The sequence below is a fragment of the Pseudomonas sp. Pdm06 genome (assembly GCF_014851795.1).
Taxonomy (GTDB): Bacteria; Pseudomonadota; Gammaproteobacteria; order Pseudomonadales; family Pseudomonadaceae; genus Aquipseudomonas; species Aquipseudomonas fluorescens_AA.
Genome location: NZ_JACVAH010000009.1, coordinates 228,713 through 281,996, shown reverse-complemented (window position 1 = coordinate 281,996; position 53,284 = coordinate 228,713). Strand labels below are relative to the sequence as shown.

Below are 53,284 nucleotides of genomic sequence, written 5' to 3'. Positions count from 1 at the left end.
CCTGGGCATGGCTTGCTCACTCAACAGCAGTAGCTGGAATGCCTGGGCATGGCTTGCTCACTCAACAGCAGCATCTGGAATGCCTGGGCATGGCTTGCTCACTCAACAGCAGTAGCTGGAATGCCTGGGCATGGCTTGCTCACTCAGCAGCAGTAGCTGGAATGCCTGGGCATGGCTTGCTCACTCAACAGCAGTAGCTGGAATGCCTGGGCATGGCTTGCTCACTCAACAGCAGCATCTGGAATGCCTGGGCATGGCTTGCTCACTCAACAGCAGTAGCTGGAATGCCTGTGGGAGCAAGGCTTGCCCGCGATGGCAATATAACTAACGCCGCAAAAACGCCTGATGCAACGCTTCCACCGTCTGGAAGTGATACGCCGGGCGCTCGGTGCTGAGTTCTTCGTGGCTGCCAAACCCATACCCAACCGCTGCCGCATCCAGGCCATTGCTGTGGGCGCCGATCAGGTCGTGTTTGCGGTCGCCGATCATCAGGGTGCTGGCCGGGTCGAGGCCTTCTTCGGCCAGCAGGTGGGCGATCAGCTCGACCTTGTTGGTACGGGTGCCGTCCAGTTCGCTGCCGTAGATCACCTTGAAATGCCGGGCGAAGTCGAAGTGGCGGGCGATTTCCCGGGCGAAGACCCAGGGTTTGGAGGTGGCGATGTACAACTGGCGTCCTTGGCCGCCCAAGGTTTCCAGCAGCGGCATCACGCCGTCGAAGACGCGGTTTTCGTACAGCCCGGTGACCTTGAACCGCTCACGATAGAAATTCACCGCCTCCCAGGCCTTCGCTTCGTCGAAGTCATAGAACTGCATGAAGGCCTGCAACAGCGGCGGGCCGATGAAGTGCTCGAGGCGGGTCAGGTCGGGTTCGTCGATGCCCAGCTTGCTCAAGGCGAACTGGATCGAACGGGTAATCCCTTCCCGGGGGTCGGTGAGGGTGCCGTCGAGGTCGAAGAGTACGGTTTGGTAATGCATGGCAGTTCCTGGGGAATATCACTGACAAGCGGGAGCAAGCTCCCTCGCCACGATGAATGAGGGGATGGCAGGCGACCCCTTCAGGCCTGGTCGTAACCTTCGGCCAGATGCAGGTCCTTGAGCTTCACGTAGTTCGCCGCGCTGTAAGTGAAAAACGCACGTTCCTTGTCTGTCAGCGGCCGGACCTGTTTCACCGGGCTGCCCACGTACAAAAAACCGCTTTCCAGGCGCTTGCCCGGCGGTACCAGGCTGCCGGCGCCGATGATCACGTCATCTTCCACCACCGCGCCGTCCATGACGATGCTGCCCATGCCGATCAGGATCCGGCTGCCCACCGAACAACCATGGAGCATGACCTTGTGGGCGATGGTCACGTCGTCGCCGATCAGCAACGGGAAGCCATCCGGATTGAAGGGCCCGGCGTGGGTGATGTGCAGCACACAACCATCCTGGACGCTGGTACGCGCACCGATACGGATGCGGTGCATGTCGCCGCGAATGACCGTCAGCGGCCAGACGGAGCTGTCTTCGCCGATTTCGACGTCGCCGATCACCACCGCGGTGCTGTCGACAAAAGCGCCACGGGCTAGCCGCGGGCTGTGGTTCTGGTACGTGCGAAGGGTCACGATAGGCTCTCTCTTATCCGGTGATAGGCGCTGCTAGCTGCGGTGAACGCCGATTGTAATTAAGATGGGCCAATGTTTCTTCCAGCCAAGGTGTCGACCGTGAGCGTGAACAACCCTCTTTTGCAGCCCTATGACCTGCCGCCATTCTCGGCGATCCGTGCCGAGCACGTGCAACCGGCCATCGAGCAGATCCTGGCTGATAACCGTGCGGCCATTGCCGAAATCCTCAAGACCCAAGTCCAGCAGCCTACCTGGGCCGGCCTGGTTTTGGCGATGGACGAGCTCAATGATCGCCTGGGCGCCGCCTGGAGCCCGGTCAGTCATTTGAACGCCGTGCGCAACAGCCCGGAACTGCGCGAAGCCTACGAGGCCTGCCTGCCAGCGCTGAGTGCCTACTCCACCGAACTGGGCCAGAACCGCGAACTGTTCCAGGCCTTCGAAGCCCTGGCGAACAGCCCGGAAGCCGCCGGCTTCGACGTGGCGCAGAAAACCATCCTCGAACATTCCCTGCGCGATTTCCGCCTGTCGGGTATCGACCTGCCGCCCGAGCAGCAGAAGCGCTACGCCGAGGTGCAGAGCAAACTGTCCGAGCTGGGCAGCCGCTTCTCCAACCAACTGCTGGACGCGACCCAGGCCTGGACCAAGCACGTCACTGACGAAACCGCCCTCGCCGGCCTGACCGATTCGGCCAAGGCACAAATGGCCGCGGCCGCCCAGGCCAAGGAGCTGGACGGCTGGCTGATCAACCTGGAATTCCCCAGCTACTACGCGGTGATGACCTACGCCGAAGACCGCGCCCTGCGTGAAGAAGTCTACGCCGCCTACTGCACCCGCGCCTCGGACCAGGGCCCGAACGCCGGCCAGAACGACAACGGCCCGGTGATGGAACAGATCCTCGACCTGCGCCAGGAACTGGCCCAATTGCTCGGTTTCGCCAACTTCGCCGAGTTGAGCCTGGCGACCAAGATGGCCGAGTCCAGCGATCAGGTCCTCAGTTTCCTGCGTGATCTGGCCAAGCGCAGCAAGCCGTTCGCGGCCCAGGACCTGGAACAGCTCAAGGCCTATGCCGCCGAACAAGGCTGCCCCGACCTGCAAAGCTGGGACAGCGGTTTCTACGGTGAAAAACTGCGCCAGCAGCGTTACAGCGTGGCCCAGGAAGCCCTGCGCGCCTATTTCCCGATCGACAAGGTCCTCAGCGGCCTGTTCGCCATCGTCCAGCGTCTCTACGGCATCGAGATCGCCGAACTGAAAGGCTTCGACAGCTGGCACCCAGACGTGCGCCTGTTCGAAATCAAGGAGAACGGCCAACACGTCGGCCGCTTCTTCTTCGACCTCTATGCCCGCGCCAACAAGCGTGGCGGCGCCTGGATGGACGGTGCCCGCGACCGTCGTCGCACCTTCGAAGGCGTCCTGCAAAGCCCCGTCGCGAACCTAGTGTGCAACTTCACCCCGGCCGACAGCGGCAAGCCGGCGCTGCTGACCCACGATGAAGTCACCACCCTGTTCCACGAGTTCGGCCATGGCCTGCACCACCTGCTGACCCGCGTCGAACACGCTGGCGTGTCCGGCATCAACGGCGTGGCCTGGGATGCGGTGGAACTGCCGAGCCAGTTCATGGAGAACTGGTGCTGGGAACCCGAAGGCCTGGCGCTGATTTCCGGCCACTACGAAACCGGCGAACCACTGCCCCAGGACCTGCTGGAAAAAATGCTCGCGGCGAAAAACTTCCAGTCCGGCCTGATGATGGTCCGTCAGCTGGAGTTCTCGCTGTTCGACTTCGAGCTGCACGCCACCCACGGCGACGGCCGTAGCGTGCTGCAAGTGCTCGAAGGCGTGCGCGACGAGGTGTCGGTCATGCGCCCACCGGCCTACAACCGCTTCCCCAACAGCTTCGCCCACATCTTCGCCGGCGGGTACGCGGCGGGCTATTACAGCTACAAGTGGGCGGAAGTGCTGTCGGCCGATGCCTTCTCCAAGTTCGAAGAGGACGGCGTGCTCAACGCCGACACCGGGCGTGCCTTCCGTGAGGCGATCCTTGCACGTGGCGGCTCCCAGGAACCGATGGTGCTGTTCGTCGACTTCCGTGGCCGTGAGCCATCGATTGACGCACTCTTGCGCCATAGCGGCCTGAGTGAGGACGCGGCAGCATGAGTGAGGGGCCTGTGATTACCAAACGACGCTTCATCGCCGGGGCGGTCTGCCCGGCGTGCAGTGAACCGGACAAGTTGATGATGTGGAACGAAGACGGCGTGCCGCACCGCGAATGCGTGGCCTGCGGTTATTCCGACACGCTCAACGAGCAAGGCCTGTCCGTGCCCAAGGAATTGGGCACCCGTGTGAACACCTCGGCGCTCAAGGTGCCGGACGCCAAGGTCCAGGCGGTGCAGTTTTTCCCCAACCCCAAGTTGAAGAAAAAAACCGACTGACATCTGCGGCATTACCTTCCGGGCCGCCCGGCCCGGAAGCGATACATATTTACCGCCGGACCCGGGTCCTTCCTTTACAGACTGTCCAGCCAGTACAGACTGACCGGAAGGTTCCCATGCTCGACGCTGACAATCCGCTGTTGCAGGCCTATGACCTGCCCCCGTTTGCCCACATCCAGGCCCGACATTTCTCCCCGGCCCTGGACTGGATCCTGGTGGAAAGTCGTGCCCAAGTGGCCGATATCATCAAGACCCAGACCCCCTTTCCCACCTGGGATGACCTTGTGCTGGCCATGGACGAAATCCATGCACGCCTGGAGAGTTTCGGCTACCTGCTGCATCTGCTGACCACGACCAGGCCAGGGGCGGCCTGGGCGCAGGCTTCCCTGGAATGCACTGAGCGGCTGCATGACTTCCAGGTTGAACTCAAACAACACCCCACGCTGTTCACGCTTTACCAGCGCCTGGCAGACAGCCAGATCGCCGAGCATTTCGCCCCGGCTCGCAAACGGGTCCTGAAGAAAATCCTCGGCCAGTTTCACCAGAACAGGTCGGCAGAGCACCTGTCGGCCGACCTGAATCTGTTGAAGTTGCGCATCAACGAGCTCCAGGGGTTGTTCCTGGAAAACCTGCACATGGCCAATCAGGCCTGGAGCAAAGCGTTTGACGATGAAGCCCTGCTGAGCGGCCTGCCGTCGCGCTTCAAACAACAGATGGCCCAGCGCGCACGCGACGCCGGGCGCACGGGATGGTTACTGACACTCAGCGAGGAATCGTTTGGCGTCGTCACTCAATACGCCGACAACCGCGCCTTACGTCAGCAGATGTACGAGGCCTACAGCACACGCGCATCGGATCAGGGCCCCCAGGCGGGCCATTTCGACAACAGCGACATCCTCAGGCAGTTGTTGGAAGACCGTCATCGGTACGCCACCGTCCTGGGCTATGGGGATTTCGCTCAAATGGCGATCGAGAACGAGCAAGCCGTGTCGACCGAAGAAGTCCTGGCGTTCCTGCGGGCCCAACTCAAACGACAGCACGGCGCTTTCGACCGGGACGCGCGCCAGCTCAAGGCCTTTGCCACGCAACAGGGTTTCAACGAACTCCAGCCGTGGGACTACCCCTACCTGGCGAATCAACTTCGCCAGCAGGCAGCGGGCCTTTCCAAGGAAGCGCTGAGCGTCTGGTTCCCCTTGGAATCCACCTTCGCCCAGCTACTGCTGATGGCGACGGAGCTGTTCGGGGTGAGCTTCGCCGAGCGACATGACGTGGCGACCTGGCACCCGGAGGTGCGCCTTTTCGAAGTCAGCGAATGGGGAGCGGTCATTGGCTACCTCTATTTCGATCCGTTTTCGGATGCAAGCCGGGACGGTTACCCCCATACCACAACCCTGCGAAGCCGCCGCATCACCGCCGAGGGACGCCCGCGACACCCCATTGCGACGCTGCATGGCTGGCTACCGCGCAGCGTAGGGGCGGACCCGGTCCTGCTCGATCATCTGCAACTGCGGATTCTTTTCCATGAGTTCGGTCATTGCCTGCAGCATGTCCTGACCCGTGCCGAGTACCGTGACCTGTCGGGCGTCTCTGGCCTGTCCCGCGACACCGCCGAGTTTGCCGGGGTGTTGTTCGAGCAATGGTGCTTCTCCAGGCAATGCCTGGTGCGTGTCTCAAGGCACTATCAAACCGGGACGACGATGCCTGACAAGGTCGCCGGCCAACTGCTGACCTTTGCCACCACCCAGGCCAGTTGGGAAACCGCCGTCCTGTTGCGCAACGCGTTATTCGATATGGAGCTGCACCGCACCCACGGCGACGGGCGGACCGTCCAGCAGGTGTTCGATCAAGCCAGTGCGCAGGTGGGGCATTTGCCGGTGTCCGCGAACGAGCGCTGGCCCAATGGCCTGGATTATCTGGTGACCGGCTATGGCGCGCGGATCTACGCCTATGCCTGGTCGAAGGCACTGGCCACCAAAGTGTTCCAGCGATTCCAGCGTGACGGGCTGTTCAACCCGGCAACAGGCCGGGCACTGCGCGAAACCATTTTTGCCCCGGGCGACTTGCGACCGTTGTACGAATCCATCGCCGCCTTTACCGGCCCCCGGCCGATCAATGCTGCGGCAGCGCCATCTGGGGGTCGAGGTGCTGCGCCGGCGTCGTTGAATTGACCCAGCTTTCCAAGGAGCAAAGGGCAAAGACGCTGGTGCTGCAATCGCCGTTCGCCAGCGCCGTGCGGAGTTTGTCGATGTCGGCCTGCATCATGTAGCGCACCCCGTCCTTGAAGTGATGACTGTCACCGAAGCCACCTTCGGTCATTTCATTCAAGGCGTCTTCTTTGCTCCAGCCCTGGACCACCACCCGGTACATGGCGGCCACCAGCCCGGTGCGGTCCGAGCCGTGCTTGCAATGCATCAGCACCGGCCCCTTGGCTTCGGCCGCCTGGACGGCGCGCAAGGCCCTGAGTATGTCGCTGTCATCGACGTGATTGGTGCGATAGGGCAACTGCACTTGCTCGATGCCGGGGGTGGACAGCCAGCGCTTGTCCGACTCCGGCAGGAAGGTGATGACCGTGCCGATCCTGAGCTTCGTCAGCAAGGACACCGCCCCGCCGTCCGGCAGGGAACTGCGGTAGAGCGTGGGGGACATCTGGTAGAGGTTGTAGTCCTTTTCCACCGGCTGCGCCCATTCAGCGGGCCTCGCCTCAGGGGAATCGGCCGCTTGGGCGGGCGCCTCGACCAACCCGGTGAGCAAGGCCAGGCAGAGCAACGAACGGGAGCAGAACTTGAGCATGCATGGACGACCGAAAATGAAGAAATACGAGAGGCTCAGTCTCGTCTCGCTGCGGTTAAAAGCCTGTGAGGAGAACGTCAAAGCGTTGTGAACGCCGATCCGGTATTTGAGCTGCTGAATGGCACTGGCCTTAATCGAACACAGCGAATACTGTATGCACATACAGCTTTCGGAGTACTCCCATGCCAGCCCCCCTTCCGCCGCGCGGCCGCGGCACCGCGACCAACCCGCACAACCGCTTCGCCCCGAGTCGCTCGGTGGCCGAAGATGACGGCTGGTATCAGGAAGTCCCGCAGACCCAGGGCACCGAAGTGCGCTTCGAAACGGCGAAGACCATCATTACCCGCAACACCTCGTCCGATATCCCGTTCGACCGCTCGATCAACCCGTACCGAGGCTGCGAGCACGGCTGCATCTACTGCTATGCACGCCCCAGCCATGCCTATTGGGACCTGTCGCCGGGGCTGGATTTCGAAACGAAGCTGATCGCCAAGACCAATGCCGCCGATGTGCTGGAAGAGCAATTGTCCCGGCGCGGCTATCAATGCGCACCGATCGCGCTGGGGTCCAACACCGATCCTTATCAGCCTATCGAGCGCGAACAACGGATAACCCGCCGGATTCTCGAGGTGCTGCTGCGTTATCGGCATCCGGTGACCATCGTCACCAAGGGTTCGCTGATCCTGCGCGACCTGGACCTGCTGACCGAACTGGCGCAACAACGCCTGGTGCACGTGATGATCAGCCTCACCACCTTGGACGATGAACTCAAGCGCATTCTCGAACCCCGGGCGGCGGCGCCCAAGGCGCGGCTGCGGGCGATCAAGGTCATGCGCGAGGCGGGGATTGCCGTGGGGGTGCTGTGCGCACCGATGATCCCGATGATCAACGACAGCGAGATCGAGAGCCTGCTGGCCGAAGCCCACGCCGCCGGCGCGCAGAATGCCGCCTACGTCATGCTGCGCCTGCCGCTGGAAGTCGCGCCGCTGTTCGAGCAGTGGTTGCAGGCGCATTACCCGCAACGCGCCGCCCACGTACTGAGCCTGGTGCGCCAGAGCCGCGGTGGCGAACTGTATGACAGCCGCTTCGGTGTGCGGATGCGCGGCGAAGGCCCGTTCGCCGACCTGCTGGCCCAGCGATTTGCCAAGGCACTCAAGCGCCTGGGGCTGGAGCGCCGCGACGGCTACAATCTTGACTGCGATGCCTTCTGTCCGCCGGGCCGACAGATGTCGTTGATTTGATTAAAGTTGCCCCTGGAACGGCTACTGGACATGATCTGCGCCAGCGTTTCGCCACCCCTGGAATCATTGTCCTAGAGCCTTCGATTTCAGTTTGAGTTAAGTTTCGGCCGCTACCTTGTTCAGCGAGTGACTGACAGGTCGGGGATTACGACCTGGACGTATTTTAACCAGCCACTGGCGTCATACCGTCAAAAGAGGATGAATCATGAGTGACAAGGATAAACAGCCGTTGGCTGCGTCGGCTTCAGCCCAACCCGAGGCGGAAACCGCCGATGCAGCGCTGCAGCATATTGTTGACGGCTTTTTGCATTTCCATCACGAGATCTTTCCGCAACAGGAAGAACTCTTCAAGAAACTCGCCACCGCCCAAGCACCCCGGGCGATGTTCATCACCTGCGCCGATTCGCGCATCGTGCCCGAATTGATCACCCATAGCTCCCCCGGCGACCTGTTCGTGACCCGTAACGTCGGCAACGTCGTGCCGCCTTACGGGCAGATGAACGGCGGCGTCTCCACCGCCATCGAATACGCCGTGCTGGCCCTCGGTGTGCAACACATCATTGTCTGTGGCCATTCCGACTGCGGCGCCATGCGTGCCGTGCTCAACCCCGACACCCTGGAAAAAATGCCCACGGTCAAGGCCTGGCTGCGCCACGCCGAAGTGGCCAAGACCATGGTCCATGACAACTGTCCGTGCGGCGACGAAAAACAGACCATGCCCATTCTCACCGAAGAGAACGTGATCGCGCAGCTGCAGCATTTGCGAACGCATCCCTCGGTGGCGTCGCGCATGGCCAGCGGTCAGTTGTTCATCCATGGCTGGGTGTACAACATCGAGACCAGCGAGATCAAAGCCTTTGACGCGGACCAGGGACGTTTCCTGCCGCTCGATGGCAGCCATCCGATACCGGTGGCGACGCCCAAAGCGCGCTTCTAACCACTCCTAATCATCCTTGCATGGTTCAAGCCTTACCGCTGTTTGCGCGGTAGGGCCTCGCCATGCCTGAAGAAAACTTCGGGAGAGTCGCCATGCGTGCTGCTCAATTAAAAGCTGTTCTGCCACGGGAGCTGTTGGCTTCGGTGGTTGTGTTTCTGGTGGCGCTGCCCTTGTGCATGGGCATTGCCATCGCCTCCGGCCTGCCACCGGCCAAAGGTTTGATCACCGGCATCATCGGTGGGTTGGTGGTGGGTTTCCTGGCCGGCTCGAAGCTGCAAGTCAGTGGCCCAGCCGCCGGTTTGGCGGTGTTGGTCTTCGAACTGGTGCGCCAGCATGGCGTGGCAATGCTCGGGCCGATCCTGCTGCTGGCCGGTCTGCTGCAATTGTTGGCCGGGCGTTTTCGCCTGGGCTGCTGGTTCCGGGTCACCGCGCCTGCCGTGGTGTACGGCATGCTCGCGGGTATCGGCGTGCTGATCGTGCTGTCCCAGGTCCATGTGATGCTCGACGCGGCACCCAAGCCTTCCGGGTTGGATAACCTGGCGGCGTTCCCGGCGGCGGTGGCCCAGGCCTTGCCGTCCTTTGGCTGGCAGGCGGGGCTGCTCGGTCTGTCGACGATTGCGGTGATGTGGCTATGGGAAAAGTTTCGCCCCCACAGCCTGCGCTTCATTCCTGGCGCCTTGCTGGGTGTCGGCCTGGCGACCGTCGCCAGCCTGCTGCTGGCCTTGCAGGTCAAGCGTGTGGAAGTGCCGGAGAACCTCGCCGAGGCCATTGATTGGCTGCGCCCGGCGGACCTGCTGAACCTGGCCGACCCGACGCTGCTGATCGCCGCGTTCGCGGTGGCTTTCATCGCCAGCGCCGAAACCCTGCTGTCAGCGGCCGCCGTGGATCGCATGCACAGCGGTGAACGGGCGGACTTTGACCGGGAACTGTCGGCACAAGGTATCGGCAACATGCTCTGCGGCCTGCTCGGCGCCTTGCCGATGACCGGGGTGATCGTGCGCAGCTCGGCCAACGTCCAGGCCGGGGCCACCACGCGGATGTCGACGATTTTCCACGGCCTGTGGTTGCTGCTGTTCGTGTTGTTGCTGTCCAGCGTGCTGCAAAGCATTCCGGTGGCGAGCCTGGCGGGTGTGCTGGTCTACACCGGTTTCAAACTGGTAGACCTCAAGGCGTTTCGCAGCCTGGGCCGTTATGGCCGGATGCCGATGTTCACCTACGCCGCAACGGCCCTGGCGATCATCTTCACCGACCTGCTGACCGGTGTGCTGATCGGCTTCGGCCTGACCCTGGCGAAACTGGCCTGGAAAGCCTCACGCCTGAAAATCAGCCTGATCGACCTGCCCCAGGAAGGTGAGATGGAACTGCGCCTGGTCGGGGCCGCCACCTTCCTCAAGGTGCCGGCATTGACCCAGGTACTGGGCACCATACCGACCGGCGCGACCGTGCATGTGCCGCTCAATAACCTGAGCTACATCGACCACTCGTGCCTGGAGTTGCTGGAAGAATGGGGCCGGGCGAATGCCAGCAAGGGTTCGAAGCTGCTGATCGAATCCCGTGGGCTCAAGCGTAGGTTGGAGGGGCGGTTGCGCACGACCGTGGGGGTTGGCGCAGCGTCTGCCTGACACTCCCATAGGCAACCGCTCACTTAAGGTTTGCTTGATTCATTGTGGCGAGGGAGCTTGCTCCCGCTGGACTGCGCAGCAGGCTCGTTTTTGTGAGTGCTTCGCACTCAAGCGGGAGCAAGCTCCCTCGCCACAGGGCCGCTATTTTCTCAAGTGGCCCATCAAGCCGCCGGCTGATCCAGCTCCAGTCCCACGCCCAGACGACGGGACATGCACGGCCAGCGCTTCCAGGCCGCGCCGGTTTCCGGGCTGCTGAGCTTCTCGCGGTAGGTTTCTACCGACTCCAATGCAAACGTCTCGTCGTTGAGCATCTCATCGAACGTGTGATGGACCACTTCATCGAGTTGGTTGGCAAATGCCTCACCGATCAACTGGTGAGCGATCAGATTGGCGACCGTCATGTCCAAGGGGATCAATGGCTGGCCGAAATGCTTGATGTACAGGTCGTTGACCTCTTCGACGAACCGATGGGCCAGGTAGGCTTCGTCCAGAAGGCTGTCGAGCCCAACATGCCCGGCCATGATGGTCGGCGGCTGGAGGAAGTACTGTTCGGCAATCTTCAGTACCGGTTTGATCTGCGACTCGATACCCGCCTCCCTGGCGACATCATTGGCTGCATCCAGCAGGTCGGGTACTTCATCAATGTAGGCGGCGACAAAACGCGCCAGGACGTCGTTGGCGTTCGCGTCTGGTAATTGAATGGCTCGGTGCAGGTTCGGCAGTTGGGCCGTCAACTGACGGCTCAACTGACCGGTCTCGGCTTCGTGTTGTTGGGCTTTTTGGATCTGCTCGCGCAATGCGGCGGTGTTCATGACAACTCCAGGAAACAAAGGCAAAGAAATAGGGAAGACATAACTTAGCTGGCCCAAAAACACTCCTAAGACCTATTTTTCATAACCGCCTCATCCTTGCTGCGTCGCAGTTATATCGGTTTGCCATCACTCAGGCTCGCATCCTTCTCCATTCGTGGGCTCTAGCGCAAGCCCCCGCTGTTTCAAACGATTTACGCCATCGCGTTGCGAGGTTGCAGGTGCTGTCTATACTCGGGTTGGAATGGAGTTAGCTGATGAACCCGATACATAGGCAGCAAGGCACGGCGGTCGAGTTCGTAGTCTGATGTAGCCGCTCTCCCTTGCCGCAGGCGTTACGCCTACGGGATAACAAGAACGATAAGGGGAACCCGCAATGACGCGACATCCACACGTATGGATGGGCCTCCTGTTGTGGTCGATTTTCAGCCAGGCACAAGCGGCCTGGACTGTGAATATGGCGCCTGGAGCGACACAGATCAGCAACGCAGTGTTCGACCTGCACATGACCATCTTCTGGATCTGTGTGGTCATCGGCATCATCGTCTTCGGCGCCATGTTCTGGTCGATGATCATGCACCGCCGCTCAACCGGCCAGAATGCCGCGCACTTCCACGAAAACACCCGCGTCGAAATCCTCTGGACCATCGTGCCCTTCCTGATCCTGGTGCTGATGGCGATTCCCGCCACCGCCACCTTGATCAAGATGTACGACTCCAGCGAGTCGGACATCGATATCCAGATCACTGGCTATCAATGGAAGTGGCACTACAAGTACCTGGGCCAGGACGTCGAGTTCTTCAGCAACCTGGCGACCCCCGCCGAACAGATCCATAACCAGAGCGCCAAGGGCGAGCATTACCTGCTGGAGGTCGACAAGCCGCTGGTGCTGCCGGTCGATGCCAAGGTGCGCTTTCTGGTGACCTCCGCCGATGTGATCCACTCCTGGTGGGTGCCGGCCTTCGCGGTCAAGCGCGATGCGATCCCCGGGTTCGTCAACGAAGCCTGGACCCGTGTCGACAAGCCCGGCCTGTACCGCGGCCAATGCGCCGAGCTGTGCGGCAAGGACCACGGTTTCATGCCAATCGTGGTGGAGGTCAAGAGCAAGCCCGACTATGAAAAATGGCTGGGCGAACGCAAGGCCGAAGCCGCGCAGCTCAAAGAGCTGACCAGCAAGGAATGGACGCTCGAAGAACTCAAGGAACGTGGCGACAAGGTCTACCACACCACCTGCGTGGCCTGTCACCAGGCCGAAGGCCAGGGTCTGCCACCGATGTTCCCGGCGCTCAAGGGATCGAAAATCGCCACCGGGCCCAAGGCTGATCACCTGAGCCTCGTCTTCCACGGCAAGCCCGGCACGTCCATGGCCGCGTTCGGCAAGCAGCTGTCGGAAGTCGATATCGCCGCGGTCGTGACCTATGAACGTAACGCCTGGGGCAACAACAAGGGCGACATGGTTACGCCTAAAGAAGTGCTGGAACTCAAACAGGCGGAAAGCAAATGAGCCGGCCTGACGTGTGTTCCCGTAACCGGTCGGGGCTCATCGCCCCGCGCCGTCCAGCCCACTCGTTCGAAGGAGACAGGACATGAGTGCTGTGATCGATGACCACGGTCATGCCGGTGCCGACCACGCCCACGGCCCCGCCAAGGGCCTGATGCGCTGGGTGCTGACCACCAACCACAAGGATATCGGCACGCTGTACCTGTGGTTCGCTTTCTCGATGTTCCTGCTGGGCGGCTCGTTCGCCATGGTGATCCGCGCCGAGCTGTTCCAGCCCGGCCTGCAGATCGTGCAGCCGGAATTCTTCAACCAAATGACCACCATGCACGGCCTGGTGATGGTCTTCGGCGCGGTGATGCCGGCTTTCGTCGGCCTCGCCAACTGGATGATCCCGCTGATGATCGGCGCGCCGGACATGGCCCTGCCGCGCATGAACAACTTCAGCTTCTGGCTGCTGCCGGCGGCGTTCCTGATGCTGGTGTCAACGCTGTTCACCCCGGGGGGCGGGCCGAACTTCGGCTGGACCTTCTATGCCCCGCTGTCCACCACCTATGCGCCGGAAAGCGTGACGTTCTTCATCTTCGCCATCCACCTGATGGGCATCAGCTCGATCATGGGCGCGATCAACGTGATCGCCACCATCCTCAACCTGCGCGCCCCCGGCATGACCCTGATGAAGATGCCGCTGTTCGTCTGGACCTGGCTGATCACCGCGTTCCTGCTGATCGCGGTGATGCCGGTACTGGCCGGCTGCGTGACGATGATGCTGATGGACATCCACTTCGGCACCAGCTTCTTCAGTGCCGCCGGTGGCGGTGACCCGGTGCTGTTCCAGCACGTGTTCTGGTTCTTCGGCCACCCCGAGGTGTACATCATGATCCTGCCGGCCTTCGGTGCCGTCAGCTCGATCATCCCGGCGTTCTCGCGCAAGCCGTTGTTCGGCTACACCTCGATGGTCTACGCCACGGCCGCCATTGCGTTCCTGTCGTTCATCGTCTGGGCGCACCACATGTTCGTGGTCGGCATTCCACTGGTGGGCGAGCTGTTCTTCATGTACGCCACCCTGCTGATCGCCGTGCCCACCGGGGTGAAGGTGTTCAACTGGGCCAGCACCATGTGGCAAGGCTCGCTGACCTTCGAGACGCCGATGCTGTTTGCCGTGGCGTTCGTGATCCTGTTTTCCATCGGTGGTTTCTCCGGGCTGATGCTGGCCATCGCCCCGGCGGACTTCCAGTACCAGGACACCTACTTCGTGGTGGCGCACTTCCACTATGTACTGGTGCCCGGCGCGATCTTCGGGATCTTCGCCTCGGCCTACTACTGGCTGCCGAAATGGACCGGCCACATGTACGACGAAACCCTCGGCAAGCTGCACTTCTGGCTGTCGTTCATTGGGATGAACCTGGCGTTCTTCCCGATGCACTTCGTCGGCCTGGCCGGCATGCCCCGGCGGATTCCCGACTACAACCTGCAGTTCGCCGACTTCAACATGGTCTCGTCCATCGGCGCGTTCATGTTCGGCACCACGCAGATCTTCTTCCTGTTCATCGTGATCAAGACCATCCGCGGCGGCGAGCCGGCACCGGCCAAGCCGTGGGATGGGGCCGAAGGGCTGGAGTGGAGCGTGCCGTCGCCGGCGCCGTATCACACCTTTACCACGCCGCCGGAAGTGAAATGAGATGACACAGAGGACCTGTGTGGGAGCGGGCTTGCTCGCGAATCAGACGACGCGGTCTAACAGAAACACCGCGTCATCGTTCTTCGCGAGCAAGCCCGCTCCCACAGGGTTCAGTGCAAGGAGCCGCATCCATGGCTGATTCGATTTCGATGAAAAAACTGGTCACCCGCCTGCTACTGGTGGTGGTGGCCATGTTCATCTTCGGGTTTGCCCTGGTGCCGATCTACGACGTGATGTGCAAGGCGTTCGGCATCAACGGCAAGACCGCCGGGCAGTACGAAGGCGAGCAGACCGTCGATGAGTCGCGCCAGGTCCGCGTGCAGTTCCTGTCGACCAATTCGGTGGACATGCCCTGGGACTTCTACCCCAAGGGCGACCAGTTGGTGGTCCAGCCGGGGGCGGTGAACGAAATGGTCTTCGTCGCCCACAACCCCACCGACCGGCCGATGAGTGCCCAGGCGGTGCCGAGCATCGCACCGAGCACCGCGGCGGCCTATTTCCACAAGACCGAATGTTTTTGTTTTACCCAGCAAGTGCTGCAACCCGGCGAACGCATCGAAATGCCCATGCGCTTCATCGTTGACCGGGACATGCCCAAGGAAGTGAAGCATCTGACGCTGTCCTACACGCTGTTCGACATCACCGCTCGTCATCCACCGGTGGCTCTAAACACTGACCGATAGCGTGCCCGATAAGGAGAACAATAAATGGCAACTCACGAACACTATTACGTTCCGGCCCAGAGCAAATGGCCGATCATCGCCACGGTCGGGATGTTCGTCACGGTGTACGGCCTGGCGACCTGGTTCAACGACCTGAAAGCCGCCCGACCCGAATCCCACGGCCCGCTGATCTTTTTCGTCGGCGGCCTGCTGGTGGCCTACATGCTGTTCGGCTGGTTCGGCGCGGTGATCAAGGAAAGCCGCGCCGGCCTGTACAGCGCCCAGCTCGACCGCTCGTTCCGCTGGGGCATGAGCTGGTTCATCTTTTCCGAGGTGATGTTCTTCATCGCGTTCTTCGGCGCCCTGTTCTATGTGCGCATGATCTCCGCGCCCGGCCTGGCGGGTGAAGGCACCAAGGGCCTGTCACACATGCTCTGGCCGAGCTTCGAGTTCGCCTGGCCGCTGCTGAACAACCCCGACCCGAAACTCTTCCCGGCGCCCAAGGACGTCATCAGCCCCTGGGGCTTGCCGCTGCTCAACACGGTGCTGCTGGTCAGCTCCAGCGTCACCGTCACCATCGCCCACCATGCCCTGAAAAAAGGCCATCGCGGTGCGCTGAAAATCTGGCTGGCCATCACCGTCCTGCTGGGTTGCGCCTTCCTGGGCTTCCAGGCCGAGGAATACATCCACGCTTACAAAGAGCTGGGCCTGACCCTGGGCTCCGGCGTCTATGGCGCGACCTTCTTCATGCTCACCGGTTTCCACGGCGCCCACGTCACCATCGGCACGATCATCCTGTTCGTCATGCTGATGCGCATCATGCGCGGGCACTTCGACAACGAGCATCAGTTCGGCTTCGAGGCGGCGAGCTGGTATTGGCACTTCGTCGATGTGGTGTGGATCGGCTTGTTCATCTTCGTCTACGTGCTCTGAAGCAAACGCTACCAGGGCGCGTGTGACACCAGTTGGCCGCTGAAGAAACCCCAGGCGATCAAGCCGACGGTGACGGCGGCCAGGCTGACCCGGATCGCCAAGGCGATGACCAGGCGATTGGAACTGCTGTCGTCCTTGACCAAAAAAAACAGACCGCTGAACAGGCTGGCAATCGTGGCAATCAGCATCAGGACGATGGCTGCTTTTAGCATTAGGGACACTCCGGGGGACGCAATGCACGTGAGTATAGCTATCCCGTTCGACGGCTTTCGGACGGCGCCATGAAACACTTTCGGCCGGGCATCCTGCCGTCGCTGGTGGTCGCCGTGCTGGTGCCGGTGATGGTGTGCCTGGGGTTCTGGCAATTGAGCCGGGGCGAACAGAAACGTGTGCTCATGGACACTTACGCCGAGCGCCGCGTGGCGCCGCCGTTGGACAGCACCGAGCTGGCGCACACCACCGACCCGGCCTTTCGAGCGGTCACGCTGCAGGGCCAGTTCGACACCGAGCACAGCATCCTGCTGGATAACCGCCAACACGACGGCAAGGTCGGCGTCGAGTTGCTGCAACCGTTCCTCGACCACCGGACCGGGCTCTGGCTGCTGGTCAATCGCGGCTGGCTGCCCTGGCCGGACCGGCGCACCCCGCCGGTCTTCGTCACGCCGGAACAACCCGTCAGCCTCCAGGCCTGGGTCTATGTTGCTCCGGGCGCGACGTTCCAGCTCCACCCCGACCCGGCGGGCGCCCCCTGGCCGCGACTGGTCACTGCCATCGAGCCGGACAAGCTCTGGGCCGACCTGGGCCGCAGCGGCTTCGCCTATGAAATGCGCCAACAAAGCGGCCCCGGCGCCTACCGGACCGATTGGCCGGTGGTAGCCATGGGCCCCGAAAAACACCTCGGTTATGCCGTGCAGTGGTTCGCCATGGCGGCGGCCCTGTTCGGCCTTTTTCTTTATCTCGGATGGCACAACGCAGGGAGACACCATGGGAAGCACCATGAATCCAACCAACACGTCTGAGGCGCCCGCGGCACACAACCGTCGCAAGGGCCGCGTGCAATTGCTGCTGATCGTGCTCGGAGTGATCGGCCCGATGATCCTGGCCACCGGCATGTATAAGTTCCAGTTCTGGGTGCCCGACAGCCGCAGCTACCACGGCGAACTGATCGGCACCGGCCAGACCCGCGCCGAGATTGGCGTACAGGCCGATGAACAGCGCTGGCAGATCCTGGTCACGGCACCACAGGAATGCTCGGTGGATTGCCGGCAACTGGTGTACCTGGCCCGGCAAGTCCAAATCGGCTTGGGCCGCGAAGCCTCTCGCGCCAGCCATGCCTTGGCTATCGCGCAACCGCTCGACGCCGAGTACGACGCCCAACTGCAGCGCGAATACCCGCAATTGCAACGTTACCCACTGGACCTGCCGGCCTATCAGAAAGGCGCCCAGGGCTCCGGCGGCGCCCAGCTGTGGATCATCGACCCCCACAGCAACCTGGTGCTGCGCTACGACGCCCGGGTCAAGGGCAAGGACCTGCTCAACGACCTGCGCCACTTGCTGAAACTGTCGAACATCGGATGAGGGCATCGACATGGCCAAACCTGGATTTCGCCTCGCGCTGTTTGCCACGCTGCTGGCACTGATCGTCGTCCTGCTGGGCGCCTACACCCGGCTCACCCACGCCGGTCTCGGCTGCCCCGACTGGCCCGGTTGCTACGGGTTCATCAGCGTGCCCAAGAGCGAAGCCCAACTGGCCCATGCCGAGTTGCACTTTCCCGACACCCCGGTGGAAGCCCACAAGGGCTGGAACGAGATGGTCCATCGCTACTTCGCCGGGGCCCTGGGCTTGATGATCGTAGCGTTGGCGGCACGGTCCTGGATGAACCGCCACCGCCCGGGTCAGCCATTGAAGTTGCCGCTGTTTCTGCTGGCGGTGGTCTTCGCGCAAGCGGCATTCGGTATGTGGACCGTGACCCTCAAGCTGTGGCCCCAAGTGGTGACCGGGCATTTGCTGGGCGGGTTCGCGACGTTGAGCCTGTTGTTCCTGCTGACCTTGCGATTGTCCGGCGTGCTGCCGGCGCTGACCGTACCCAAGCGCCTGCAACACTGGGCCACCGCCGGGCTGCTACTGGTGATCGGCCAGATCGCCCTCGGTGGCTGGGTCAGCTCCAATTACGCCGCCGTGGCCTGCATCGATTTCCCCACCTGCCACGGCCAATGGCTGCCACCGGCCGACTTTGCCAACGGTTTCCACCTGACCCAGCACATCGGCCCTAACTACCTGGGCGGGCAGCTCGACAGCGACGCCCGCACCGCCATCCACTTGACCCACCGCATCGGCGCCTTGCTGGTGACCGTGGTGCTGCTGGGGCTGGCCTGGCAATTGAAGACCGTCGGCATGACCCGCCTGGCCGGGCTGGTGCTGACGGCACTGGCGGCCCAGATCACCCTGGGCATCAGCAACGTGCTGTTCCATCTGCCGCTGCCGGTGGCCGTCGCCCACAACGCCGGGGGCGCCGCGTTGCTGCTGACCCTGGTATTGGTCAACTATCACGCCCGTACCAGCCTGGTCCGGGTCAAGCATCAAGTCCCGCTGCGCTGGCGGTTCAACCCGCATAAACACGGCGCCAGCCCCCTAACAATAAAAGGAGAGATGCCATGGCAACCTTGACCGGTGAACGCCACAGCCAAGCGATCTGGCGCGATTACCTGGAGCTGACCAAGCCGAAAGTGGTGGTGCTGATGCTGATCACCTCGCTGGTGGGCATGTTCCTCGCCACCCGCGCCGGCGTGCCGTGGACGGTGCTGGTGTTCGGCAACCTGGGCATCGCCCTGTGTGCCGGCGGCGCGGCAGCGGTCAACCATGTGGTGGACCGGCGCATCGACGCAGTCATGGCCCGCACCCACAAACGGCCACTGGCCGAAGGGCGGATCTCCCCCGCCGCCGCACTGACCTTCGCTCTGGCCCTGGCGGTGATCGGCCAGGCCTTGCTCCTGGCCTTCACCAACCCACTGACCGCCTGGCTGACCCTCGCCTCATTGCTGGGTTATGCGGTGGTCTACACCGGCTTCCTCAAGCGCGCGACGCCGCAGAACATCGTCATCGGCGGCCTCGCCGGCGCGGCGCCGCCATTGCTGGGCTGGGTGGCGGCCACCGGTCATGTCAGCGCCGAACCGCTGCTGCTGGTGCTGATCATCTTCGCCTGGACCCCGCCGCATTTCTGGGCCCTGGCCATCCACCGCAAAGAGGAATACGCCAAGGCCGACATCCCGATGCTGCCGGTGACCCACGGCGAGCACTACACCAAAATCCATATCCTGCTCTACACCCTGGTGCTGCTGGCGGTGAGCCTGATGCCGTTCGTGATCCATATGAGCGGCATGCTCTATCTTGTTTGCGCGCTCGTATTGGGCGCCAGGTTCCTGCAATGGGCCGTGGTGTTGTACCGTGGCAGTCGGCCGCACGCGGCGATCAACACCTTCAAGTACTCTATTTATTACTTGTTCCTGCTGTTCATCGCCCTGCTTGTAGATCATTACTTACTGTTGAGCCTATGACTCGAACCCAGAAAACCGTCTTCATCCTCGTGGCCGTGATCGCGTTGATCCTCGGCCTGACCATCAACAAGGTGCTGTCGGGCAAAGGCCAGGGCGACCCGACCGCGCTGATCGACGCCGGCATCATCCTGCTGCCTCAGAGCCGCAACCTGCCGGACGTGAAAATGACCGACCAGGACGGCCAGCCCGTGGCAATCGATGGCTTGAAGGATAAATGGAGCCTGCTGTTCTTCGGCTACACCTTCTGCCCAGACATCTGCCCAACCACCCTCGCCCAACTGCGCCAGATCAAAAGCGAGTTGCCGAAAGAGGCTGTGGATAAGTTGCAGATCGTACTGGTGAGCGTCGACCCGAACCGCGACACGCCCAAGCAACTGAAGCAGTACCTGGGGTACTTCGATCCGCAGTTCGTAGGCCTGACCGCGTCATCCGTCGAAGACCTGCAGAAACTGGCGAATGCGGTGAGCATTCCGTTTATTCCGGCGGATACCAGTAAGCCCAATTACACGGTTGATCACAGCGGCAACCTCGCCGTGATCGGGCCGGACGGTACTCAGCGTGGGTTTATTCGGGCGCCGTTGAATAATCAGAAGTTGGTGGCGCAGTTGCCGGAGATGCTCAAGCGCAAATAACCCTCCCAGGGGCATGCCGTTCAGTCAAGCCATGCCGATTCCTTGTGGTGGGGGAAATTCCTTGTGGCAATGAAATCCATTGTGGCGAGGGAGCTTGCTCCCGCTGGGCTGCGCAGCAGCCCCCCAAAAGGCTGAACACGATCAACATGGCACAACGCGGTGGCCGGGTTCAGGGCGAGAGGTCTCCTGCCCCAATCTCTGTGGGAGCGAGCTCGCTCGCGAAAGCGGCGGGTCAGCTTGCATCAATATTGAATGTGCCGCCCTCTTCGCGAGCAAGCCCGCTCCCACACTGGGTGGTGGTGAACACAGCATCTGCAACAGCCCCCCAATCCCTGTGGGAGCGAGCTTGCTCGCGATGAAATCGACACGGTTCCAGACCAAAACAAGTCACCCGCATCGCCGACAAACCCTGCTCCTACAGACCCCACCTACACCCCACCACCAACCCACGCATCCTTGCGCCTTTGCCTACAACTACGCCAGAATCCGCCCGCTTGTGCGCCTTGTCCTGGGGTTCTATTGTTTTCCTGCCACTGCCCATCAGTGGTCGGGTTTAGTAGCCCGGTTAAGGATACGGTCGCATGAGTCTCATCAGTCGGGCATTGCCCGCACTCGATGGTGGCTGTGCGCATGGCGCCTTCGGGCGCGCCGGGTTTTCCGTTGTCCTACCGGTCTACTAACTTGCGCACAGCTGCCTCCCTTTCGTTTAGTAGCGAGACGGTAGCGGCCTACTAACAAAGGAAACGTGAAAATGTTCAAAGCAACTCCAAATCCCCCAGATGCAGACCCCACCCCGCAATCCGCAAAATCCAAAGCCAAGCAGCAAGACGAAACCACCAAACGCGTGCTCGATCACTACTTGCTACCGAAATCGGAAAAATCTCAAGACGACCCCAAACCGGGCCAGCTATTCACCGTCGTGAAAGGCCTCGATAACGAATGCTTGCTCGCTAATCTCAGTGAGACGCTGGCTTCGGCTGATGCCATGGTGAGTGATCTGGCGTTTGATCTGGATGGATCAAGGCGTCATGTGGCGCAGGGGATTCAGCAGTTGATTGAGCTGAGTTCGTTGCTGGCGAATCGGGTGTTGGATAACGTGGAGCCGGGGCGGTAGTAAACGGTTCCAAACGAAAACCCGGCGTTTCGCGTCGGGTTCTTTTTAGTTTTTGCATTCATCCTCTTCACAAGATGGGACTATCGAGGCGCTGTGTTGGATGGCTGCGCGCCTTGCGAATAGGTTATGCCCCAAACCTATCTACATATGTAAAACGGGTTGCTTGCGGTATACTTTCGGCGACCGAGAGTATAGCCTGCTCTTTAGCGTTCTTCAGCTTCGTCAGCCCCCTCATAGTAATCAACCAAGCCTCCCGTAATTTCACCAATCTCAAACTCGCTCAAAGCCGTGGTGCCGAGTAGCAAGGTATTCTTTATTTCGATGCTAAACGCAATATCACGACCTGGAACATCATGTTCTTTTCGATGATCGCCGCTAGCAGAGCCAGCAAAAACAACCTTTAACCCAGCATCAAACATGATAGAGTCTAAATCACCAATCTCAACCTCATCGTATATAGTGTCTGATTCTGCGATGGGGCCTGATAACTCCTCACCTTGCAGCATGTCATACTTGTTATTTTCGCAAATATCCCTGCACACTTCTTCTACCTCATCCTCGGTAATGAATTTATACTCTAAACTTTCAAAAACTGAAATGACATGATCGAATAGCAGGTCGGCCCCCAAGTTCTCGCCATCTGCCCCTTCAGCTTGCACAATATTTTCAAGGCTTGAGGCAAGATATGCAGGATCATAGTAAATATATATAACCTTTGATAGCGTTTCGTTATTGAAATTCTCATCAAACATCAACGAATGGAAGTTCTTATAGCCAAACACCGCTGCTACGACTTCCCCTAGTCCAGCCAGAGATAGATGAACACCATCTGCATTTAGGCTTTCCTCGATAGTAAGCATGAAGCTATACGATGAGGGGAAGCGGTTTGACGCCTGTGCCGACTTTAATTTAGCAGTCGCTACAGTAAATCGCTGCCTTTCGATTATCGCATTCTGCTGCTTTTTCTCTTCTTCTAATTGAGCTTGGGTAGCTCGGCTTTTGGCTTCCATCGCTGCGGCTGTTGCTGCTTCAGATGCAGCTGCTGCCGCTTCGGCGTTTTCTTTGAATCTCACACTTCTCAGCTTCAATTGCTCGATTATCTCTTTTCGGCGATCAATATCTAATTGGACGTTCTGCTCCAAAAATTTCTTGTCTGGATCTGCAAGTAACTTTTGTCTATTCAGGGTTTCCTGTTGCTTAGTCTTACTCAGCTCAATTAATACTGCTTGTTGGTGCAGTCGATCATTTGCAAATTTCTGTAGCGATTTCAGCAACAATGAAAGCCAAGGAAAAGCGAACAAAAATAGGGTCGTCATAAATAAAGGAATGACGACTATTGTATTGAGCGCTAAGAAATCAGTTTCTTTTAGGTATCTGCTGAACGCGCTAATCCTATCTGTCGCTGTTCCCTCACCCCATAATAGGATTGCCAAGTGACTCCAGTTACAGACTATCCATGACCCTATGAACGCACCGATGAAAGGATCGTCGACCTTTGTCTTTGTATTTCCGGAGATTGACTCCAATATATCGTCGAGAAATTTCATTCCGTACGACCTACATTCTGACATTCAAAATTCGACATGGCTGCCCTCTCTGATGAGTATGGCGATATTGGGAATAATCGATACCGTCAAATACTTGTAACTACATATCAACTGCGCCCCCCCTTTAAGCGAAGGAGTAATGCTTCAATGGCCGCTTTCGGCGCAAGCTGAACCTTCCCCCCACTCTGCTCTCAAGTCTAAGGAACAAACCTCACAAGATTTCCACTTCACTCTCCTGAAGCCAGCCAGCAGCAACGACATTTTGCTTTGCCAATGTTGGGTGGGGCGTATAGACGACAATCGCCAAGCTTTTTTCGGCCCGACTACACGTCACGTAAAGTAGTCTGCGAGTACGTGCTAGCGCGTTGTCCTTACCGTCACGTTCGTTGTCCCGGTCAGTCTTAGACGGTTCTTTTATACCCAGCAATTTGTCGTAGCTGAATAAAAATCCGCCTGCTTCCTCATCGTTAATGACAACCATGACCCGTGGAAACTCCAACCCCTTCACACCTTGGTGTGTGCCATAGGGCGAGAAGCCATCTGCATAACTTGCAAAGGCTGCCAGCTCGGAAAACGGACGCTCAAGGAATAGTTGATAGGAGTAGGTGATCATCGCATTCGTATCCTCCGGATCTGGAGCCTCATCCGGTGCTCCCAACACCATTGCTGCAATCAGATTGTCAGGGACATCAAGTAGCTGGGTTTGCAAAAGAAGCGTTGCGATTTCGATCAGTTTTGGATCGTTTTTTTCGAAAAGAGAAAGCAGGTCACGCGTCGCCTCCTCTACACGCTCCATGTGGGCCATTTGATCGCCTGTGGATTGCAAAACGTCCCTGCTGAGCAAGGGGGAACGAGAGCGTACGGCTTCAAGCAAAAGGTAGTTATCGTCCTTTGCGATAAGGATGGGAAGAACGCCCTCGCTGAACACACGAAGTGCGGGCAGAGTCCCGTCCAGCAAGCCTGTTTGAAGGCGCTCAACTGCGTACAAAGCCGTGAACAGCTTCTCGAATCCCATCCGCCGTCCAGCCATCTTATGTTCGAGGATCAAGGTCTTTCGACCGTCAGGGCCTGTAGCCCATTCGCCGTCGCCGGTGATCGCAGCCATGGAGTTAGCGATGTACTCCTCAAGACTTGGCGCGTGTCCTTGGCTTTGGCTAACGCAGTACATGCGTACTACGCCTTCAATAGCGTCAGGTTTTGGGATCTGCTGGTGGTTGTCAGCGGTGCGCCGAATCACATTGATAAAGTCCACCACTCTACGAGGGCAGCGGCGATTTACGGTCTTCTCAGGTTTCAACCAGTAGGCCGGTATCGCTTTATCAAGGCGCGTTACTCCGTGGCCGTAAATTTGTTGCATGGTGTCGCCTAGCAGTCCGAGGCAAAAACGTGTTTGGGCCAGTTGCTGGACTTTCAAGAAAGCCTCCATTACCGGAGCATGAGTGTCTTGGCTTTCGTCGATCAATACAACTGGATAGCGGTCTACTAGGACATCCAGCAAGGGGCGTTCAGGAGCGAATGTTGCTACTAACTTGATGACCTCATCGTGATTAAGCGCTTGCCGTTCACTGTTGTCCCCTGTGGGGCTGTATATAAACTCTGTAATTTCGTCGAGAGTCTCAAGTCTGCGCGTTTTGCTTTGTAGCTTTCGTTTGTTTCCTCGAGAGGTTTTATTGTCTCCTTTCGAGCGAGCGAGCTCGCCCTCGATCTTCTCAATATCCTGGGCTAGCTTAATCCTTAACCACTCTCTGATTTCGTTGTCGAAACCTTGGATTAGACGCCAGCAGAAAGCATGAATGGTCGAGACCTCCACGAGTGGGTCAAACTCCAGCCTCCGAAGAATCTCGTCGCAGGCTGCGTTTGTATATGTGATCACCGCTATGCGGCGACCCTCGAACGTCAGGCGTTCTCGCTCGCGCCTTTTGAACTCCCGGATAGCCTCGACGAGTGAATGGGTTTTCCCTGAGCCAGCACCAGCGTAGAGAAAGAAACTCTTCGGATCCGTCAGGTTCAGGCAAGCCTGCATCGTGGTATCGGCATCTCCGACGGCGGCCTCGCTCATGCTGTCACCTCCGAGCCCTCGGGCGGAATTACCAATAACTCTTTTTGCTTGCTTCGCAATTTGGACTCAAGCCAGTTGAGACCTTCATTGATGTAGGCGGGGATTTCTAGGCTGGAAAATTTTTCGTCACCCAGAACGAGCAACACGAACTCGGCTTTTTTTCCTTCGCGTAGTTCTTTGAAAAAGCCCTCCCCGATAGCTTGTGAAGTTTGAGCTTCATTCAAAACTCTAACGAAAGCCTTCATCAAGCCAGTACCATCAGTCTTTTTCGCAAAGTGACCGACATTGCTAAGTACAAAGCTGTCTTCAAAGGTATTTGGAAGAGCTTGTATTGCCTCACCAGTAGTGGGTATGTGGGTGGAAATAGGAGTTTGGTACGCGATGCGTACCGAATACAAATCGTCGATTAGATGCTCTTTCTGGTTCGCCGGGAGCGCTAGCAATTCATCCACAGTGCAGCCCAGATGCCTCAGCTTCATCCAGCTACGCAATGTCGGATTGTTGGTAATCTGATCCGCGTTTCTTTGAACTGGTCTTGCAGCTTTATTAAGCCCCGCATCAAGATCTGTAATAACTAGGGTGAGGATGCCAAGGGCGTCAATTAAAGGTCTTAGTCGGTGTGCGTGACTTCCACCAATATCAAGGATTGTGATGTAGCAGCGGTCAAGGAATGGAAACCTATTCCGCAAAAAATGCGGCAGCATCATTCGCTCTGCTGAGCCCTCGACCAAGATTACTGCGTCGGCGAAGAATATATCTGCGTGCTGTGCCCGCAAATATCTGATTACGAACCCCTTCGTCTTTGCTCCTTCACCGAACACGTTAGAAAGATTACAGACCGTAGACACCGGTACTCCGACACCATACATCCCAGCTGGGAGTCGCCTAAAGTACCTTAGGTTTTGGTACTCCACTTCATGTGTTACATGGCTGGAGTGTGTGCTCACCAAAAGCTGCGTCTTTAGATTTGGGTAGCGTTCCAGCAAATCGTCTCGGCATAGAACTTGGTAGGCGTGTCGCACGAACACTTGTTGCACTTGTACATGAAGGTGGGCTTCAGGCTCCTCGATGAGCACAAGGTGGATGGGCTCAACACGGTCTATTGCTTCCGTTCCGGCGGCTCTAGTTTTTTTTAACCACTCATCCCTAAAACCCATCAACCGGAAAATCATAGATATCAGGTTTTGATATCCCAACCCGTTAGCGGTCTCTGGTAGATGAAGTGCAGGAGCCCCCGGGGCTCCCTGAATTGAATCCAACTCAAAGAGAACGGCCGCCTCATGGTTCATGCCGTCAGTTGCCGCGAGGCGACTTGCCACTTTGATACGTGGATCATTGCGACTGGGGTAGCCCAACCCTTCCACCTCTCTAATAGCAGGCTCAAAGCTGCTGCTGAGCCTGCTATCGAAGGCTAACTGGGCCGCTTCTATTGCCCGCAACGCTTCAAGATCTGAAATATCTGGGCTGTCGTGTGGATCGAGGTGTCGGGAGTAATAGGTTCTGAGCTGTTCCGAGAGTTTTCGAGGGCCGCTGGGTTTGGTGTTATCACCTTGACTGTCGTCCGAATGGTCGCCAAATCCCCGCTGTGCATTGATCTCATGTACTCGAATCAATCCACTGAGGGGATTGCGTTCCAGAGGCAAAGTAGTAGGACTCAATTGCTGCATTTGAGCCATTCGAGTCGACTTGTCAGGATTTTTAAGTTGTTGTGGATCTAGGCGGTACCAACGAACCTTGAATTTGTCTCCCATCCGACGGTTCAAGTAATCATGAAGATTCTGGGGCCATAGCGTGAGCGGGCAACCAGGCGGGTCTTCCTTCGCTAGAACACCCTCAAGCTTAGCAACCCTATCCCGCTCCTTGCGATAGTCCGTGTACAGCGCCTTCATGTCATCTGGCTCAAGCAAGAATCGCATTCCCACAAGCCCCCCGCGCCATGCAAAGCTGGGTATGAGATCGCGTATGAAGTGAAACTCTCCTTGATCTGCCAACAGCCAGATGTCCAGACTAGGGAGCCAGTCGGCCCAGTCTTTAGCGGTAGGAATTTCAAAATTTTCTGGCGGGTTCTCCCATTCCTTACCAATCTCATCCAGCTTAGCTAGATGACAAAGAGTCAGATCCTGGAGCCGAAAAACAGAAGCTTTCGAAACCAAAAACCTCCGTAGTGCCAGCATGGCAGAGGATTTGCCACTGTTGTTTGCGCCTACAAGCAGCGTGGTCTCTTTAGCGAAGTCTATTCGCACAGAAAGCAGCTTTCGGAAGTTAGATATCTCTACGTACTGTATGCGCATGATCGTCCTTGAAAGCCTGGGCGGTATCAGTTTGATATCAATGTAGCTAGCTGCCTATAACAGTCAAGGAAAGAAACATGGAGCCAGGTTTTCTGTTCTCTAAAAATAGGAATAGGAACAGACGTATTTTCATAAATGCATCTGCATACACAGCGACTATCCGCTCATGAATCGCGCCTCCAACGCTGCGTGCCGGTCGATGTCGACCGGCACACCTGTCCACTGTCCTGGCCTTGGTTTGGCTGCTTAACCCAAAGACTCCGCAACCGACGCAGTCCCCCGCCCAATCAACCGCCCCAACACCCCACTCTCATCAAACAACGCCCCTTTCGCCGCCGCCGCATCAGAATCCGCCAGCAGCGCCGCCAACCCCACCGGCAACCCCATACTGATCAACACCGCCTCAAACTCAGCCTGCGGCAGGTTCTGATAAACCACTGGCTTACCGGTTTTCTGGCTGATCAATGAGGCCAGCTCGGTCAACGTATAGCTGCTATCCCCCGCCAGTTCATAGACTTTGCCCGCCTGCCCTTCAGTAATTAGCACCACCGCCGCGGCTTGGGCGTAGTCGGCACGGGGGGCGGAGCTGATTCGGCCCTCCCCGGCGCTGCCGAGCAGGACGCCATGTTCCAAGGCGCTCGGTACGTTCGCCAGGTAGTTTTCGGTGTACCAGCCGTTGCGCAGTAATACGTGGGGCACGCCCGAGGCTTTCAAGGCGGCTTCGGTATTGCGATGTTCAGCGGCCAAGCCCAAGGTGGAGGTGTCGGCGTGCAGGACGCTGGTGTAGGCCAGGAGCGTGACACCTGCGGCCTTGGCGGCATCGATCACGGCGCGGTGTTGGACTGCGCGATTGCCCAGTTCATTGGAGGAGATCAACAGCAGTTTATCGACGCCTTTGAGCGCGGCAGTCAATGTGGCCGGTTGGTTGTAGTCGGCGGTGCGTACCACCACACCCTGTGCGGCCAGGTCCTGGACTTTGCCGGGGTCTCTGACCAGGGCGACGATTTGCTCGGCTGGCACGCGTTCGAGCAGGGACTGGATAACAAGACGGCCCAGTTGGCCGGAGGCTCCGGTGATGGCGATCATGACAAATACCTTGATGGGAAAAGGACGAAAAGCCATCCTAGGGACCAAGGTAACTTTTTGTAAGTACGTACATAAAGGTAAGTATCGTGAACACACCCGCCGGAAATTCCGAGCCGTTTAGCGCCGCTGTTCGACGCGGCGATGTACTGAGCGCCGACTGCCCTTCTCGCGAGGTCCTCAAGCACATGACCAGCCGCTGGGGCGTGCTGGTGCTGGTCATGCTGCTGGGCGGGATGCACCGCTTCAGCGAGCTGCGCCGCAAGATCGGCGGGGTCAGCGAGAAGATGCTTTCGCAGACCTTGCAGGGGCTTGAAGCGGATGGGTTGGTCGACCGCAAGTCGTTACCGGTGGTGCCGCCGCATGTGGAGTACCGCTTGACGCCGTTGGGTCGGGAGGCGGCTGAGCATCTTGAGGTGATGGTGAATTGGATTGAGGAGAAAATTCCGCAGATTATGGCGGTGCGGCGGAGTCGGTTGGGGGGTGAGGCGCAGGAGTGATTGAGCAAATAAGGGGACAGATTTATTTTCAGATTTAACCCTTCAAAAGCATTCGCATGAATGCGTGCTCCTGCTTCCCCACCTTCTGTAGGCCAAGCCAGGACCTAAGCACCGCACCCCAAGCCACGCATCCTCACGCCTTTGCCTACAACTGCACCAGAATCCGCCGACTTTGCAGCCTTGCCCTCAGGCTCTATCGTTTCCTTACCACTGGCCGAGCCGGTATCGATGACACTCAGGTACGCTAGAAACCCTCGGGAAAGTCATTGGCCCAGGGGACTGGAGGAGGACCCACCCTTATCCGTGAAGAACGCTAATGTGGCCTAGCTCGGGCAGAAAAGCGCTGCTATCCACCCTCGTACACTGCCCATCTGCGGCCTTAATACCTGTAGTAAAAAAGGAGGTTTACATCGCCATGGACATCCAGGAAATCAAGCAACGCCTGGCCCGCCCCGCCGTGAAGCTCATTGCCGGCGGCTTTCGTCCTGCCGGCACCGATGAAGAAAGCTGGCTGGGCAACGTCTTCCTGTTCCGGCCTGATGAAAGTGTACCCACCAATCAGGCGGGGCAACCGTTGCTCCCCTATGCGCAGTTTTACCTGCCTGCCCTGCCCATCCACAGCCCGCTGCTGGCGGGAGTTCGTATATTGACGGTGTTCATTTCAAACCCGTTCCCCGAGCACTTTGAGCCCATGGGGAATAATTGGGTCATCCGCGAATATGGGCCGGATGATGTGCTGGTGCGCAAGTCTTTGCCGGTGGCAGGTGCATTCCTCAAACCCTTCCCACTGAAAGCGCAAGCGGTGCCGGAGGACTTTCCACTGTGGGATGGCGGTGGTGTCCCGGAGGACCTTGAGCAAGCAATCCTCACGCTGGAACGCGCGGGCGAGATACAGAGCTATTACGACTTGGTCACCCACACCTACGAACACAAGTTCGGCGGTTACCCTTCGTTTTGCCAGTCGGGTGTTGATCCGGGTGAAGGCTTCGAGTTTGTGTTCCAGATATCATCGGATGCGAAGATCAATCTGAATGTGGTCGACAGTGGGAGCCTGATGTTCTGGAAGCACAATGAAACTGGGGAGTGGGTGCTTTATTACGATTTTTACTAAAAAATAGGGGGACGGATTTACTTCTGATACACGTGGGATGCAATTTCGCAAACAGGATTTTGGGTGGGTCACCTTCACTGGAACTGGATGCCAGCATCACTGAAATCCACACCCACCGTCAGGCACGGGTTAGCGGGTAGCCAGGCAGGATGCACCGACCACTGTCGCCCGACGCAACTGCGACATAACGTTCCCCGCCGTAATCACCGCTGTAGGCGACATTGGGCAGTTGCTCGCGGCCAGCGCCTCTGCGACCCAGGTATTGCAGGTATAAAACAGCGAATAGCGACCCTCGGCCTGGTAGAACCGGCTCTCTCCATACAGCCCAGGCCCGAGCACCACCAAGGTGCCCGTCGCTGAGTGGGTGAAGGACCCGGCCACGAACGCGAGCAGGCGTTGGTAGCCGTCCTCCGTCACCCGCACTTCGATGACCTCGCTTGCGGCGAAACGCCGCCTGGGGTCCCCGTCAATCTTGACCGCATGCAGCACGGTTGCCGTCGACCCGAACAAGGCTCGCAGGGCAAGGCTCAAGGTGGCCTGTGGGGCTCGGTAGAAATCCTCGTCACCCCAACCGAACTCGACGAAGTCGCCGTCGCTGAACGCTTCGGCCAGTGCGGGAAGCACCTGAAGTAGATCGGGGCGCGCAATGACCAACCCGGTATGCAGGCCATGATTCACCACATAGAAGGACCGCCAATCACCACCCTCGCCCGTCGGCGGGTCCGACGCGGTAGCGCAGCCGAACAGCGTGAGGACCAGGGCCAGCACTACAATGCGCATACACAAGGGCTTGGAGGCTCGCTAATGAAACGTGGAAAACCCCAGCGGGGTTGGCGCTATTTCTGCCAGAAGCAACTATGGCGCTTAGACACTCAAAGCAGTAGAAAAAAAGGGAGAGGGTAACCACTTTATCCCTGAAAGCCGCCAACATATCCCACTCCTACACACTGCAAGGCTGCTGCCCTTTCATCTAGCAAAAGGAAGGTCTAACTCGTCTGCCGATGCTGCGAGCGAGTGAGATTACGGAGTTACTGCCGCATCAGTGGTCGCACGTTTAGAAGTGCAAAGTGTATGCGGCGGACGCTTACCGGCGGGCGGCTCACATTATCGAGGCGGCGGGTTCGGCAAAGCTGTTCATGCGCCAGTGCTGGGGGAGCTTCGTGCAGAGTGCACGGCACGCAGCTTGGAGTGTCCACTACAAGCCACGCCCGCGCTTCAGGTTACTTGGTGGCCATCGGCAGCTGGGTTACCCAGGCTTTGCTCACCGAATCGTAAATTTGATCCGCCATGACTGCATGCGCGCGATAGTCGGGATGAAACGCTCCATTCATCACAGACTCCGACTCGTCGTTCTGGAAAAGCACCGAGTCATTAGTGTTGCGGAACCAACGAGTGCGGTTTGGATCATAGGCCCATTCTTCCCATGGCCCAGCAGGATACCAAGCACCCTTCCGGATATGCGGATACAACGGGATCGCATGCCGTTTTCCATGCTTATCAGTGTAATATTCCTTCCTTACATAATCGGCACAGATTCCATGTGATTTAATTCTTTCAAGATGGCCCTCAATGAAGTTCCAATTGTGATTCTGAGCGGCTGATTTCATTTCTTGATAAAGTGGATCAATGAGACCTTTTTTGATGTCACCTATTTCACCTTGGGTAATCTGCATCTCCCAAACTGCAGGCCTCATGAATAAGGGAATTCTGCTCCTAGCTTGCTCAACAAGATCGGCGCTTCGTTCTTTTCCACATAATGTCTGTCCATCTTCAATGTAGATTGGGTTTGGATACGCGGTGAGATATATGTTGTTCTGGTTTTTTGATAGTCCTACGCTGGAAAGCTGCTGCGAGAGGTACTCGTAATATTTTGGAAGCCAGTATTTTATTCTGTCGATTCCCACTGGCTTATTTTTCTTGCAGATTTTTTGTCCGGTTTCTTTCGGGCAGACAGGATCGATTACCTTGTTGGTTATGTTTACTGCGCGAGTGCCAAAGAAGTGTCGCCCATCACTAGGAATTGTTGCCCATGCGATCGACGGGGCGAAACCTACATCATTTCCACCAATACTGAGTAATATCGCATCTGGGACACGTAATTCGCCTTGGCATTTATAGATCTTACCTTGAACTTTCTTCATGACTCCTGAACCGGTGTAGCCTCGATAAAATGTTTGAGTATCGAGTGTTAGTTCTCCGGTGCGGCAGAGGCTTTTTACTGCAAGGTTTATCTGCGAGTCGTTTACATAAGCGCCTCCTCCAGGAGGGTTCTTCTGTGGCAATAAAATACCATCGAGAACTTCGGCTCCAGAGCATGCCAAAGGCAATAAGGTGACGCTCTCCTTGTCATTAAAATTGGCCAAGCGCAAACCAGCAAGCACATGCTGACTGAGCATGGAACGATGGCATTGCCTATCAAACCACTGCGCCTTTTTTTGTACCCATAGATCAGTGAATTTCATCCATCTACCGGTGCTATATATTTCCCTATTGTTTTCCGCCATAAAAATCAGCCCGCTTTGGCTGGCCTTGGTGGGAATGTCTGGATTTCCCTCGCCCGACGCAAAGGAGTCGCCCAGGCCGAGAATCAACCTATCTCTCACCACAACGAAGGTCTCGTCAGAATAGTTGCTTGACAGGGCTTTAACTCTGAGTGCGGCATTGCCTTCTCCAAATTGCGTCAAAGCCTCAAAGGTTAGAGTTTCGGCGCACTTAATAGTCGTGACAAGTGTTTGATATTGCCAGACGCAATCGCCCGCAGGCGGCGTAACCAATTTGGCGGAGACGGTTTGGTGGGTAGGGAAGAAGTAGTCTTTCTTAGGATTATTTAGACGAGATCTGTTTATGGGGGGTAAGTTTTCGCTATCTCGATTTGAAAGTCTGGATGTGACGAAGTCATAGGCTGTTTCTTTATTGGATATCTCGAATCTCGAGTTTGCTCCGCTGTAGTCTATCAATCTAAATGAGTCGACGACTTTCCATTCAATACCTGCGTATGCTGAAGTGCTGATCAAATAGAGTGCGCATGCCGAGAGACTGATTCTATTCATCATCTAGCTCCATCCAAAGGATGTTAAGGAATGGGCCAAATGCTTACTTGACATCCATGCCTTGCCGCTGTGTGCCTCCTACGCTGCAATGAGTTTCAGCGTATGGATACACAGGTACTTATGATGATAGCTATTCAATGGCTATCGTCCAGTTACGTAGAGATCAGTGCGGATCCCATGGCCATCCGGCCGCTGATTTCACTGAGTGTTCGAATGTAGTCTCCGAAACCTACCGTCGCTTGCTCGTGAAATTCTTCCTCACGGGCATCGCCTTTCCCGCGGCCTCCATGAGCAGTTTGAAGGTGGGGCATTCCATATGCGAAGGCGCGGGCACTCGGCGACATGTCGGAGCGTGTCACGGAGCGACATTCGCGGATTTGCTTGTCGATTTCGTCCGCCTTCTGATGAAGAACGGCGCGCGGCAGATCAGGCATACCGTTGCTGTCAAGGGTGACCTGCGAGACGTTGAAGACGATCCCGTGATTACCCATGTATTGGAAAGTCCCTTCGAACTTCATAACCCGCATCCTTTTGGAGTAAAGGTGGCGATTCTCTACAACAGGCGGATTGGATTCAAATCATTCAGCTTGGTGGATTGGGGAGCGGGGGAATACCAGTCAGTTAAGCCACAAACCTGTGGGAGCAAAACTTGCTGGCGTTTGGGGTAGGTCAGTCGACAACCGGTTTGGCTGATCTACCGCTATCGCGAGCAAGCTTTGCTCCCACAGATTTTGCGCCGTCTGAGCTTTCAGCGGATCGGCAGTGGATTGGGAGGTGGGCTTTTTTGTGAGTGCTTCGCACTCAAGCGGGAGCAAGCTCCCTCGCCACAAAAAGCGGTTTTGTGTGAATTCAGGGATGGCGATCCAGCTTCTTCAGGAACACCGTCACTTCCTTCTCCGCCTGCTTGTCACCGTGGGCGCGGGCGGCGGGCAGGTCGCCTTGGCCTAGGTGGGCTTTGCCCAGGAGTTTCCAGACGGCTGAGTATTTGGGGTCGAGTTCGACGCAGCGTTGGAGGTGTTCGGCGGTGCGGGGGAATTCGCCGAGGTCCAAGTAGCCTTTCGGGTGGTTCTTTCCTCTGCAGATCGATGAAATCTAAATATCCGCGACATTTTCCAACCGGTCTCCCTTTCCCATATTCCACGCCCCTCACCAATCCTCTGTGGAGACTGGATCAAGGAATTACACCCGAAACAGGAGATATCGATTTACGATATGAAGACATTCCAATCGCCCGCTCTTGCCAAAGCCGAGCCATATCTGCTGTTCTTACGTCGCCCAAGGGTTTTCCGGAGGAATCAGAAACCCGTGGGGTAGAATAGTAAGGACTTTTATTCCCGCAAAGAAAAGTGCTCGACGTACCATTGTTATATCCGAACTTATAATTATTTGATCCAGCTGTATTACAATGGCTACCACCGACATTATGGCCTACTTCATGACGATATGCAGTTGGACTGCTTACATTTTGTAGACTTAAATATCCAGGTGTATGTGCCCGTCCAACCACTCCTCCGCTGCCTTGTTTGGCGAATCCAGCTATCATATCGGCCCCGGTTACCTGAGCCTCAGCTCCAAATAAATCAGACAGTCTATTTAAGGTATTACTAGTCAGCGGAAAATCTTCTGGATCAACAGCCACTTCAACAAGGCGTAGTCTCACATTTTCAACCTGAGAATTGCGTAAACCTACATTGGCAGACTCTATCTGAAGCTGTGCGAACTGACTAGCTTGTGTCAAACCTCCAAGTTTCGTCACCGCTGCTTGTGAAAAACCAACTAACACATCCACTATATTCATGCCGTTGCAGTCAACATCAGGGTCACCTGCGAGTACTACGTTTTCATTGGCTATTGCCACCTCGTCGAGGGCCACTGTATCGGGCTCCAGATAATCATGAGCCACTTCCGGTGTTAAGATTTGCTCGCCATTCGCGTCACTACGGACCGTTCCTCGAAATTCGGGGGACTCCACCAAGGCATAAAAGCTTCCGTCCTTATTTAGAACTACGCTGATGGAGCCAGCATCGGCCCCTTTATCAGTTGTCAATATCGCGCTGGCGACCTCGGAATCCCCCTGCAGGTGCCATGAAGAAAAGTGCGCAGGGGCCAGACCTGGCAGTAACGAGGAAGTTCTTGTAGTGCCTTCTATGACGAGTGACGCCATATCGAGTTGGGCTCCAGAAACCTTCTTCAGTTTCACGGCAAAACGCGAAGGCTCGGCACCCAGAATGTTAACTGAACAATCGACAGCCTTTACCTTCCACCAGGCGTTATCCTGATTATTCGTTGGATAATAGTTCGTCGGACCTGCCACTCCATTGAATTTCGATTCAAATCTGTTCGAGGTGCCAGCGCCATGTATAGCCCCAATATAAGTGTATTCCCTCCAACTTTTTGGATCACGAAAGGTGCCGGCATGCGCTCCCCGCCAAAACCAGTTGCCATTGTCTTGGCCAGCCGGTGGATAGTATTTATTAGCGGTGGCGGCGCTGCCGGTGAACCGAGACTCATAGAAACCGGAATCCCCCTTGTGTATAGCCCCCGGACGGGTCTGATCACTCCAGTATTTCGGATCACGAAAGGTACCGGCATGCGTTCCCCGCCAAAACCAGTTGCCATTGTCTTGGCCAGCAGGAGGATAGTTTTTATTTCCGGTGGCGGCGCTGCCGGTGAACCGGGACTCATAGAAACCGGAGTCCCCCTTGTGTATAGCCCCCGGACGGGTCTGTTCACTCCAGTATTTCGGATCAAAATAAGTTCCAGCATGCGTACCTAGCCAAGTCCATTTATTGTTATCTTGGCCGGCCGGTGGAAAATAATGATTACCTGTACTAGCGCTACCAGAAAACTTGGATTCATAATAACCGTCCGTACCTTTATGGACAGCTCCCGGATAAGACCAATCACCCCAATTCTTGGGATCAGAGTAGAGTCCGGCGTGACTTCCTCGCCAGAACCAATATTCATTATTCTGACCGGCAGGAGGAAACTGCTTATTGCCTGACTGAGCAGAGCCAGAGAATCTGGATTCAAAAAATCCACTCGCGTCTTTATGGATCAATCCTGGTGAAGTCGACTCGCCCCAACTCTTGGGGTCGGCATAGGTCCCTGCCGCTTGAATTTGCTGTTGACCTAAAGATGTTGATGCCCCATCAATCTTATTAGGTTCTGATAGATTTGATTGCACCTCTAATTGTTGCGCAAAACCCACAGTCATTGAACAAACAGAAACGACTATAATTAGCCCAAGCCTCATGCCAAAGGAGTAATATTTCACGACGAATCACCGTACTTATGAGAAAAAACATATAAGGAGGTTAGGTAACTCGTAACGATGCCGTAACTGTTAGAGATAACAGTTTTATAGATTAATAAATAGTAGATAGCATTTTTATTATTTCTTTTGGTTCATTTCATAACGTCATTCAGGAGCTGCTCAGAAAGAACAGCATTAAGGCTATGACGCGCTGGGTATTTTTGGACATGTGCATCCTGGTCAGGCCTTGATGATCAGTGTCGAGGGTGCGAAGCCTAGCGGGGATAAATCCCCTCGCCACAGGGAGTTGTGTGTCGGTTGCTTGGGGGCTGGTATTGAATATGAGTGCTTCGCACTCAAGCGGGAGCAAGCTCCCTCGCCACAAAAAGCGGTTTTGTGCAAAGTCAGTGGTGGCGATCCAACTTTTTGAGGAACACGGTCATTTCTTTTTCCGCCTGCTTGTCGCCGTGAGCACGGGCGGCTTCGAGGCCTTGTTCCCAGGCTTGGCGGGCTGCCGCTAGGTCGCCTTGGCCTTGGTGGGCTTTGCCCAGGAGTTTCCAGGCGGCTGAATACTTGGGGTCGAGTTCGACGCAGCGTTGGAAGTGTTCGGCGGCGCGGGGGAATTCGCCGAGGTCCAGGTAGCCTTTGCCCAGGCCGAAGCGCAGCAGGGCGTTATCCATGCCTTTGGCGAGCATTTTTTCCAGGGAGTCGAGCATGGGGGCAATGTCCTTTTTGTGGTGTTGCCAGTGACTGATTTGTTGAATGTTGGATGGCTATCGCGGGCAAGCCTTGCTCCCACAGGTCAGCTCTGCAGGTCAGCTGAGGGTCTGATCTCACTGTAGCCATGTTTCATGGGGCAATTATCCACTGTGGGAGCAAGGCTTGCCCGCGATAAGGCCCTTGGCATCACCGCAAATCCAGATCAGAAGAAACTCAACCCCACATGGAACAGCTTCTCGACATCGCGAATGTGCTTCTTGTCCACCAGGAACAGGATGACATGGTCGCCGGTCTTGATCGTGGTGTCGTCGTGGGCGATCAGGACTTCTTCGTCGCGGATGATTGCGCCGATGGTGGTGCCGGGTGGCAGGCCGATGTCGCGAATGGCTTTGCCGATCACTTTGCTGGACTTGGCATCGCCGTGGGCAATGGCCTCGATGGCTTCGGCCGCGCCGCGGCGCAGGGAGTGGACGCTGACGATGTCGCCGCGGCGCACGTGGGCGAGCAAGGTGCCGATGGTCGCCAGTTGCGGGCTGATGGCGATGTCGATGTCGCCGCCCTGGATCAGGTCGACGTAGGCCGGGTTGTTGATGATGGTCATCACTTTCCTCGCCCCCAGGCGCTTGGCCAGTAGCGACGACATGATGTTGGCTTCGTCGTCGTTGGTCAGGGCCAGGAAGATGTCGGCGTCGGCGATGTTTTCTTCCAGCAGCAGGTCGCGGTCGGAGGCGCTGCCTTGCAGCACCACGGTGCTGTCGAGGGTGTCCGAGAGGTAGCGGCAGCGGGCCGGGTTCATCTCGATGATCTTGACCTGGTAGCGGCTTTCGATGGCTTCGGCCAGGCGTTCGCCGATCTGCCCGCCACCGGCGATGACGATGCGTTTGTAGTTCTCGTCGAGGCGGCGCATTTCGCTCATCACCGCGCGAATATTCGCCTTGGCGGCGATGAAAAACACTTCGTCATCGGCTTCGATCACTGTATCGCCCTGGGGCAGGATCGGCCGGTCCCGGCGGAAAATCGCCGCGACTCGGGTCTCCACATTCGGCATGTGCTCGCGCAATTGGCGCAGTTGCTGGCCCACCAGCGGCCCGCCGTAGTAGGCCTTGACCGCCACCAGTTGGGCCTTGCCTTCGGCGAAGTCGATCACCTGCAAGGCACCGGGGTGCTCGATCAGGCGCTTGATGTAGTTGGTCACCACCTGCTCGGGGCTGATCAGCACGTCCACCGGGATCGCTTCGTTGTCGAACAGGTCGGCACGGGTCAGGTAGGCGGCCTCGCGCACCCGGGCGATTTTGGTCGGGGTGTGGAACAGGGTGTGGGCGACCTGGCAGGCGACCATGTTGGTTTCGTCGCTGTTGGTCACGGCCACCAGCATGTCGGCATCGTCGGCACCGGCCTGGCGCAGCACCGTGGGCAACGAGCCCCGGCCTTGTACGGTGCGGATGTCGAGGCGATCACCGAGGTCGCGCAGGCGTTCGCCGTCGGTGTCGACCACGGTGATGTCGTTGGCCTCGCTGGCCAGATGTTCCGCCAGCGAACCGCCGACCTGCCCTGCGCCGAGGATGATGATTTTCATCCAGTCACTCCTATCGAATCGGTCTTAACCGCGTGCGGCGGCGATCTTGATCAGCTTGGCGTAGTAGAAGCCGTCGTGCCCGCCTTCCTGGGCCAGCAACTGGCGGCCATGGGGCTGCTTCAGGCCGGCCTGGCTGGCAATGTCCAGTTCCCGGGCGCCCGGGGTGCGGGCGAGGAAGGCCTCGATCACTTCAGTGTTCTCGGTGGGCAAAGTCGAGCAGGTGGCGTAGAGCAACATGCCGCCCACTTCCAAGGTCAGCCACAGGGCATCGAGCAGTTCGCCTTGCAACGTGGCCAGCGCGACGATGTCATCCGGCTGGCGGGTGAGCTTGATGTCCGGGTGGCGACGGATCACGCCGGTGGCCGAGCACGGCGCATCCAGCAGGATGCGCTGGAACGGTTTGCCGTCCCACCAGGTTGCGGTGTCGCGGCCGTCGGCGGCGATCAGTTGGGCGTCGAGGCCCAGCCGTTCGAGGTTTTCCTTGACCCGCACCAGGCGCTTGGCCTCCAGGTCCACCGCCACCACGCCGGCCAGCTTCGGCTCGGCCTCGAGGATGTGACAGGTTTTGCCGCCGGGCGCGCAGCAGGCGTCCAGCACCCGTTGCCCGGGCGCCAGCTCCAACAGGTCGGCGGCCAGTTGCGCGGCTTCGTCCTGGACGCTGATCCAGCCTTCGGCGAAGCCCGGCAACGCACGTACGTCACCCGGGGTTTCCAGCACGATGCCGTCGCGGCTGTACTGGCACGGGATGGCCGGGATGCCCGCCTCGCCCAGCAACGCCAGGTAGGCGTCGCGGGTATGGTGGCGACGATTGACCCGCAGGATCATCGGCGGATGGGCGTTGTTGGCCGCGCAGATGGCTTCCCATTGCTCGGGCCAGAAGGCCTTCAGGGATTTCTGCAACCAGCGTGGGTGGGCGGTGCGCACCACCGGGTCGTGCTCCAGCTCGGCCAGCAGGGGTTCGCTTTCCCGTTGGGCGCGGCGCAACACGGCATTGATCAGAGCCTTGGCCCAAGGCTTTTTCAGCTTGTCGGCGCAGCCCACGGTTTCGCCGATGGCGGCGTGGGCCGGGACGCGGGTGTAGAGCAGTTGATAAAGCCCCACCAGCAACAGCGCTTCGACGTCGGCATCGGCGGCCTTGAACGGCTTCTGCAACAGCTTGGCCGCCAGGGCCGACAGCCGCGGCTGCCAACGGGCGGTGCCGAATGCCAGGTCCTGGGTGAAGCCGCGATCACGGTCTTCCACCTTGTCCAGTTGGGTCGGCAGGGAACTGTTCAGCGAAGCTTTGCCACTGAGGACGGCGGCGAGGGCGTTGGCGGCGGCCAGACGCGGATTCATGAGCCGTCCGCCGCTTGGCCGAGGACGGTGCCGACGGCAAATTTCTCACGGCGGCTGTTGAACAAGTCGCTGAAATTGAGCGCCTTGCCACCGGGCAATTGCAGACGCGTCAGGCACAGCGCTTGCTCACCGCAGGCGACGACGAGGCCATCCTTACTGGCGCCGAGGATTTCACCCGGTGCGCCCTGCCCTTCGGCATGACTGGCCGCCAACACTTTCAGGGCTTCGCCGTTCAAGGTGCTGTGGCAGATCGGCCACGGGTTGAAGGCCCGCACCAGGCGCTCCAGCTCGATGGCTGGGCGGCGCCAGTCGATACGGGCTTCGTCCTTGTTCAATTTGTGCGCGTAGGTGGCGAGGCTGTCATCCTGCACGTCACCTTCCAGCGTGCCGGCAGCCAGGCCGGCGATGGCCTCGACCACGGCTGGCGGGCCGATGAGTGCGAGGCGGTCGTGCAGGCTGCCACCGGTGTCGTCGGCGCTGATGGGGGTGCTGACCTTGAGCAGCATCGGCCCGGTGTCCAGGCCGGCCTCCATGCGCATCACCGTCACGCCGCTCTCGGCATCGCCGGCTTCCACCGCACGCTGGATCGGCGCGGCACCGCGCCAGCGCGGCAGCAGCGAGGCATGGCTGTTGATGCAACCCAGGCGCGGGATATCCAGCACCACTTGGGGCAGGATCAGGCCGTAGGCGACCACCACCATCAAGTCCGGCTGCAGCGCCGCCAGTTCGGCCTGGGCCTGCGCGTCGCGCAGGGTCGGCGGCTGCAACACTTGGATGCCGTGTTCCAGGGCAAGCTGCTTGACCGGGCTGGGCATCAGTTTTTGCCCGCGCCCGGCCGGCCGGTCCGGCTGGGTGTAGACCGCGACGATGTCGTGGGGGCTGGCCAGCAGGGCCTTGAGGTGTTCGGCGGCAAATTCGGGAGTGCCGGCAAAGACGATGCGCAGGGGCTCAGTCATAAGAAGCTCTCAATTACAAAGCAGTCGCAAAAAGAAAAAGGCTTGCCGCGGCAAGCCTTTGAAGGGGGGCATCAAGCATTCTGGCGATGAAGTTTTTCCAGTTTTTTCTTGATCCGGTCACGCTTGAGGGTAGACAGGTAATCCACGAACAGCTTGCCGTTGAGGTGGTCGCACTCGTGCTGGATGCACACCGCCAACAAGCCTTCGGCGATCAGTTCATAAGGCTGGCCGTCACGGTCCAGGGCCTTGATCTTGACCTTCTGCGGGCGGTCGACGTTTTCATAGAAGCCTGGCACCGAAAGGCAGCCTTCCTGGTACTGGTCCATCTCGTCGGTCAGGGTTTCGAACTCGGGGTTGATGAACACCCGCGGCTCGCTGCGGTCTTCGGAAAGGTCCATCACGACGATACGCTTGTGCACGTTGACCTGGGTCGCGGCGAGGCCGATGCCTGGCGCCTCATACATTGTTTCAAACATGTCATCGACCAACTGACGCACTTCGTCGTCCACTACGGCCACCGGTTTGGCGATAGTGCGCAGGCGCGGGTCCGGAAATTCGAGAATGTTCAAAATGGCCATAAGCTTGATAAATGCACGTGTGAGGTAAAGTCGGGTGGCTGGCCTGGCGTGTCTTGGGATGCAGGCTACCGTTGTAAAACGTTGCCCTTGGGGAAAACAGCTCCGCAGGGCAGCGAGCCACGGGGGCTCTGGCGTTTTACGCGAACGCACATAATAAAGGGATTCACCGCATGAGGAAATCACTACTCGCCCTGCTGCTCCTGGCTTCGGCCGGTATCGCGCATGGGCAAGTGCAACTTCGGGAAGGTTTTCCCCAGCAATACACGGTGGTGACGGGGGACACATTGTGGGACATTTCCGGCAAATACCTGCGCGAGCCGTGGAAATGGCCCGAACTCTGGCAGGCCAACCCGCAGATCGAAAACCCCAACCTGATCTATCCGGGCGATACCCTGTCGCTGGTCTACGTCAACGGCCAGCCGCGCCTGACCCTCAATCGCGGCGCCTCCCGCGGCACCATCAAGCTGTCGCCACGCATTCGCAGTTCGCCGGTGGCCGACGCCATCCCGAGCATTCCGCTGCAAGCCATCAACAGCTTCCTGCTGAGCAACCGCATCGTCGACACGCCTGAGGATTTCGACAAGGCGCCCTACGTCGTCGCCGGCAATGCCGAGCGGGTGCTCAGCGGCATGGGGGATCGGGTCTTCGCCCGTGGCACATTCGACTCGAACCAGTCGGCCTACGGCATCTTCCGCCAGGGCAAGGTCTACACCGACCCCGAGACCAAGGAATTTCTGGGTATCAACGCCGACGACATCGGCGGCGGCGAAGTGGTCGCCACCGAGGGCGATGTCACCACCCTGGCCCTGCAACGCACCACCCAGGAAGTGCGCCTGGGTGATCGCCTGTTCAGCGGCGAAGAGCGCTCGATCAACTCGACCTTCATGCCCAGCGCGCCAAAATCGGACATCAACGGGTTGATCCTGGACGTGCCCCGGGGCGTGACCCAGATCGGCGCGCTGGACGTGGTCACCCTGAACAAGGGCCGCCGCGATGGGCTGATCGAAGGCAACGTGCTGGCGGTGATGAAGACCGGTGAAACCGTGCGCGACCGCATCACCGGCGAGCCGGTGAAAATCCCCGATGAACGAGCCGGCCTGCTGATGGTGTTCCGCACTTACGACAAGCTCAGCTACGGTCTGGTGCTGTACGCCTCCCGCTCGCTGTCGGTGCTCGACAAGGTCCGTAATCCGTAACGGGTCTCACAAGTTACCAACAGAGTTATCCACAGCTTGTTCCCGTTTGTACGGGGCTTATAACGGTCAAGGATGATCGCATGTCATTACCTGAATCTGCTCCGGTTTCCCCTGCGGAACTGGAGGCCCGGCTACGTCTTCACCGCTTGCCGGAACTCGGTCCCAAGCGTTTCATGACCCTGATGGAGGCCTTCGGCTCGGCCTCCAAAGCCATCAGTGCACCGGCCAGCGCCTGGCGAGCGCTGGGCTTGCCCATCGCCTGCGCCGAGGCGCGACGCAACCCGGATGTGCGTGACGGCGCCGCCCACGCATTGGCCTGGCTAGAGCGTGCGGGCCAGCATTTACTGATGTGGGACCAACCCGACTACCCGGCGCTGCTGGCACAGATCAGCGACGCGCCACCGCTGCTGTTCGTCGCGGGCGATGCCACTATTCTGGAAAAACCGCAGCTGGCGATGGTCGGCAGTCGCCGGGCATCGCGGCCGGGCATGGACACTGCGGCGGCGTTTTCCCGCAGCCTGGCCGGGGCCGGTTTTGTCATCACCAGCGGCCTGGCCTTGGGCATCGATGCGGCGGCCCATCAGGCGGCGCTGGACGTTGGCGGGCGCACCGTCGGCGTGCTGGGCACCGGCCTGGAAAATTTTTATCCACAGCGCAATCGTCGGCTGGCGGACGCGATGATTGCCCAAGGCAGCGCGGTGCTGTCGGAGTTTCCGTTGGACGCGGCGCCCCACGCCAGCAACTTTCCGCGTCGCAACCGGATCATCAGCGGTTTGTCCCTGGGGGTGCTGGTGGTGGAAGCCAGTGTCGCCAGCGGCTCGCTGATCACCGCCCGACTGGCGGCGGAACAGGGCCGCGAGGTGTATGCCATTCCTGGATCGATCCATCACCCCGGCGCCCGGGGCTGCCATCAACTGATCCGCGACGGTGCGGCGCTGGTGGAAACCGTCGAGCACATCCTTGAAGCGTTGCGCGGTTGGCAGCAGTTGCCGCTGGCCGCGACGCCTGAGCCGGTGACCCATCCGCTGCTGCGCCTGCTGCACGCCGCGCCGCTGAGCAGCGAGGCATTGGCCGATGCCAGCGGCTGGGGCTTGCCCAAAGTGTTGGCGGCGTTGACCGAGCTGGAAATGGAAGGACGCGCCACCTGTGACAATGGGCGCTGGTTTGCACGCTAGGTTTTATGGGGAAGATCGGTAAACTGCCCACAGCCTTATTTGCGTTGCGGGAGAAACTTTCATGGTCAACAGTTGGCGTGTGCAACAAGCCGCGCGAGAAATTCGCGCCGGGGCGGTGATTGCCTATCCAACCGAAGCGGTCTGGGGCCTGGGTTGTGACCCGTGGAACGAGGAGGCGGTAGAGCGCCTGCTGGCGATCAAGTCGCGGCTGCCCGACAAAGGCCTGATCCTGGTGGCTGACAACATCCACCAGTTCGACTTCCTGTTCGAAGACTTTCCCGAAACCTGGATGGACCGCATGGCCAGCACCTGGCCGGGGCCCAATACCTGGCTGGTGCCACACCAGAACCTGCTGCCGGAATGGATCACCGGCGTGCACGACACCGTCGCGCTGCGGGTCAGCGATCATCCCACCGTGCGCGACTTGTGCTCGTTGGTCGGGCCACTGGTGTCCACCTCGGCCAACCCCCAAGGGCGCCCGGCGGCGCGCACGCGGATTCGCGTCGAGCAGTATTTCCGTGGGCAGATCGATCTGGTGCTTGGCGGTAACCTGGGCGGGCGCAAGAACCCCAGCGTGATTCGTGACCTGGCTACTGGCAAGGTCGTGCGCCCGGACTGATACCGTGTCATCGTTCATCGCGGGCAAGCCTTGCTCCCACAGAGTAAAACCCTGTGGGAGTGAGGCCTGCTTTCACAGGGCATGGTCTGTGGGAGCAAGGCTTGCCCGCGATGAGGCCATCACAAACACCCTGTAATTCAAGGCAGGAGAATGGTCGACCCCGTCGTCCGCCGCGCCGACAGCTCGGTCTGGGCCTTGGCCGCTTCCGCCAGTGGATAACGCTGGTTGATGTCCACCGTGAGCTTGCCGCTACTGATCATCCCAAACAGTTCATCGGCCATGCGCTGCAGGTTTTCGGCATTGTTGGCGTACGTCGCCAGGGTCGGGCGGGTGACGTACAGCGAGCCCTTGGCCGAAAGAATCCCCAGGTTCACACCGTCCACCGCCCCCGAGGCATTGCCGAAGCTCACCACCAGGCCACGGGGGGCGACGCTGTCCAGGGAGGTCAACCAGGTGTCCTTGCCAACCCCGTCGTACACCACGGGCACCTTCTTGCCGTCAGTCAATTCCAGCACGCGCTGTGCGACGTTTTCCTTGCTGTAGTCGATGGTTTCCCAGGCGCCATGGGATTTGGCGATGGCGGCTTTTTCCGGCGAGCTGACGGTACCGATCAGCTTCACGCCCAAGGCTTTGGCCCACTGGCAGGCCAAGGAGCCCACGCCACCGGCGGCGGCGTGGAACAGGATGGTTTCGCCACCCTTGAGTTCGTAGGTCTGGCGCAACAGGTATTGCACGGTCAGGCCCTTGAGCATCACGCCGGCGGCCTGTTCGAAACTGATGGATTCGGGCAGATGCACCAGGTTGGCTTCGGGCAACACATGCACATCGCTGTAGGCCCCCAGCGGTCCGCTGCCATACGCCACCCGGTCGCCGACCTTGAACCGCGTGACGCCGGGACCAATGGCCTCGACCACGCCCGCACCCTCGGCGCCCAGGCCCGAAGGCAGCGCCGGTAGCGGATAAAGACCGCTGCGGTAGTAGGTGTCGATGAAATTCAGGCCGATTGCCTTGTTGCTGACGCGTACCTGCTGCGGGCCCGGCTCGGCCGGCTGATAGTCGACATACTCGAGTACTTCGGGACCGCCGTGGGAACTGAACTGGATACGTTTGGCCATCTTCACTTTCTCCTTGTCGCAGACTTTTTACCAAGCCTGCTATCGGACTCCTAAGCTTGACCGTCGTCAACTGTGGCGTGGGCAAGTGCGGTGGTATCCTGTGCGCCCATTTGCCACCGGCCCGCTATACGCCGCGTAGCGTAGCCCTGATCAAGGTGACGTCATGTCCACTCGTACCGAGGCCGTGAAAGCCTATCTGCTCGACCTGCAAGACCGCATCTGCGCCACCCTGGAAGCCGAGGACGGCGGCACGCGCTTCGTCGAAGATGCCTGGGCCCGGCCCGCCGGGGGTGGCGGTCGCACGCGGGTGATCGAAAACGGCACGGTGATCGAAAAGGGCGGTGTCAACTTTTCCCACGTCTTCGGCAGCGGTCTGCCACCCTCGGCCAGCGCCCATCGGCCGGAACTGGCCGGGCGCGGCTTCGAAGCCTTGGGCGTGTCGCTGGTGATCCACCCGCACAACCCCCACGTACCGACCTCCCACGCCAATGTGCGTTTCTTCATCGCCGAAAAGGAAGGCGAAGAGCCGGTCTGGTGGTTTGGCGGTGGCTTCGACCTGACCCCTTACTACGGCGTAGAAGAGGACTGCGTGCATTGGCACCGCGTCGCCGAACAAGCCTGCGCGCCGTTCGGCCCCGAGGTGTATCCGCGCTACAAGGCCTGGTGCGACAGCTACTTCCACCTCAAGCATCGCAACGAGCCCCGGGGCATCGGCGGCCTGTTTTTCGACGACCTGAACGAGTGGGGTTTCGACACCTGCTTCGCCTTCATTCGCGCCATCGGCGACGCCTATATCGATGCCTACCTGCCCATCGTGCGTCGCCGCAAGCATGACGCGTTCACCGCCAAGCAACGGGAATTCCAGGAATTTCGCCGTGGGCGTTACGTGGAATTCAACCTGGTATACGACCGCGGCACCCTGTTCGGGCTGCAATCGGGCGGACGTACCGAATCGATCCTGATGTCCCTGCCGCCGCAAGTGCGCTGGGGCTACGACTGGAAAGCCGAGCCGGACAGCGAAGAGGCGCGGCTGACCGAGTACTTCCTGCAGGATCGCGATTGGCTGGCGAAGGCCTGAACGGGGATATTCCATGGATCGCTACGTTGTAATGGGTAACCCGATCGGCCACAGCAAGTCGCCGTTGATCCATCGCTTGTTTGCCGAGCAGACCGGGCAAACCCTGGACTACAGCACGCTGCTGGCACCGCTGGAGGATTTCTCCGGTTGCGCCCGGGCATTTTTCCGCGAGGGCCGTGGGGCGAACGTCACGGTGCCGTTCAAGGAAGACGCCTTCCGCCTGGCCGACACCCTGACCGAGCGGGCCCAGCGGGCCGGGGCGGTCAATACGTTGAGCAAACTGGCCGACGGCCGCCTGTTGGGTGACAACACCGACGGTGCCGGGCTGGTCCGGGACCTGACCGTCAACGCCGGCTTCAGCCTCCAGGGCAAACGTATCCTGTTGCTAGGGGCCGGCGGTGCGGTGCGCGGCGCCCTCGAACCGCTGCTGGCCGAAGCGCCGGCCTCGGTGATCATCGCCAACCGCACGGTGGAAAAAGCCGAACTGCTGGCCAAGTCGTTCGCTGACCTGGGCCCGGTCTCGGCCAGCGGTTTCGACTGGCTTCAAGAACCGGTGGACCTGATCATCAACGCCACCTCCGCGAGCCTGTCGGGGGATGTGCCGCCGATTGCCGCCAGCTTGATCGAGCCCGGCAAGACGGTCTGCTACGACATGATGTATGGCAAGGAGCCGACCTCATTCTGCCGTTGGGCCAGCGAACACGGTGCGGCGGTGGCAATGGATGGCCTGGGCATGTTGGCCGAGCAGGCGGGCGAAGCGTTCTACCTGTGGCGCGGGGTACGCCCGGACACCGCGCCGGTGCTGGCCGAGTTGCGCCGCCAATTGGCGCTGTAGGAGCTGCATAGGAGGTAGGAGCTGTCGAGTGCAACGAGGCTGCGATCTTGCCCCAGGCAATTGAGTCGCAAGTGAAAGAAGATCGCAGCCTTCGGCAGCTCCTACAGGGGTTGAATCAGTTCAATCCTCAAAATGGATCGGGCAATGCTCCGGTCCCTCCAGCTTCAACAACTCCTCCACCACCTGGGGCCGGGCCTTGCGCAAGGTCAGGCTACGCCCCTGGCTGCGCAGGCGCCGGGCTTCCTGGTGGAGCATTTCCACCCCGGAATAATCGATGAAGTTGATCTGCTGGGCATCGATGACCACCCGCTGCGCCTGCAACCGTTGCAGGCGTACTTGCAGGTAATGGCTGGCGCCGAAAAAGATCGAGCCACCCACCCGCAGGATCTCCGCCTCCCCCTCGCGAAAGTGCTGCACCCGCGGCTGTGAGGTGCGCTTGAGGTAGAAAAACAGCGAAGCCAGTACGCCGGCGTAAATAGCGGTTTGCAGTTCCAGCAGCAACGTGGCCAGGCAGGTCAGGCTCATCACCATGAATTCGGCGCGGCTCACGCGGTACAACGCTCGGATACCACGGTGGTCCACCAGCCCCCAGGCGATCAGCAGGATGCTGCCGGCCATGGCCGGAATCGGGATGTGCGCGATCAGTTTCGCCCCGGCGACCGCAAACAATGCCACCCACAAGGCCGAGAACACCCCGGCCAGGGGCGAGCAGGCGCCGGCTTCATAGCTGAGGCCGGAACGGGTGAAGGAACCGGCCGACAAGGATCCGGAGAAAAATCCGCCAACGAGGTTGGAAAGCCCCTGCGCCCTCACCTCCTGATTCGCATCGAGCAATTGCCCGGAACGTACCGACAACGAACGGGCGATGGACAGGCTGGTGACCAGCCCGAGCATGCCCACCGCGACGGCCCCGGGCAGCAAGCGCAAGATCAGCTCCAGGTCCAGCGGCAGCAGCGTCAGCGGTGGCAGGCGCCCGGCGAAGGCGCTGACCAGCGCCACATGCCCGAACATCGCCGGCCACAGCCAGACCACCAGGCTGCTGATGATTAAAGTTATCAACAGGCTCGGCCAGCGCGGCAGCAAGCGCTTGAGCACCACGCCCAGGAGCAGCGTGCCCAATCCCAGCAGCAATGACGGTTTATCCACAGCCTCGATATGGCTGACCAACATCAGCAGGCCCTTCAATGCCGTGGCTTCATTGGGCAAATCGAGGCCCAGCAGGTTCGGCAACTGCCCCAATGCGATCACCACCGCCGCCCCCAGGGTGAAACCCAGCACCACCGAGTGGGAGACGAAATTCACCAGCGCACCGAAACGCAACAGCCCCAGCAGCCACTGGAAAATCCCCGCCAGGACGGTCAGCAGCAGGATCAAGGTGATGTAGTCCTGGCTGGCGGGCACGGCCAACGGACTGACGGTGGCATACAGGACGATGGAGATCGCCGCCGTGGGGCCGCAGATCAGGTGCCACGACGAACCCCAGAGGCAGGCGATCAGCACCGGCACGATCGCCGCGTACAAGCCATATTCAGGCGGCAAACCGGCAATCAGGGCGTAGGCGATGGACTGCGGCAACGCGAGAATCGCGCCACTCAGACCGACGATCAGGTCACGGCCGACACTGGCGCGGGTCTGCCGGGGCAGCCAGCTCAGGAAGGGGAAGAGTGAACAGCGCGTGGGGATTGCCATGGGGCCTCAAGGATGGGGGAATGGGGCAAGGGTATCAGGACCGGGCACCGTTCTCCCTGTGGCGAGGGGATTTATGTGGGAGCAAAGCTTGCTCGCGAAACAGGCACCTCGGTCTCTGAAAGACCGAGTCGTCTTCATCGCGGGCAAGCCTTGCTCCCACATGGATTTCCTCTCTACAGTGCTCCGCGCCCGCAAAGCAGCGGGGCTGTCAGAGCTTGGCCTTCACCGCCGCCAACGCATCCTTGCCATCCAGGGTCTTCACGCCGTCCAGCCACTTGTCCAGCACCGCCGGGTTGGCCTTGATCCAGGCCTTGGCCGCATCGGCGTTGCTGACTTTGTTGTTCACCACCTCGGCCATGATGCTGTTCTCCATTTCCTGGGTGAAGCTCAGGTTGGTCAACAGCTTGCCAACGTTCGGGCAGGCCTGTGCATAACCCTTGCGGGTCAAGGTGTAGACGCTGCCCGTATCGCCGAAATACTTCTCGCCGCCCTTGAGGTAGTGCATTTTCAACTGCACGTTCATCGGGTGCGGCGTCCAGCCGAGGAAGGTCACGAACTTCTGTTTCTTCACTGCCCGGGAGACTTCCGCCAGCATCGCCTGCTCGCTGGACTCCACCAGTTTCCACTCGCCCATGCCGAAGTCATTGGTCTTGATGATTTCTTTCAGGGAGAGGTTGGCCGGGGCGCCGGAACCGATGCCGTAAATCTTCTTGTCGAACTTGTCGGCGAATTTGTTCAGGTCGGCAAAGTTATGCACACCGGCGTCCCAGACGTAGTCCGGGACCGCCAGGGTGAACTCGGTGCCGTCGAGGTTCTTGGCCAGTTGCGTGACGTCGCCAGTGGCCACGAACTTGTCATAGAAGCCCTGCTGCGCCGGCATCCAGTTACCCAGGAACACATCCACCTGGCCGTCCTTGAGGCCACCGAAGGTGATCGGCACCGCAAGGGTGTCGACCTTGGCCTTGTAGCCCATCCCGCCCAACAGGAAACCGGTGATGGCGTTGGTCGCGGCAATGTCGCTCCAGCCCGGATCGGCCATTTTCACGGTCTCGCAGCTCTGCTCGGCCCAAGCCGAAACACTGCTCAACGCCAACAGTCCAGCGGTGAGTACTGTGGATAACTTTTGCATGTGCGTGCCCCTTACGTTATTGGTTTTGGCAGGGTTGTGGATAACGGGCCTTGCGCTCCAGATCGTCGAGGTCGATGTGGTTACGCATGTACTGCTGGCTGGCGTCCACCAGCGGCTGGTGGTCCCAGCTCTTGAGTTTGCCCAGGGTCAGCGCCTGGGCGACAAAACGGCGGCGGCGCTGGCTGGCGAGCACCTGTTGGTGAATAGCCGGAATATCCCACTTGGCGCGGGCCTCGGCGAGAAAATCGGCGAACAGGGATCGATGCTCGGGAGATTGGCTGAGATCTTCCAGCTCCTTGGGATCGTTGCGTACGTCGAACAGCAGGCACGGGTCATCTTCGCTGTAGATGAATTTCCACGGGCCACGACGGATCATCATCAAGGGGCTGATGGTGCCTTCGGCCATGTATTCACCGAAGACTTCGTCATGCCCGCCCTGCCCTTGCAGATGCGGTACCAACGAACGGCCATCCAGTGGCAAGCCGGGTTCCAGCGTACCGCCGGCCAGTTCCACCAGGGTCGGCAGCAAGTCGGCGGTGGACACCGCCGCCCCCACCCGGCCGCTGGCGAACTGCCCCGGCGCGCTGATGAGCAACGGTACGCGGGCAGCCATTTCAAACCAGTGCATTTTGTACCACAGGCCTTTTTCGCCGAGCATGTCTCCATGATCGCCAGAGAAGACGATGATCGTGTCGTCCAGCAGACCGGTATCTTCCAGGGTTTGCAGCAGCTTGCCGACGTTGCTGTCAATGTAGCTGCACGCGCCGAAATAGGCGCGGCGGGCATCACGAATCTTATCCACAGGCAGTGGCTTGTCCCACAGGTCGTAGACCTTCAGCAGCCGCTGGGAATGTGGATCGAGGTCCGTTTGCGCCGGGGTCTGCGGCAACGGAATGTCGTTGTCGCCATACAAATCCCAGAACGCCTTGGGAATCGTGTACGGGTCGTGTGGGTGGGTCATCGACACGGTGAGGCAGAACGGCTGGTCACCGTCTTCGCGGATGTGGTCGAACAGGTACTGTTGGGCCTTGAACACCACTTCTTCATCGAAATCCAGCTGGTTGGTGCGCACGCAAGGGCCGGCCTGCAACACCGACGACATGTTGTGGTACCAACTCGGCCGCACGTCCGGCTCGTCCCAGTTCACCGACCAGCCGTAGTCGGCCGGGTAAATGTCGCTGGTCAGGCGCTCTTCGTAGCCGTGCAGTTGGTCGGGACCGCAAAAGTGCATCTTGCCGGACAGCGCCGTGCGATAGCCGAGCCGACGCAGGTAATGGGCGTAGGTCGGCACGTCCGCAGGAAAATCCGCCGCGTTGTCGTAGGCGCCGATCTTGCTGGGCAACTGGCCGCTCACCAACGTGAAACGCGACGGCGCGCACAACGGGCTGTTGCAATAGGCGGCGTCGAACACCACGCCCTCGGCGGCCAGGCGCGACAGGTTCGGCAGCTTGATCGGCGAAGGACCGTAGATCGGCAACATTGGCGCGGCCATTTGATCGGCCATGATGAAAAGAATGTTCTTGCGCTTCATGTATTCGCGGCATTCCATAGTAGACAGTTATGCGATATTGCTGCGATCGAGCATGTAGCCCCCGGGTTTTGGGGTAAAGCCCATGCAGGATAATGACTAGGATAAGCACAGCTTATGTATGACGCCTTGGGTGACCTGTCCCTGGAACTGTTCCGTGCCTTTGAAGCCGCGGCCCGCCAACAAAGCTTTACGGCGGCGGCGATTGAGCTGGGCACCACGCAACCGGCCATCAGCCAGCAGATCAAGCGCCTGGAAGAGCAATTGGGTACACGGTTGTTCGACCGGATCTATCGCGGCATCGAGCTGACCGAGGCCGGGACGATCCTGTTCGAACAAGTGCAGGCCGGTTTGCAAAGCATCGATGCCGGGCTGAGCGCGATCACCGCCCAACACCAGCATGAGGTGCTGCAGGTCGCCACGGACTTCGCCTTCGCCGCTTACTGGCTGATGCCGCGCTTGCATCGCTTTCACGCCGCCAACCCCCAGGTGGACGTGAGCCTGGTGACCAGCGAACGCAATCACAACATGTTGCGGACCGATATCGACGTTGCCGTGCTGTTCGGCGACGGTCGCTTCAAACAAGGTGAAAGTCGCTGGCTGTTCAGCGAAGAAGTCTTTCCGGTGTGCAGCCCGCTGCTGCTCAAGGATCGCCCCCTGCCCTTACCCGCCCAGGCCTTGGCGGAATTTCCATTGCTGCACCTGCGCGCGAGCAACAGCAATAGCTGGTTCGACTGGAGCGGCGTATTCCGCGAGCTGGGCATCACGTCGCCGCCAGCCCCCGGGCAATTGCGCTTCGACAACTACACGCTCCTCATCCAGGCGGCGATTGGCGGCCAAGGCGTCGCCATCGGCTGGCGACACCTTGTGGATAACTTATTGGCCCAGGGGCTGCTGTGTCGTCCCATCGCCGAAACAGTGCTGTCGCGGCTGGGGTATTACGTGGTCTTGCCCCAGCGTAAACGACGCGGGGGGTTGATCCGGCTGTTTGTGGACTGGTTGATGGAAGAACAGACCAACAGTGCTGAATCGCTCACGGGGTTGCCGTTGCCTTCAATTGCGGTTTGAGGCCGTGGCGAGCACCATGTTTTTGGGGCTGCTTCGCAGCCCAGCGGGAGCAAGCTCCCTCGCCACGGATGTGGATGTCGACAGCTAGTGGGCGGCGACAAAGCTGACATGCTCGCCCACATGCAGCTTCAGGCGTAGCTCATCGGCGATGCCGACCGCCACGCGGTTGAGCCGCTCCAGGGATTCGGCCAGGCCGGGTTCGAGGCTGGTGCTGACCTGGCTGAAATGCTCGATGCCCAGGCCTGGCGCAGCGTAAGGGGCGTTGACCAAGGTCCATTGCAAGGTGCTG

The 53,284-nt window shown here is 59.2% G+C and carries 48 protein-coding genes and 1 pseudogene (1 of these 49 only partly in view); 25 read left to right on the top strand and 24 right to left on the bottom strand.

The window, feature by feature from the left end; all coding sequences use genetic code 11:
* On the top strand, positions 1-197 hold a 197-nt coding region (locus tag IB266_RS30735), incomplete at its 5' end, for a hypothetical protein (RefSeq protein WP_225613559.1).
* A 127-nt stretch (positions 198-324) separates the two neighbouring features.
* Here the strand turns inward: IB266_RS30735 and IB266_RS17000 are convergent.
* The gene (locus IB266_RS17000) at positions 325-975 is read right to left on the bottom strand and encodes an HAD family hydrolase (protein WP_060739818.1); all 651 of its coding nucleotides are present in this window, start codon (positions 973-975) and stop codon (positions 325-327) included.
* 80 nt (positions 976-1,055) lie between these two features.
* On the bottom strand, positions 1,056-1,601 hold the full coding sequence (locus IB266_RS16995) for a gamma carbonic anhydrase family protein (RefSeq protein ID WP_060739819.1): 546 nt from the start codon (positions 1,599-1,601) through the stop codon (positions 1,056-1,058).
* Between the two features lie 99 nt (positions 1,602-1,700).
* On the opposite strand from IB266_RS16995, the gene prlC reads away from it, so the two are divergent.
* The 3 genes from prlC to IB266_RS16980 all read left to right on the top strand — a co-directional run bounded on the left by prlC (position 1,701) and on the right by IB266_RS16980 (position 6,195).
* Complete coding sequence (gene prlC / locus IB266_RS16990; protein ID WP_103308934.1) at positions 1,701-3,752, top strand: oligopeptidase A; 2,052 nt, start codon at positions 1,701-1,703, stop codon at positions 3,750-3,752.
* On the top strand, positions 3,749-4,027 hold the full coding sequence (locus IB266_RS16985) for a YheV family putative zinc ribbon protein (protein WP_047230061.1): 279 nt from the start codon (positions 3,749-3,751) through the stop codon (positions 4,025-4,027). The genes prlC and IB266_RS16985 overlap by 4 nt, the downstream gene beginning before the upstream one ends.
* 116 nt (positions 4,028-4,143) lie before the next feature.
* Complete coding sequence (locus IB266_RS16980; RefSeq protein WP_192261858.1) at positions 4,144-6,195, top strand: M3 family metallopeptidase; 2,052 nt, start codon at positions 4,144-4,146, stop codon at positions 6,193-6,195.
* Here the strand turns inward: IB266_RS16980 and IB266_RS16975 are convergent.
* Positions 6,137-6,817 (bottom strand): tyrosine-protein phosphatase, encoded by a 681-nt coding sequence (locus IB266_RS16975; RefSeq protein WP_192261857.1) that lies wholly within the window; start codon positions 6,815-6,817, stop codon positions 6,137-6,139. The genes IB266_RS16980 and IB266_RS16975 overlap by 59 nt on opposite strands.
* 182 nt (positions 6,818-6,999) lie before the next feature.
* Here IB266_RS16975 and IB266_RS16970 point away from each other — a divergent pair, with 182 nt between their 5' ends.
* The 3 genes from IB266_RS16970 to IB266_RS16960 all read left to right on the top strand — a co-directional run bounded on the left by IB266_RS16970 (position 7,000) and on the right by IB266_RS16960 (position 10,617).
* Positions 7,000-8,058, top strand: coding sequence for a PA0069 family radical SAM protein (locus IB266_RS16970; protein ID WP_192261856.1), 1,059 nt, complete (start codon positions 7,000-7,002; stop codon positions 8,056-8,058).
* A gap of 205 nt (positions 8,059-8,263) precedes the next feature.
* Positions 8,264-8,995, top strand: coding sequence for a carbonic anhydrase (locus IB266_RS16965; RefSeq protein WP_060739823.1), 732 nt, complete (start codon positions 8,264-8,266; stop codon positions 8,993-8,995).
* Between the two features lie 92 nt (positions 8,996-9,087).
* Complete coding sequence (locus tag IB266_RS16960; RefSeq protein WP_192261855.1) at positions 9,088-10,617, top strand: SulP family inorganic anion transporter; 1,530 nt, start codon at positions 9,088-9,090, stop codon at positions 10,615-10,617.
* Between the two features lie 161 nt (positions 10,618-10,778).
* On the opposite strand, the gene IB266_RS16955 is transcribed toward IB266_RS16960, so the two are convergent.
* The gene (locus IB266_RS16955) at positions 10,779-11,429 is read right to left on the bottom strand and encodes a hypothetical protein (protein ID WP_060739825.1); all 651 of its coding nucleotides are present in this window, start codon (positions 11,427-11,429) and stop codon (positions 10,779-10,781) included.
* 373 nt (positions 11,430-11,802) lie between these two features.
* Here IB266_RS16955 and coxB point away from each other — a divergent pair, with 373 nt between their 5' ends.
* From coxB to IB266_RS16935, 4 genes are all read left to right on the top strand, one after another.
* Positions 11,803-12,930, top strand: coding sequence for a cytochrome c oxidase subunit II (gene coxB, locus IB266_RS16950; protein ID WP_192261854.1), 1,128 nt, complete (start codon positions 11,803-11,805; stop codon positions 12,928-12,930).
* Between the two features lie 82 nt (positions 12,931-13,012).
* Positions 13,013-14,605, top strand: a complete 1,593-nt coding sequence (gene ctaD / locus IB266_RS16945) for a cytochrome c oxidase subunit I (protein WP_063323567.1) — start codon at positions 13,013-13,015, stop codon at positions 14,603-14,605.
* Positions 14,606-14,736: 131 nt separating this feature from the next.
* Entirely contained in the window at positions 14,737-15,288 is a 552-nt protein-coding gene (locus IB266_RS16940; RefSeq protein ID WP_092167719.1) for a cytochrome c oxidase assembly protein, read from the top strand.
* Between the two features lie 24 nt (positions 15,289-15,312).
* Positions 15,313-16,200, top strand: a complete 888-nt coding sequence (locus tag IB266_RS16935) for a cytochrome c oxidase subunit 3 (protein ID WP_103308931.1) — start codon at positions 15,313-15,315, stop codon at positions 16,198-16,200.
* Between the two features lie 8 nt (positions 16,201-16,208).
* Here IB266_RS16935 and IB266_RS16930 read toward each other — a convergent pair whose 3' ends face one another.
* A complete protein-coding gene (locus tag IB266_RS16930; RefSeq protein WP_060739830.1) occupies positions 16,209-16,412 on the bottom strand; it encodes a twin transmembrane helix small protein in 204 nt (67 codons plus the stop codon).
* Positions 16,413-16,481: 69 nt separating this feature from the next.
* On the opposite strand from IB266_RS16930, the gene IB266_RS16925 reads away from it, so the two are divergent.
* From IB266_RS16925 to IB266_RS16900, 6 genes are all read left to right on the top strand, one after another.
* Positions 16,482-17,219: an SURF1 family protein gene (locus tag IB266_RS16925; protein WP_192261853.1), complete on the top strand. Its 738-nt coding sequence runs from the start codon at positions 16,482-16,484 to the stop codon at positions 17,217-17,219.
* A complete protein-coding gene (locus IB266_RS16920) occupies positions 17,185-17,778 on the top strand; it encodes a hypothetical protein (protein ID WP_103308936.1) in 594 nt (197 codons plus the stop codon). The genes IB266_RS16925 and IB266_RS16920 overlap by 35 nt, the downstream gene beginning before the upstream one ends.
* Positions 17,779-17,788: 10 nt before the next feature.
* On the top strand, positions 17,789-18,868 hold the full coding sequence (locus tag IB266_RS16915) for a COX15/CtaA family protein (RefSeq protein WP_192261852.1): 1,080 nt from the start codon (positions 17,789-17,791) through the stop codon (positions 18,866-18,868).
* Positions 18,856-19,755, top strand: coding sequence for a heme o synthase (gene cyoE / locus IB266_RS16910; RefSeq protein ID WP_060739833.1), 900 nt, complete (start codon positions 18,856-18,858; stop codon positions 19,753-19,755). The genes IB266_RS16915 and cyoE overlap by 13 nt, the downstream gene beginning before the upstream one ends.
* Positions 19,752-20,387 (top strand): SCO family protein, encoded by a 636-nt coding sequence (locus IB266_RS16905; RefSeq protein ID WP_092167730.1) that lies wholly within the window; start codon positions 19,752-19,754, stop codon positions 20,385-20,387. The genes cyoE and IB266_RS16905 overlap by 4 nt, the downstream gene beginning before the upstream one ends.
* Positions 20,388-21,138: 751 nt before the next feature.
* The gene (locus IB266_RS16900; RefSeq protein ID WP_192261851.1) at positions 21,139-21,501 is read left to right on the top strand and encodes a DUF6124 family protein; all 363 of its coding nucleotides are present in this window, start codon (positions 21,139-21,141) and stop codon (positions 21,499-21,501) included.
* A 203-nt stretch (positions 21,502-21,704) separates the two neighbouring features.
* Here IB266_RS16900 and IB266_RS16895 read toward each other — a convergent pair whose 3' ends face one another.
* From IB266_RS16895 to IB266_RS16880, 4 genes are all read right to left on the bottom strand, one after another.
* Entirely contained in the window at positions 21,705-23,048 is a 1,344-nt protein-coding gene (locus IB266_RS16895; protein ID WP_192261850.1) for a hypothetical protein, read from the bottom strand.
* A 211-nt stretch (positions 23,049-23,259) separates the two neighbouring features.
* The gene (locus IB266_RS16890) at positions 23,260-25,107 is read right to left on the bottom strand and encodes a UvrD-helicase domain-containing protein (RefSeq protein ID WP_192261849.1); all 1,848 of its coding nucleotides are present in this window, start codon (positions 25,105-25,107) and stop codon (positions 23,260-23,262) included.
* Complete coding sequence (locus IB266_RS16885) at positions 25,104-27,398, bottom strand: AAA family ATPase (RefSeq protein WP_192261848.1); 2,295 nt, start codon at positions 27,396-27,398, stop codon at positions 25,104-25,106. Before IB266_RS16885 ends, IB266_RS16890 begins: the two co-directional genes overlap by 4 nt.
* A gap of 246 nt (positions 27,399-27,644) precedes the next feature.
* Positions 27,645-28,484 carry an SDR family oxidoreductase gene (locus tag IB266_RS16880; protein ID WP_192261847.1) on the bottom strand — a complete coding sequence of 280 codons (840 nt, stop codon included), beginning with the start codon at positions 28,482-28,484 and terminating at the stop codon, positions 27,645-27,647.
* Between the two features lie 86 nt (positions 28,485-28,570).
* On the opposite strand from IB266_RS16880, the gene IB266_RS16875 reads away from it, so the two are divergent.
* Together IB266_RS16875 and IB266_RS16870 are read left to right on the top strand one after the other, a co-directional pair.
* A complete protein-coding gene (locus IB266_RS16875; RefSeq protein WP_318646597.1) occupies positions 28,571-28,981 on the top strand; it encodes a helix-turn-helix domain-containing protein in 411 nt (136 codons plus the stop codon).
* Between the two features lie 415 nt (positions 28,982-29,396).
* Positions 29,397-30,092, top strand: a complete 696-nt coding sequence (locus tag IB266_RS16870) for a DUF1963 domain-containing protein (RefSeq protein ID WP_192261846.1) — start codon at positions 29,397-29,399, stop codon at positions 30,090-30,092.
* A gap of 129 nt (positions 30,093-30,221) precedes the next feature.
* Here the strand turns inward: IB266_RS16870 and IB266_RS16865 are convergent, their stop codons facing one another.
* The 10 genes and pseudogenes from IB266_RS16865 to def all read right to left on the bottom strand — a co-directional run bounded on the left by IB266_RS16865 (position 30,222) and on the right by def (position 41,563).
* The gene (locus IB266_RS16865; RefSeq protein ID WP_192261845.1) at positions 30,222-30,872 is read right to left on the bottom strand and encodes a DUF2459 domain-containing protein; all 651 of its coding nucleotides are present in this window, start codon (positions 30,870-30,872) and stop codon (positions 30,222-30,224) included.
* Positions 30,873-31,312: 440 nt separating this feature from the next.
* Positions 31,313-33,142: a hypothetical protein gene (locus IB266_RS16860; RefSeq protein WP_192261844.1), complete on the bottom strand. Its 1,830-nt coding sequence runs from the start codon at positions 33,140-33,142 to the stop codon at positions 31,313-31,315.
* 152 nt (positions 33,143-33,294) lie between these two features.
* Positions 33,295-33,660, bottom strand: a complete 366-nt coding sequence (locus IB266_RS30730) for a hypothetical protein (protein WP_225613558.1) — start codon at positions 33,658-33,660, stop codon at positions 33,295-33,297.
* 331 nt (positions 33,661-33,991) lie between these two features.
* Positions 33,992-34,201, bottom strand: a pseudogene (locus IB266_RS16850) (tetratricopeptide repeat protein); the annotation flags it as partial.
* A gap of 112 nt (positions 34,202-34,313) precedes the next feature.
* Positions 34,314-36,419 (bottom strand): hypothetical protein, encoded by a 2,106-nt coding sequence (locus tag IB266_RS16845; protein ID WP_192261843.1) that lies wholly within the window; start codon positions 36,417-36,419, stop codon positions 34,314-34,316.
* Between the two features lie 383 nt (positions 36,420-36,802).
* Positions 36,803-37,114, bottom strand: a complete 312-nt coding sequence (locus IB266_RS16840; RefSeq protein WP_192261842.1) for a tetratricopeptide repeat protein — start codon at positions 37,112-37,114, stop codon at positions 36,803-36,805.
* A 206-nt stretch (positions 37,115-37,320) separates the two neighbouring features.
* Positions 37,321-38,694: a Trk system potassium transporter TrkA gene (trkA, locus tag IB266_RS16835; RefSeq protein ID WP_060739847.1), complete on the bottom strand. Its 1,374-nt coding sequence runs from the start codon at positions 38,692-38,694 to the stop codon at positions 37,321-37,323.
* Positions 38,695-38,718: 24 nt separating this feature from the next.
* Positions 38,719-40,029 carry a 16S rRNA (cytosine(967)-C(5))-methyltransferase RsmB gene (gene rsmB, locus IB266_RS16830; RefSeq protein WP_192261841.1) on the bottom strand — a complete coding sequence of 437 codons (1,311 nt, stop codon included), beginning with the start codon at positions 40,027-40,029 and terminating at the stop codon, positions 38,719-38,721.
* Complete coding sequence (fmt, locus tag IB266_RS16825) at positions 40,026-40,985, bottom strand: methionyl-tRNA formyltransferase (protein WP_192261840.1); 960 nt, start codon at positions 40,983-40,985, stop codon at positions 40,026-40,028. The genes rsmB and fmt overlap by 4 nt, the downstream gene beginning before the upstream one ends.
* A gap of 71 nt (positions 40,986-41,056) precedes the next feature.
* Positions 41,057-41,563, bottom strand: coding sequence for a peptide deformylase (def, locus tag IB266_RS16820; protein ID WP_003196300.1), 507 nt, complete (start codon positions 41,561-41,563; stop codon positions 41,057-41,059).
* Between the two features lie 170 nt (positions 41,564-41,733).
* On the opposite strand from def, the gene IB266_RS16815 reads away from it, so the two are divergent.
* From IB266_RS16815 to IB266_RS16805, 3 genes are all read left to right on the top strand, one after another.
* Positions 41,734-42,759, top strand: coding sequence for a LysM peptidoglycan-binding domain-containing protein (locus tag IB266_RS16815; RefSeq protein ID WP_060739850.1), 1,026 nt, complete (start codon positions 41,734-41,736; stop codon positions 42,757-42,759).
* Between the two features lie 80 nt (positions 42,760-42,839).
* Positions 42,840-43,934, top strand: coding sequence for a DNA-processing protein DprA (dprA, locus tag IB266_RS16810; protein ID WP_192261839.1), 1,095 nt, complete (start codon positions 42,840-42,842; stop codon positions 43,932-43,934).
* A 61-nt stretch (positions 43,935-43,995) separates the two neighbouring features.
* Positions 43,996-44,553, top strand: a complete 558-nt coding sequence (locus tag IB266_RS16805) for an L-threonylcarbamoyladenylate synthase (RefSeq protein ID WP_014335849.1) — start codon at positions 43,996-43,998, stop codon at positions 44,551-44,553.
* A gap of 137 nt (positions 44,554-44,690) precedes the next feature.
* On the opposite strand, the gene IB266_RS16800 is transcribed toward IB266_RS16805, so the two are convergent.
* A complete protein-coding gene (locus IB266_RS16800) occupies positions 44,691-45,668 on the bottom strand; it encodes a quinone oxidoreductase family protein (RefSeq protein ID WP_192261838.1) in 978 nt (325 codons plus the stop codon).
* Between the two features lie 163 nt (positions 45,669-45,831).
* On the opposite strand from IB266_RS16800, the gene hemF reads away from it, so the two are divergent.
* Positions 45,832-46,746 carry an oxygen-dependent coproporphyrinogen oxidase gene (gene hemF, locus IB266_RS16795; RefSeq protein WP_192261837.1) on the top strand — a complete coding sequence of 305 codons (915 nt, stop codon included), beginning with the start codon at positions 45,832-45,834 and terminating at the stop codon, positions 46,744-46,746.
* Positions 46,747-46,759: 13 nt separating this feature from the next.
* Positions 46,760-47,581 (top strand): shikimate dehydrogenase, encoded by an 822-nt coding sequence (gene aroE / locus IB266_RS16790; RefSeq protein WP_192261836.1) that lies wholly within the window; start codon positions 46,760-46,762, stop codon positions 47,579-47,581.
* A 120-nt stretch (positions 47,582-47,701) separates the two neighbouring features.
* On the opposite strand, the gene IB266_RS16785 is transcribed toward aroE, so the two are convergent.
* The 3 genes from IB266_RS16785 to betC all read right to left on the bottom strand — a co-directional run bounded on the left by IB266_RS16785 (position 47,702) and on the right by betC (position 51,930).
* Complete coding sequence (locus IB266_RS16785) at positions 47,702-49,270, bottom strand: SulP family inorganic anion transporter (protein ID WP_192261835.1); 1,569 nt, start codon at positions 49,268-49,270, stop codon at positions 47,702-47,704.
* 208 nt (positions 49,271-49,478) lie between these two features.
* The gene (choX, locus tag IB266_RS16780; protein WP_192261834.1) at positions 49,479-50,399 is read right to left on the bottom strand and encodes a choline ABC transporter substrate-binding protein; all 921 of its coding nucleotides are present in this window, start codon (positions 50,397-50,399) and stop codon (positions 49,479-49,481) included.
* A gap of 16 nt (positions 50,400-50,415) precedes the next feature.
* A complete protein-coding gene (gene betC / locus IB266_RS16775; protein ID WP_192261833.1) occupies positions 50,416-51,930 on the bottom strand; it encodes a choline-sulfatase in 1,515 nt (504 codons plus the stop codon).
* A 114-nt stretch (positions 51,931-52,044) separates the two neighbouring features.
* On the opposite strand from betC, the gene IB266_RS16770 reads away from it, so the two are divergent.
* Positions 52,045-52,995: a choline sulfate utilization transcriptional regulator gene (locus IB266_RS16770; protein WP_192261832.1), complete on the top strand. Its 951-nt coding sequence runs from the start codon at positions 52,045-52,047 to the stop codon at positions 52,993-52,995.
* An 84-nt stretch (positions 52,996-53,079) separates the two neighbouring features.
* Here the strand turns inward: IB266_RS16770 and IB266_RS16765 are convergent, their stop codons facing one another.
* On the bottom strand, positions 53,080-53,284 hold the 3' portion of the coding sequence (locus IB266_RS16765) for an NAD(P)-dependent oxidoreductase (protein ID WP_192261831.1). Its footprint extends 455 nt past the window's final position; the window shows 205 of its 660 coding nt (coding positions 456-660); its start codon lies off the right edge, out of view; the stop codon is at positions 53,080-53,082.

Excerpts from the sequence above, each read along its gene's own strand:
- IB266_RS30730 (WP_225613558.1), bottom strand. The coding sequence starts at position 33,660 with ATGAAGTTCGAAGGGACTTTCCAATACATGGGTAATCACGGGATCGTC.
- IB266_RS16895 (WP_192261850.1), bottom strand. The coding sequence starts at position 23,048 with ATGAAATTTCTCGACGATATATTGGAGTCAATCTCCGGAAATACAAAG.
- IB266_RS16770 (WP_192261832.1), top strand. The coding sequence starts at position 52,045 with ATGTATGACGCCTTGGGTGACCTGTCCCTGGAACTGTTCCGTGCCTTT.
- IB266_RS16935 (WP_103308931.1), top strand. The coding sequence starts at position 15,313 with ATGGCAACTCACGAACACTATTACGTTCCGGCCCAGAGCAAATGGCCG.
- cyoE (WP_060739833.1), top strand. The coding sequence starts at position 18,856 with ATGGCAACCTTGACCGGTGAACGCCACAGCCAAGCGATCTGGCGCGAT.
- IB266_RS16890 (WP_192261849.1), bottom strand. The coding sequence starts at position 25,107 with ATGAGCGAGGCCGCCGTCGGAGATGCCGATACCACGATGCAGGCTTGC.
- IB266_RS16880 (WP_192261847.1), bottom strand. The coding sequence starts at position 28,484 with ATGATCGCCATCACCGGAGCCTCCGGCCAACTGGGCCGTCTTGTTATC.
- def (WP_003196300.1), bottom strand. The coding sequence starts at position 41,563 with ATGGCCATTTTGAACATTCTCGAATTTCCGGACCCGCGCCTGCGCACT.
- IB266_RS16965 (WP_060739823.1), top strand. The coding sequence starts at position 8,264 with ATGAGTGACAAGGATAAACAGCCGTTGGCTGCGTCGGCTTCAGCCCAA.
- IB266_RS16785 (WP_192261835.1), bottom strand. The coding sequence starts at position 49,270 with ATGGCAATCCCCACGCGCTGTTCACTCTTCCCCTTCCTGAGCTGGCTG.
- IB266_RS16840 (WP_192261842.1), bottom strand. The coding sequence starts at position 37,114 with ATGCTCGACTCCCTGGAAAAAATGCTCGCCAAAGGCATGGATAACGCC.
- IB266_RS16815 (WP_060739850.1), top strand. The coding sequence starts at position 41,734 with ATGAGGAAATCACTACTCGCCCTGCTGCTCCTGGCTTCGGCCGGTATC.
- IB266_RS16920 (WP_103308936.1), top strand. The coding sequence starts at position 17,185 with ATGGGAAGCACCATGAATCCAACCAACACGTCTGAGGCGCCCGCGGCA.
- ctaD (WP_063323567.1), top strand. The coding sequence starts at position 13,013 with ATGAGTGCTGTGATCGATGACCACGGTCATGCCGGTGCCGACCACGCC.
- IB266_RS16860 (WP_192261844.1), bottom strand. The coding sequence starts at position 33,142 with ATGAATAGAATCAGTCTCTCGGCATGCGCACTCTATTTGATCAGCACT.
- IB266_RS16930 (WP_060739830.1), bottom strand. The coding sequence starts at position 16,412 with ATGCTAAAAGCAGCCATCGTCCTGATGCTGATTGCCACGATTGCCAGC.
- IB266_RS16915 (WP_192261852.1), top strand. The coding sequence starts at position 17,789 with ATGGCCAAACCTGGATTTCGCCTCGCGCTGTTTGCCACGCTGCTGGCA.
- dprA (WP_192261839.1), top strand. The coding sequence starts at position 42,840 with ATGTCATTACCTGAATCTGCTCCGGTTTCCCCTGCGGAACTGGAGGCC.
- IB266_RS16925 (WP_192261853.1), top strand. The coding sequence starts at position 16,482 with ATGAAACACTTTCGGCCGGGCATCCTGCCGTCGCTGGTGGTCGCCGTG.
- IB266_RS16870 (WP_192261846.1), top strand. The coding sequence starts at position 29,397 with ATGGACATCCAGGAAATCAAGCAACGCCTGGCCCGCCCCGCCGTGAAG.
- choX (WP_192261834.1), bottom strand. The coding sequence starts at position 50,399 with ATGCAAAAGTTATCCACAGTACTCACCGCTGGACTGTTGGCGTTGAGC.
- IB266_RS16985 (WP_047230061.1), top strand. The coding sequence starts at position 3,749 with ATGAGTGAGGGGCCTGTGATTACCAAACGACGCTTCATCGCCGGGGCG.
- IB266_RS17000 (WP_060739818.1), bottom strand. The coding sequence starts at position 975 with ATGCATTACCAAACCGTACTCTTCGACCTCGACGGCACCCTCACCGAC.
- fmt (WP_192261840.1), bottom strand. The coding sequence starts at position 40,985 with ATGACTGAGCCCCTGCGCATCGTCTTTGCCGGCACTCCCGAATTTGCC.
- IB266_RS16800 (WP_192261838.1), bottom strand. The coding sequence starts at position 45,668 with ATGGCCAAACGTATCCAGTTCAGTTCCCACGGCGGTCCCGAAGTACTC.
- IB266_RS16975 (WP_192261857.1), bottom strand. The coding sequence starts at position 6,817 with ATGCTCAAGTTCTGCTCCCGTTCGTTGCTCTGCCTGGCCTTGCTCACC.
- IB266_RS16940 (WP_092167719.1), top strand. The coding sequence starts at position 14,737 with ATGGCTGATTCGATTTCGATGAAAAAACTGGTCACCCGCCTGCTACTG.
- IB266_RS16885 (WP_192261848.1), bottom strand. The coding sequence starts at position 27,398 with ATGCGCATACAGTACGTAGAGATATCTAACTTCCGAAAGCTGCTTTCT.
- betC (WP_192261833.1), bottom strand. The coding sequence starts at position 51,930 with ATGAAGCGCAAGAACATTCTTTTCATCATGGCCGATCAAATGGCCGCG.
- rsmB (WP_192261841.1), bottom strand. The coding sequence starts at position 40,029 with ATGAATCCGCGTCTGGCCGCCGCCAACGCCCTCGCCGCCGTCCTCAGT.
- hemF (WP_192261837.1), top strand. The coding sequence starts at position 45,832 with ATGTCCACTCGTACCGAGGCCGTGAAAGCCTATCTGCTCGACCTGCAA.
- coxB (WP_192261854.1), top strand. The coding sequence starts at position 11,803 with ATGACGCGACATCCACACGTATGGATGGGCCTCCTGTTGTGGTCGATT.
- IB266_RS16905 (WP_092167730.1), top strand. The coding sequence starts at position 19,752 with ATGACTCGAACCCAGAAAACCGTCTTCATCCTCGTGGCCGTGATCGCG.
- IB266_RS16805 (WP_014335849.1), top strand. The coding sequence starts at position 43,996 with ATGGTCAACAGTTGGCGTGTGCAACAAGCCGCGCGAGAAATTCGCGCC.
- IB266_RS16865 (WP_192261845.1), bottom strand. The coding sequence starts at position 30,872 with ATGCGCATTGTAGTGCTGGCCCTGGTCCTCACGCTGTTCGGCTGCGCT.
- IB266_RS16955 (WP_060739825.1), bottom strand. The coding sequence starts at position 11,429 with ATGAACACCGCCGCATTGCGCGAGCAGATCCAAAAAGCCCAACAACAC.
- trkA (WP_060739847.1), bottom strand. The coding sequence starts at position 38,694 with ATGAAAATCATCATCCTCGGCGCAGGGCAGGTCGGCGGTTCGCTGGCG.
- aroE (WP_192261836.1), top strand. The coding sequence starts at position 46,760 with ATGGATCGCTACGTTGTAATGGGTAACCCGATCGGCCACAGCAAGTCG.
- IB266_RS16970 (WP_192261856.1), top strand. The coding sequence starts at position 7,000 with ATGCCAGCCCCCCTTCCGCCGCGCGGCCGCGGCACCGCGACCAACCCG.
- IB266_RS16900 (WP_192261851.1), top strand. The coding sequence starts at position 21,139 with ATGTTCAAAGCAACTCCAAATCCCCCAGATGCAGACCCCACCCCGCAA.
- IB266_RS16980 (WP_192261858.1), top strand. The coding sequence starts at position 4,144 with ATGCTCGACGCTGACAATCCGCTGTTGCAGGCCTATGACCTGCCCCCG.
- IB266_RS16960 (WP_192261855.1), top strand. The coding sequence starts at position 9,088 with ATGCGTGCTGCTCAATTAAAAGCTGTTCTGCCACGGGAGCTGTTGGCT.